This is a genomic window from Halolamina rubra (genome assembly GCF_000739555.1).
In the GTDB taxonomy this organism is placed as follows: Archaea; Halobacteriota; Halobacteria; order Halobacteriales; family Haloferacaceae; genus Halolamina; species Halolamina rubra.
Window position 1 is genome coordinate 52,190 of sequence record NZ_BBJN01000029.1, and the last position, 48,599, is coordinate 100,788.

Consider the following 48,599-nt stretch of genomic DNA (forward strand, 5'->3'; position numbering starts at 1 on the left):
GTCCGCACGGTGCCGGGGTTGCGGTCCCGGACGTACTCGTCGGCGCGCTCGATCGACCCGCCGGTGTCGGCGATGTCGTCGATGATCAGCACGTCCTTCCCCTCGACGCTGCCCTCCGGCATCGGGTAGCGCACCTCGGCGCTGTCGGACTTCTCGGCGGTGCCGACGTAGTGCTCCATCTTCAGGCTCGCGAGGTCGTCGAGGCCCAGGAAGTCACAGATGCACCGCCCGGCGAACCAGCCCCCGCGGGCCAGCGCGACGACGACGTCCGGCTCGAACTCGTCGTCGCGTACCTCCTCCGCCACGTCCCGGCAGAGCCCGTAGATGTACTCCCAGTCGGTGATCGTGCAGTCGAAATCCTCGGGGAGGTCGCTCATCGGTGGAAACGTGCGGGCGGCCGGCAGTTAAGGGTTCAGAACCCCGAACGGGGTCGGCGACCGTCCGACCCCTCCCTTTTGCGTCATCGAGGGAACAGGGGAACAGATGCTGGAGTTGGAGCACGGCTTCCGGGTCGCCGACGTGCACACGCGACTCGACCCGGACGAGGAGGCCGTCGCCGTCCGGGGCCGACAGGTCTCTCCCGAACGACTGGAGCGGGAGATGCACCAGGCCGGCGTGGAGCGCGCGGCGGCCTCGCCCGGCCGCACGCCACGGGGCGAGGGGTACCTCCGGGCGAACAACGCGGTCGCCCGCCTGAGCGTCGATCGCCCGCTGCTGGCGTTCGCCCGCCTCGGCGGCCCCCGGCACGTCAGCCGTGTCGTCGGGCCGCTCGTCAACCCGGTCAAACGGGCGAAGTCCCACCACACCACCGCCGGCGACGTGGAGCAGTACGCCTACGACGATCGCTACCACGGGTTCACGCTCGACCCGGCCCACGACGGGCTGCCGACCGAGGCGGTGATCGACCAGCTCGCCGCCGTCGGCGACCCCGTGCTCGTCCACGCCGGCGAGGACTGCCCGCCCCGCGCGGTCGCCGACACGCTGCTCGACCGTGGGTTCCCGGTCGTGCTCACCTCCTTCGGCGGCTACCCGCTGAACGAGAGCCTGATGGAGTCGGCGCTCGCGCTGCTCGAGACGTCCGACGAACTCTACCTCGACACCGCCTACGTCCCGGACCGGGACATCCTGGAGCAGGGGCTGCTCGAACACCCCGACCGGATCCTGTTCGGCAGCGGGGCGCCGTCGATCCACCCCAACGTGGGCGTCATGGAGATCCTCACCCTCGACGTCTCCGAGGACGCGATGCGCCGGGCGTTCACCAAGAACCCGGCCCGGGTCGTGCCGGGGCTGCTCCCGGACCTCTGAGCGCCACTCACGCGTCGGCGGTCGCGCTGTAGACGACGCCCAGCACCGTGCCGTAGACGAGGTGCCAGAGCAGCGGCGCCAGCACGTCGCTGCTCGCCGCCGCGGCCGGCGACCCGACGGCCGCGAGCCACACCGGCAGCACCAGCAGGATCAGGACGCCCCAGGTGACGACCCCCCAGAACGCGCCGGCGGCGACGGTTTCGAGCGGCGACTCGACGCCGACGGCGCCGACGAGCGCGGCGAAGGCGACGCCGAGGACTGCGCCGTGGGAGAGGTGGATCGCCAGCCCGACGCCGACGCGCTCGGGCGGCGCGAGCCCGTACAGCGACGGGATCGCCGTCGAGAGCGTCGCCGGATCCGTCGCGAGCATCAGCGAGGCCATCGCGGCGGCGCCGACGATCCCGCCGGTGACGCCGGCCGTCCAGTCGCCGGCGGGGAGCCGCTCCGCGGGTGCAGTCGTGGACACGTCAGAGAAATGTCGTTCCCGACCCAAGGCTGTATGGGGACGGTAGGTGCAGGTTGTGACCCAGTTCGCGACACGGCGCTCCCGCGGCGGCTACTCCCGCCGGTCGTACGTCGCCACCGCGCGCTCTTTCTCGACGGCGAGCCCGTAGGGGTTGCGCGTGTCGCTGCGGTCGCGGGCGCGGGCGACCAGCCCGTCGGCGCTCCCCCGGAGGATCCCGCCGATCACCTCCCGGCCGTGACCGAACCACGCCGAGGGGCTCCCCTCCCCCCGGAGCACGGCCCGCGCGGCGTCGGCGGCGTCGCCCGAGGCGTGGGCGAGCGTGCGCCGGGCGACGGTCGGCCGCGGGCCGTAGTTCTTCGTCAGCCGGTAGCTGAGCGAGCGGTACTTCCAGTTCCGGTGCTGCTCGTCCGGCCCGTGGGGGCCGGGCCCGTCGCCCTCGTCGGCCTCCCGGTCCGTCGCCATCGCGTCGCGCCAGGCGACGTCGTAGCCCGCGCCGGCGAGGCGGTGGGCGGCGTCGCGGGCGCCGCCGGTCCGGAGGTACTCGTCGAACCCGTCGAGCGTGTCCCGCAGCGTCGCGGCCCGGAACGCGACGTTGTCGCCGTTGAAGTAGCTCACGTCCCGGCCCGCGATCCGCCGGCGTTCGAGGCCGTCGTCGTCGTCGCCGCGGGGGACTGGCCCCGTGACCGCGCTGGCGGCCGCGAGGCCGTCCCGGACGGCGTCGACCCAGCCCTCGGCGATCCGGAGGTCGAAGCCGAGCAGCGCGATCGCGTCGCCGCTGGCGGCGGCGACGCCCGCGTTCCGGGCGACGTTGATACAGCGGTCGGCGACCTCGACGAGCACGTCCACGTCGGTGCGCTCCCGCACCATCCCGGTGGTGCCGTCGGCGGAGGGGCCGTTGACGACGACGACCTCCGCGGCTGGCGCACGCGCGGCCAGCGAGTCGAGGCTGGCCGCGAGCCGGTCCCGTCCGTTGAGCGTCGGGACCACGACCGAGAGATCCATACTCCCCCTTCATCCGTCCGAGGGTTAAAAACGTGGTCGCCCAGACCGGGGCCAACGCTTACTTCGGCCCCGCGCCATCCCCGAAACGTGATACCTGAGTCTCACGTCGACGTGTTCGAGTCCGAGTCGTTCGCCCACCTCGCGACGATCATGCCCAACGGGATGCCCCACGTCACGCCGGTGTGGGTCGACCACGAGAACCGGGAGTACGTGCTGGTCAACACCGCCCGCGGCCGGCGGAAGGAGAAGAACGTGCGCAACGAGCCGATTGTCGGCCTCTCGGTCTGTGACCCCGAGGACCCCTACCGGTACGTCTCGGTCCAGGGCGAGGCCGAACTCACCGAGGAGGGCGCGAAAGCACACATCGACGAGCTCGCCCAGCGCTACTTTGACGTGGAGGAGTACCCACACCACGGCGAGGAGAGCGGGCCGCGGGTGCTGATCAAGATCCCGACCGAGCGGATCATGACCAGCGGGTGAGCGACGGCCGCGGCGGCGACGCGTCTCGCCGGCGTCGGCGCCTTCGCCAAGCAGTACGGTTTTAGTGTTCGGCACGTGACTCCCGGTAGCGTGAAGGGAAAGGAGTGGTACCAGGCCGACGACGTCGCCGAGGAGTACGACGCCAAGCGGTTCTCCCGCGGCGGCCGCCTGATCGACCGCCGGGAGAAGCAGGCGGTGCTCGACGCCGTCGGACCCGTCGAGGACCGGGACGTGCTGGAGATCGCCTGCGGCACCGGCCGGTTCACGGTGATGTTGGCCGAACGCGGCGCGAACATCGTCGGGCTGGACATCTCCGACGCGATGCTGGCCCAGGGCCGCGAGAAGGCCCGACAGGCCGGCGTCGACGACCGCGTGGAGTTCATGCGCGGCGACGCCGCCCGGCTCCCGTTCCCCGACGACCACTTCGACGCGGTGGTCGCGATGCGCTTTTTCCACCTCGCGCCCACCCCCCGGAAGTTCATGGCGGAGATGGCCCGCGTCTCCGAGGAGCAGGTGTTCTTCGACACGTTCAACGACTTCAGCACCCGCGTGCTGTACAACCGCCTGCTGCCGATGGGCTCACACCTCTACGGCCGCGACGAGGTCGCGGAGCTGGTCGGCTCGGCGGGGCTGGAGCTCGCCGACGCGGAGCACGACTTCGTGCTCCCCTACGGGTTCTACCGGAAGATCCCCGACGCGATGGCGGGGCAGTTCCGGAAGCTGGACACGGCGATCGGAAGCTCGCCGCTGGGCGAGAAGCTCTGCTCGGTCTCCTGGTGGAACGCCCGGGTCGAGTAGCTACTCCTCGATGATCTCCCCGACGGCGAAGTTCGACTTCACCTCGGAGACCTCGATCTTCACTCGCTCGCCCACGTCGGCGCCGGGGACGATGATCACGTACCCCCGCTCGACGCGGGCGATCCCGTCGCCCTGCTTGCCGATGTCCTCGACCTCGACGTAGCGCACCTCGCCTTTCTCGACCGGTGGCTGGGGCTCGCCCTCGCCGCCCGTGCGCTGGGAGGTCGAGTTCGTCGCGGCGGCGGCGCCGTCGTCGCCGTCCCCGTCGATCAGGGCGACGCGGTAGGTGTCGCCCGACTCGAGCGAGCCGCGCTCGATCTCCCGTTTGGGTACTTCGACGACGTACCGGTCGCCTTCCTCGCGGACAGTAGCACTGAACAGACAGAGTAGTTCGTCGGAGATCTCCATAGCTGAGACTCGACTACGACCAGTCGGGCCTCCGTAATATGTGTACCGCTCTCACGGGCGGGTGAACTCGCGTTCACTCGGCCCGCTCGATCGGGGTTCCGTCCGCGCGTTTCGCGCCCTCGGAGTCGTGAACGACCACCTCGCCATCGTCGGCGTCGACGGGCTCGTAGGCGTCCCGCAGCGCGATGGCCTCCTCGAGCTCGCGGATCGCGCGCTCCTTCAGCGCCGCGGCGAGCGCCTCGGCGTCCTCGCGGCTGATCTCCCGGCCCAGCCCCTCGCACTCGTGGGCGCGGACGAGCCCCTCGGCGTCGACGGGGTCGCCGGCGGGCTCGGCGGTGCCGTCGAGCGCGACGCTGAATGGGTACGTCTCACAGATCAGCGGGCGGGACTCGTGGACCGTACAGGCGCCGAGTCCGTCCTCCTCCTCGTAGAACGCGCAGTCGCCGCAGGCGTCGGTCTGCAGCGCCCACTCGAACGTCTCGCCCTCGGGGCCGTCGTCGCCCGCGGAGAGTCCGTACGGCATCGGGCGCGCCACGTCGCGCCACTCGCGGTCGGCGCCGTCGGCCCTCTGGAGCGTCCGAATCTCGTCGGGGAACACCGTCGCCGTGTGGGGCTCGGTCTCCCCCTCCTCGTCGACCTCCTTGGTACAGCAGGCGCCACAGCGCGTGCACTCGAAGCCGAGCGACTCGACGGCGTCGGCCAGCTCGGCGGTGTCGAGCCCGCGGGCGCGGTCGAGCTCGTCGTCCAGGGACACAGCCGCCTTCGGTGACCGCGGGGGAAAACGTCGTCGGCGCGCCGAGCGCTCACTCAGCCCGGACCCGGCCGCTGTCGGGGTCCCACTCGACCCGGCCCTCCACGGCCAGCTTCTCGACGTGGGCCCGCACGGTCGCCCGGGCGAGGTCGCGGACCCCCGAGAGGTCCTTCTCGTAGGCGGCGTCGACGACCGAACCGAGATCGTTCGCGCCGTCCCGGACCGCCGCGAGCACCGAGCGCTCGCGGTCGAGCCGGTGGCCGATCAGTCGGTCGAGGCTCGCCCGCGGGGTCGGCTCGTCGGCCATCGGCGGCCCGTGGCCCGGCAGCAGTCGGTCGGGAGCCCGCGCTCGGAGCCGGCGCAGCGAGGTGAGGTACGCCCGCAGGTCGCCCTCGGGCGCGCCGACGACGACGCTCCCCTCGGCGACCGCGAGGTCGCCGGCGAGCACGGAGCCGTCGCCGAGGTCGAACGCGACGTGGTCGGCGGCGTGGCCCGGCGTGTCGAGTACGGTCACCGTCCCGGAGCCGGTCTCGATCGCGCTCCCCTCGGCGATCCGGCGGTCGGGCTCGACCCCCGCCGCGTCGGCGAAGCGGTCGGGCCGGCGAGCCAGCACCTCGGCCCCGGTCTCGGCGGCGTAGTCCGCGACGGCGCCGACGTGATCCGGGTGGGTGTGCGTGACCGCGACCGCGTCGATCTCGCGCTCGGCGACGAGCGCGTCGAGCTCGTCGGTTCGGCCGGCGGGGTCGACCAGCAGCGCCGGCGAGTCGCCGACGACGTAGGCGTTGGTCGCCCCCGTCGGCGCGCGGGTGTCGACCGGCACCGAGACGCGGCCGACGGGCAGCTGTCCGCCCATCAGTCCGCGCGACTGCCGGGCTCGAACGTTCGCGTCACGTCCACGTCGGCGTCGCCGGCGGTCGCGAACAGCGAGAGGTCGACGTTCGCGGCGTCGGTCGCCTCCTCGACGGAGTCGTACGGCCGGGAGACGACGATGTCGCCCGCGCGGCCGTCGCTGACGCCCGGGATCGTCGCGAGCTCGTCCATCGACGCCGCGTTCACGTCGAGGGGGTAGGGGACCCCCGTCACCGAGCGGTAGCCGTGGTCGACGATCGCCACGTCGATGGCCTGGCCGAGTTCGCGCTCGCCGGGGATCCCGACGAGCAGCGGGTAGGTGCCGAGCTGGCGGCCGAACGTCTTGCCGTCCTCGTGGTACTCGAGATGCACGTCCGGCAGCACGGTCCCGGGCGGGACGACGCGCTGGAGCATCGGGTTGTCGACCTGTTCGCGCACCTCGCGCTTGTACGCCTGGAACTGCTCCTTGTGTTCCTTCGCGATGTCGGCGCCGGTGTCGCCCATCTCGGTGCCGGCGAACGCCATCACCTGCCGGATGTTGATCCGGCGGAGCATCAGCCCCTCGTCGTACACCTGCCGGAGGAAGCGGCGGTTGTGGTCGTACGTCTCGGGGCGCTCACCTTCGAGCCCGTGGACGAGGTTGATCCCCGGCAGGAGCTTGGGCAGGCGGTTCTCCTCGGGACGCCAGCCGCCGGCCTCGTTGACGACGCGGACGGCCTCCAGACACTCGTCGGCGGTCACGAGCAGGTTGTTCTGCTCCTGCACGACGGGGTCCGCCGACTCGAGGCCGAACGCGGCGGTGTCGCCGGGCGTGTTGTGCTCGGCGATTATCTCGATCGCCTCCCGCGACGCCTCGGGGTAGTCCGTGATCGTCACGGGGTTCATGTTGTCGAGGTGGAGGGTCTTGAGGTCGGGGGCCACCTCCCGGATGCCGCCGTACAGTCGCTCCAGGGCGTCGGGATTGGGCGCCTCGCCGTCGCCGCCGAACGCGAGGATGTCCGCCTGCCGGCCCAGCCGGAAGTGTTCGACGCCGTGGTTCGAGAGGCGGTCGACCTCGTCGACGACGGAGTCGGCGGTCCGGAACGCCGGGTTGCCGTACAGCGGTTCGGTACAGAACGAGCAGCGGTACGCACAGCCGCGGGAGGTCTCCATCTCCGCGATCAGGTAGTCGGGGTGGTTGGGGTGCTGCTCGACGACGAATGCGCCCTTCGAGGCCCAGCGGTCGAGTTCCTCGTTGTCGCGCATCCGGTCGTTGAACCCCTCCAGCCCGGAGTCGACGAGGTCGTACGCGGCGGCCTCGATGTCGCCCTTCGCGACGAACTCGTAGTCGAGGTCCTTGCGCTCCATCTCCTGGGCGCCGGCGTTCTCCTCGCCGACGCCGAATCGCACGGGGCCGCCGAGCAGCGTGGTTCCCTTCGCGGTCCAGGCGAGCTCCTTCACCTCGTCGGGCTCGGCGGGCGTGCCGCCGACGTACTTCCCGGGGACGGTCATGCCGCCGACGTAGACGAACAGGTCGGCGGTCGACACGTCGCCCCACTTCATCCGGTCCTCCCGGAGCTCGTCGATCGTGTGGTAGGTGATCTGCTCGGGGGGGACGCCGGCGTCGACGAGCGCGCCCGCGGTGAACCGGGGGTAGGTGGAGATGTACGGCGGCACCCCGAAGTGGGCCGGCTCGTCGACGTAGCCGTCGACGATGGTGACGGAGAGCGAACCGGGGTCGGTCATACCGCGGTTTGTCGGCCGAGGGGTAAAACGCGTGTGGTGCGGGGCGTGAGGGGTTCAGACACTCAGACGTAGATGTAGCCCTCGCGGGGGTCGTGGCGGTCGTCGTCGTACTCGAACGCCCGCTCGACTGCCCGCAGCGTCGCCGCCGCGGCAACGACGGCGTCGAGCGCGTCGCCGCCGGTGTTCTCGATCACCGTCTCGCGGTCCGTGCCGTCGACGGCCAGGTCGGTCGCGTCGAGCAGGCCGTCGAGATTCCGCTGCCGTGCTTCCCGCTCCTCGTCGCTCCCACCCTTGTAGCTGTCGCGCTGGAGCCCCAGCCGGTTCAGCACGCCTGCCGGATACGTCTCGAGCAGCGTCACCGGCGACTCGAACGTCGTCGTCTCCATCGGCGCCACCGTCGCCGCAGCGTCGCCGCCGTCGCTGCCCCGGACGACCGGCGCGAGCACGTCCCGGACGCCGTGGAACGTGATCGTGCTCCCGACGAAGCCGTACGGCGAGCTCGCGCCGACGGGGCCGTCGGTCTCGCGTTTGAGGAACGCCCGGTCGCCGTCGGTCGCCTCGCGCGTTCGCTGTTTCCCCCACTCCTCGAACGCATCGGGGCCGGAGCAGTCGGCGGGCGGGAACGAATCGAGGAACGCCGCCCAGTCCGCCGGCGGATCGTCGACGGTGTCGGGAAGCGTCGACGGCAGGCCGAAGGAGAAGTCGAGGCCGACGGCTGCGGACTCGCGGTCGCGGAGCCAGTCGACGAGGGCGGCGTGGGTCTCGGCCTGCCCGGACACGTCGCCGTCGAGCACCGACTTCGCGGTTCCGAGCGTCTCGATCTCGAGTCCGTCCTCCGTCAGCGGGCCGCCGGCGATCCAGACGTTGCGCTCCGCGTCTCTCGCGCCGCTGAAGTCGACGCCGTAGACGAACTCGGGCTCCATACGGGCCACTCGTCCGGCGGCCGAAAAGGGGTACCGCTCGCGTCAGTCCGCGCTCGCGGCGGTCGTGCCGTCGTCGGCGCCGACGCTCGCCAGCGCGCCCTGCGAATCGAGCGCCTCCTCCAGCAGTTCGGCCACGTCGACGATCTCGAGGTCGTCCTCGAACCCGCCGGTTTTGCGGCCGTCCTCGAACATCGTCGTACACATCGGGCAGGCGACGACGAACTTCTCGATCTCGCCGCCGGCGGCGGTGTCCTCGACGCCCTCGCGGAGGCGCTCCTCGCTGGGTTTTGGCTCGTCGTCGAACTCCATCCAGAGGCCGCCGCCGCCGCCGCCACAGCAGAACGAGTCGTCGCGGCTCCGGGGCATCTCGTGGAGCTCACAGCCCGTCGCCTCGATCAGCTGGCGCGGTGCCTCGTACTCGCCGTTGTACCGCCCGAGGTGACAGGGATCGTGGTAGGTGACGGTGTAGTCCAGGTTCGCGCCGGAGAGGTCGAGGCGGCCGGCGTCGACGAGGTCCGAGACGACCTGCGTCCAGTGGAACACGCCGATCTCGCCGTCGGCGTTCCACTCCTCGTCGTAGTCGAACGGCATCACGGGGTCGTCGGCGAACTCGGCGTAGTCGATCTCGGGGTACTCGTTCTTGATCGTGTTGAACGAGTGGGGGTCCGTACAGACGATGTGGTCGAACTCCACCTCGTCGAACGTCTCGACGTGGTGGCCCGCCAGCTCCATGTAGAGGAACTCCTCGCCGGTCCGGCGGATGTCGTTGCCGTCGTACTTCTCGTCGTCGAACAGGATTCCGTAGCTCACGTCGGCGGCCTCGAACACCCGGGCCAGCGCGCGGGCGACCTTCTTGTTGCGGTCGTCGAAGCTCGGGTAGTCGCCGACGTACCAGAGGTAGTCGACTTCCTCCTCGCGGGCGTCGGTCACGTCGAACTCCAGTTCGTCGCTCCAGTCGCCGCGCTTGCGGTTGGGGTCGCCGAACGTGTTGCCCTTCTGCATCACGTCTTGGAACACGTCCTGCATCTCCGAGTTGACCTGGCCGGTGTCGACGAGCTGGCGGTTCATCTTCGTGAAGCTCGTCAGGTGCTCGATGTCGACCGGGCAGGCGTCCATGCAGGCCATACAGGAGAGGCAGGACTCCATCGTCTCCGCGGCGATGACGGACTCGCCGCCGTCGGCGACGATGTCGACCTCCTCGCCGCCGGCGTCGACGTCCTCGCGGTAGCTCTTCAGGTCGAGGATCACGTCACGCGGGTCGAGGTTCCGCCCGGACGCGTTGGCCGGGCAGACCGACGAACAGCGCCCGCACTTGGTGCAGGCGTCCTGATCCAGCGTCTCGCTCCAGGTGAAGGAGTCGATGGACTCGGCGCCGGTGTCGGCGTCGAGGTCCGCGGGGACGGAGGGGAGCCGCGCGCCGGCTTTCTCGTCCCGGACGACGACGTTCGCGAAACTGGAGATCATGTGGAACGGCTTGGCGTAGGGGACGAAGGCGACGAAGCCGAAGGCGAGCAGCGAGTGGGACCACCAGCCCCACCAGTACAGCGCCTCGGCGCCGGCGGCGTCGACGCCGCCGGCCTCAATCACCATCGCGACGAAGTAGCCGACGAAGCTCACCGTCTCGAAGTCCGGAAAGCCCGTCGCGCGGATGCGCAGGCCTTCGAGCAGGTAGCCGCCGACGCCCAGCGCGAACAGCGTCCAGACGAACGCGTCGTCCTCCAGGCTCGTGTGTTTCCCCCAGAGCCGGCCGTCGCGCCGCGCGTAGCGCTTGTAGATCGCCATCCCGACGCCGACGACGAACAGCAGCCCCATCGCGTCCATCACCAGCGAGTACGCCAGGTAGAACTCGCCCTTGAAGAACGAACTGCCGGTGACGACGCGGTACACGTCGATGTCGAACCCGAGGATGGTGGTCCCGATCAGCAGCGTCAGGAACCCCCAGAGGATGAACGCGTGCATCACGCCGGCGTACAGGTCGCGGTCGAACTGCTGCCGGTTGGAGAGCACCGTGGCCGCGGCGTCGACGACCCGGCCCGGCAGGTCGTCGAGCCGCGGGAACGGGTCCTCCTTCGCCCGTGCGTAGCGCCGGAACCGCTCGTAGACGCCGACGGCGAACACCAGGATCGCCGCCGCCGCGAGGAAGTAGAACGCCGCCTTCCCCGTCGGCGAAATCGTCCAGAACGTCTCGCGCGTCTGTGCAAGCATACCCTGTGTGCTGCGGTGCCGTCACCTAAATGGTGCCGACTGCGAGCGGCCGCGGGGCCGATTCAGACGAACACGGACGCCAGCAGCGCCGCCGCCAGCGCCAGCGCCGGCGCGTCGACGGCCCGGAGCCGGATCCGCGGCAGCGTCGCGTTCCACGAGAAACACCGCGCGGTGAGCGCCATCGCCAGCCGGTCCGCCCGCGCGAACGCCCGCCGGAGCCCCGCCGCGCCGACGGTGCGCAGCCGTTCCCGCGTCGGGCGTTCGTCGCCCAGCCGCGCGCGCTCGGCGTCCCGGATCGCCGCCAGATCCCGACGGAGGAGGGGGAGAAAGCGGAACACGAGCCCCACCCCGGCGCCCAGCAGCCGCCCGGGCTTGCCCGGGATCGCCCACTGCACCGCCGCGCGGGACTCCCGAGCCGCGGTCGTCCGAACGTAGCCGGCGGCGACGCCGACGATGAGCAGCGTCCGGTAGCTCGCGAGCAGGGGGTCGACCGCGGCCGCGGGATCGAGCCACGGCGGCCCGAGCGTCACCAGCTCGAACAGCACCGCGGCCGCCAGCAGCGGGAGGAGGAACCGGTAGCCCCACAGCACCGAAACGGGGGAGAGCCGGGCGCTCGCGAGCGCCAGCGCGGTCACGCCCGTCAGCACCGCCAGCCCGCGGGGGTCGGTGTGGGCGAACGCGGCGACGGCGAACGCGAGTTGGACGGCCAGCTTCGTCCGAGGGTCGAGGTGGTGGGCGAGCGAGTCGCCGGGCTCGTAGCCGAGCATCAGTTCCCCGCGGCAGGCTGGTCGGGCACGCGAACCCCGTACTCGGGCAGTTCCGCGGCCGCGTCGTCGGGGCTGGCGTCGACGACCACCTCGCCGTCGGCGAGACAGACCACGCGGTCGGCGTCGCCGAGCAGCTCCCGGAGGTCGTGGGTGACGACGATCAGCCCGGTCCCGTCGGCGTGGAGGCCGCGCAGGCGGTCGAGCAGGCCCTCGCGGGCGGGCGAATCGAGCCCGGTGAACGGCTCGTCGAGCACGAGGTGGTTCGGTTCCATCGCCAGCGCGCCCGCGACCGCGAGGCGCTCGCGCTCGCCACCCGAGAGCGTCTCGATCCGGTCGTTTTCGCGCCCGTCGAGGCCGACCGCCGCGAGCGCTGCGTCAGCCCGGCGGTCGATCTCGGCGTGATCGAGCCCCAGGTTCTCCGGGCCGAAGCGCACGTCGCCGCCGACCGTGGCCGCGACGAACTGGTCCCGGGGCTCCTGGAACGCCATCCCGACGGTGGTTCTTGCGGCGACGGGGTCCTCGCTCGCCTCGGTCCCGTCGACGAGCACCCGGCCGGCGTCCGGTTCCAGCAGCCCGTTCAGGTGGCGGACGAGCGTCGACTTCCCGGAGCCGTTCGGGCCGCAGAGCACGAGGAACTCCCCGTCCGGGATCGTCAGTGAGACGCCGTCGACGGCGGTCGCGGCGTCGGCGTCCTCGCCGTACCGGTGGGTAACCGAGTCGAGCTCCAGCACGCTACGTCGCCTGCACCTCGTCGGAGCGGACGATCCCGACGGCGGCGGCCATCTTCACCGCCTCCGCGGGGACGAACGCGAGGCCGGCGCCGACGATCGCGGCGACGAGGCTCGTGTCGAGGTAGTACCAGTAGACGGCGATCCCGAGCGCGTAGATCACGACGGTCCCGGCGGTCATCGCGCCCACCAGCCGCGGGAAGGAGACGCCCTCGGGGTCGACGAGCCCGTCGACGCCGTGGACGACGGCGCCGATCAGGGCGGCCGCGAACGGGTAGGAGACGAGGTAGCCGCCGGTCGGTCCGAAGATCTCGCCCAGCCCCGCGCTGGCGCCGGAGAAGACGGGGGCGCCCAGCGCGCCGGCCAGCACGTACAGCAGCATCGCGAACCCGCCCCAGGCGGGCCCGAGGTAGATGCCGGCGAGGAACACGCCGAGCACCTGCGCCGTCACGGGGACGGCCGGGTTCAGCGGGTTGGGGAACGAGACGAACGCGAACGCGCCCATCAGCGCCGCCACCAGCGCGGCGCGGACGAGGTTGACGGCGACTTCGTCGCCGACGAGATCGACGGAGTCGGTTGCGGTAGACACGTCCGACGGTTCTCGTAAACTTACCTTAACGCTACGGTTTACGACCGGTTCCCCTCGGCTACCCAACCCTTATTCGCGCGGATCCCGTCGTTCCGGGAGTATGGACGAACAAACCGAGGAGCTCCGGGACCTGTTCGTCGAGACCACCGGCGAGGAGACGGTCACGGAGGATCAGGTCGAGGACCGCGGCGACCTCGCCGACGCGGTCCCCCCCGAGGAGGCGGAGGCGCGGGTCCGGGAGCTGGTCGGCCGGATGCGCGAGCGCTACGCGTTCGAGTCGGCGCTCGACGACGACGACCTGGTCCGGGTCGTGACTGGCTTCTACGCCGACGAGCCGACGCCGAGATCGCCGACGCCCTCGGGGTCGAGGAGGCGTCGGTGTTCGACGCCCGGATGGATCTCCACCTCGTCCGGGAGGCGGACCGCGAGGCGCCGCTGCCGATGGACGAACTCCGGGCGCTCGTCGTCGACGAGGTGCCCGTCGACGAGCGGGCCGACCGACTCGACGCGGACGTGGCGACCGTCGAGCGCTACTCCCGGGTGATCGCGGCCCAGCGCCGCGGCACCCGCGCGAACCACCGGTTCACCGACGAGTTCGCCGAGCTGCTGACCGACGCGGACCTCCGGGACAGCCACGCCGCCGACGCCCACGAGTCCGGGCTGGAGGAGGCCGCCGAGGACATCGAGACCGACACCCAGCTGTAGCCCGTTTTTGAAGTGCGATGGCGGGAGCACCCCTCCCGTGTCCCGCGTCGCCGCCAGCGACCTCGGTCGCGCCGCGTACTGCCCGCGCCAGCTCTACTACGCTCGTCAGTCCGACGACCGTGAGCCGCCCGACGAGGTTCGTGCCCGCCGCGAGTTGGCGTTCCGGTACCCCGAACTCCGCGAGGCGAGCGACGACCGGCTCGCCGAGCGCCCGCTCGCCGTGTCGGCCGCGGAGTACCGCGATAACCTCGACGCGCTCGCCGCCGGGCCGCTGTGGGACCGCCTCGTCGAGCCGGCCGCCCGCGACGCCACGCTGACGGGGCAGGACTGCCGGGGCGTCGCGCACAAACTGCTCGCCGAGGACGGTTCAGACCCACCGATCCCGGTGCTCGTCTCGGGCGGCGTCCCGCCGCCGGCGGGCGTCTGGGAGCCCCAGTCGGTCCGCGCGGTCGCGCTGGCGAAGGCGCTCGCGTGGGAGCGCGAACGCGAGATCCCCCGCGCGCTGGTGGAGTACCCCGCCGTGGGCGTCGTGCGACCGGTCCGGCTCACCACCCGGAAGAAGGCGCGCTACCGGGAGCTGCTCCGGACCGTCCGGAGCCTGGACGGGCCGCCGCCGCGGATCGACGACGACGCCAAGTGCGAGGCCTGCGAGTACCGCGGGGACTGCGGGGTACGAACGCGCTCGCTGCGGTCGCTGCTGGGGCTCTGACTGAGCCGACCCTCGGGACCGATCAGTGCTCGGCCAGCCAGGCGTCGACCTCGTCGGCCCCCCGGCCGCGGCGGTGGATCTCGCCGTTGCCGGGGTCGACGACGGTGCTCTCGCCGCCCGGGAGCTCGCCGGCGTCGACGACGGCGCCGACGCCCTCGCGGATCGCGTCGTCGAGCTCGTCGGGGTGGGTGGCGTTGGCCTGGCCGGAGCGGTTCGCGCTGGTCGCGGTGATCGGCGCGAACTCGTCGAGCAGTTCCAGCGCGAGGTCGTGGTCGGGGATCCGGACGCCGACGCGATCCCGGCCGGCGGTGAGCGCGTCCGGGACGTGGCCCTGGCGTTCGAGCACGACCGTGACCGGGCCCGGGAGGAACTCCCGCATGAACGCCTCCTCGCGCTCGGTCGCGGTCACGTGTTCGAGCGCCTCGTCCACGTCGGGCACCGCCATCGAGAGCGGGTCGTCCCGCGATCGCTCCTTCAGCTCGTAGACGCGCTCGACGGCGTCGGCGGCGATCGCGTCGGCGCCGAGCCCGTAGACGGTGTCGGTCGGGTAGACCGCCAGCTCGCCCATCGCGAGCATGCTGCTGGCCTGGATCAGGTCGTCGCGCATACCCGGCCCTGGGGGGCGGCGCGAAAAAAGCGCGCGGTCGATCGCGGCGCCGTCGCCGCTACAGCGACTCGATCGCCGCCTCGACGGCGTCGTACTCGGGGAACTCGGGCCACTCGCTGGCGACCCACGCGTACTCGACGGTGCGGTCCCCGTCGAGCAGGAACATCGCGGGCCGGTGTTCGGTGATTCCGGCCATCCCGTCGAGGTCGTGCTCGATGCCGTACTGCTCGGCGACGCCCGCGCCGGGGTCGGCGAACAGGCGGGCGCCGTCGGCGCGCTCGTCGAGCAGCGACGCGTGCTCGTACGGCGTCGAGATGGAGAGGCCGACCACGTCCACGTCGTCGGCCCACCCGCGGTCGTCGATCTCGTTCCAGACGTACGTCGCGGGGAACGCGCCGTCCATCGGGTGGGCGACGAGCAGGACGGGCCCCTCGGCGGTCAGCGACGAGAGCGAGCGGTCCTCCCAGAACTCTTCGTTCACGAGCGGCCGCGTGAAGTCGGGCGCGGTGTCGCCGACCTCGGGGTGGTCGGCGTCGGGGAGCTCGACCACGTCGAACTCCATCAGGCCTCACCCCCGTACGTCTTCTCGAGGTACTCGACGATGTTGCCCGACTCCGACATCGTGAGGCCGGTGTTCTCGTCGACGATCGCCGGCACGGAGCGCTTGCCGCTGATGCGCTTGACCACGTTCCGGTCGGAGTGCATCGGCTCGACGAACCGGGAGCGGTAGTCGAGCCCGTACTCGTCGAGCTTCCGCACCACCCGTTCGCAGAACGGGCAGGCCTGCAGCCGGTAGAGCGTGATCGGCGGTTCGTCGGACATGGCCGCCGGTTGGGCCGCCCAGCGCGTAAAGTCGTCGGCGACGACACGGGGCGCCGACGCCGGCCGGGACGCCCGATATCGGCCGGGAGGGGAACGCTTAATTCGGACGACCGTGAAGGCCGACGGGAAATGGGCTTGCTTCCCACGGTCATTCCCGCTCTTAGCAGGGGCGTTCTGCAGTCGTCCACCGGCGGCGCTCCGCCGGCGACACTCGCGTTCGGTGTCGGTGTCCTGACAGTCCTCATCGGTCTCTCCGCGTTCTTCTCCTCGTCGGAGATCGCCATGTTCGGGCTGGAGAGCCACCGCGTCGAGTCGCTGGTCGACGACGGCGTCCCCGGCGCTTCGCTGGTGCAGGACCTCCTCGACGACCCCCACCGGCTGCTGGTGACGATCCTCGTCGGCAACAACATCGCGAACGTCGCGATGTCGTCGATCGCCACGTGGCTGTTCGGCTTCTACATGACCGAGGGACGGGCGGTGCTGGCGGCGACGTTCGGCATCACGACGGTTGTGCTGCTGTTCGGCGAGAGCGCGCCGAAGTCCTACGCCGTCGAGCACACCGAGTCCTGGTCGCTGCGGATCGCCCGCCCGCTGAAGTGGGCCGAGCGCCTGCTGCTCCCGCTGATCGTCGTCTTCGACTACCTGACGCAGGTGATCAACCGGGTCACCGGCGGCGGCTCCGCCATCGAGGACTCCTACGTCACCCGCGACGAGATCCAGAACATGATCCGGACAGGGGAGCGCGAGGGCGTCATCGACGAGGAGGAGCGAGAGATGCTCCAGCGCATCTTCCGGTTCAACCAGACCATCGCCAAGGAGGTGATGACGCCGCGGCTGGACATGACCGCGGTGCCGAAAGACGCCACCGTCGAGGAGGCGATCGAGGAGTGTGTCCAGTCCGACCACGAGCGCGTCCCCGTCTACGAGGGGAACCTCGACAACATCATCGGCGTCGTGAACATCCGCGACCTGGTGCGGGCGGCCCACTACGGCGAGGGGGAGCCAACGCTCGACGACCTGGTGCAGCCGACGCTGCACGTCCCCGAGTCGAAGAACGTCGACGAACTGCTGGAGGAGATCCAGGAGAACCGCCTCCGGATGGTGATCGTCATCGACGAGTTCGGCACCACGGAGGGGCTGATCACGATGGAGGACATGGTCGAGGAGATCGTCGGCGACATCCTCGAGGGCGACGAGGAGCAGGCGATCGAGTTCGTCGACGACGACACCGCGCTCGTCCGCGGCGAGGTCAACATCGACGAGGTCAACGAGGAGCTCGGGCTCGACCTCCCGGAGGGCGAGGAGTTCGAGACGCTCGCCGGCTTCATCTTCAACCGCGCGGGCCGGCTGGTCGAGGAGGGCGAGACGATCGAGTACGACGGGATCCGGATCCGCGTCGAGCAGGTCGACACGACCCGGATCAAGCGCGCCCGCGTGACGGTGACCGAGGAGTACTACACCGACGACGAGGGCGAAAGCGACGAGGAGCCCGCCGAGACAGACGTGGACGCGGCGGATACGGAGTAGTCACGGATCGTTCGCGGAGAGGGACCGTTCCCGGCTCCCCGCCCATCGCCGTCCGTTCTTCGCAGTCGATCGCGAGTACTGCCGCGTCGAGGCGTCCGTTGTCAGCCGATCGTGTACGTCTCGTACTGTTCCGTCAGCCGCGTCGTCCCCAGCGGCTCCTCGTCGACCGTGACGCTGACTTCCATCTCCACGCCGGCCCATCCGGTTATCTCGATCCGGTCGATATCGTCGACGCCCTCGAAGAACAGCGTCGAGTTCGGTCGCCCACCGAGCCACCGTGCGGTCCTGCCGTCCGACTCCGTCTCGGCGCCGAAGTAGCCCCGGACGAAGTCGACCCCCTCCTCGGGGCCGCCGACGTCGACCTCCCGGAGCTTCTCACCGTCGTTGAACACGCTGAGTTCGTACACCCGTAGCGTCACCTCACGGTCGTCGTCCGTGCCCGGGGAGATCTCGCTCGCCACCACGACCGTCTCGAAGGAGAGGGTGACCATCACCCCCTCGGAGACCGGGGACTCCCACCCCTCGACTGCGAGCGTGTCCGCCGTGATCTCCAGGAACGACGTGCCGAACTCCTCGCTCGGCTCGATGAACGTACTCTCGTACCACTCGTTGAACGCCGTGACGAGAACGGGCCCGTCGGCGTACTTGTCTCCCACCTCACACGCGTTCGCGTATCGCTCCGTCGAGAGCTCCAGGATCGGGTTGTCGCGGTCGACGTGTGTCAGCTCCGAGTCGTTGAACCCGGGGATGACCGACGGGATCACGTCGTGACCGGTCGTCTCGCCGGCGAGATACCACGACCGGTACGTCGACTCCAGCTGGTCGAGGAACACCTCCTCGATGTTCTCACGCGGGGTGTACGGGTTGTACACCGTTACCGCGTCCGCGATCTCGGTGAGCTCGACGGCGTCGATCGGCCGTCCCCCGATCCCGACGACGAAGTACGGGTCGACGCCCGCCTCGTCGAACGCCTCGGCGAACACTGCGGCCGGGTCGCCCGTGTACGCGCCCCCGAGCCACGTGGTGAGCACTGGCCGGCCGTCGATCGTCTTGTAGCACTCGCGGTCGAAGTACTCGTCCGCCAGATACGCGATGTTCTCCTTCAGTTCGTTCGCGACTCGCTCCTCGCTCAGGTCGACCGACGACCCGTCGTAAATACCGCTGATGATGAGCGTGTCGTAGAAGATCGACCACTCGAGCTCGTCCGCCCGGGGGTGGGGGAGGATGTGGTTCTTGAGGTTCTTGTCGATGGGGCTGTAGGGTCCGGTCCAGACGGCGTTGAGCCACTGGACGCCCGCGTAGTGACACCAGTCGATGTGCTGTTCGATGACGGCGTCGTCTCTCGCGTCGTAGTTCCCGAGCGTCGGCGTGTACGGCGACTCGAGACTCCACTCGCCGCCCTGCCACGTGTGTGGGTGTCGCCCGTACCACGAGAAGTAGTACGCGCCGACGGTTCGGTCGTCCCCCGACGCGACGGGGACGACGTCGACGGTGCCGACTCGCTCGCCGTTCACCGAGATGTCGCCCTCACCGACAGTCATCGGCGCCGCCGATGCCGAAACGTCCGTCCGGTCACCCGGATCGAGTTCGACGGCGATCTCCTCGCGCTGATCGACGAGTGCCAGTTCGACGTCGAACGCCCCCGACTCGTCGCCGACGTTCTCGACGGTCGCCGTCACCGTCAGCGCCGTCCCGATGGCGAGCTGGTCGCTGCCGATCGAACTCTCCCGTACCGCTAGCGGAGGATACTGTTCCGCCGTCGATTCGGTGGGGGACCGATCGTCCCCGGCCTTCCGGTCAGTATCAGCGTCGGTCGGGTCGTCGCCGTTGGCGGTGTCGTCCGTCCCGCTGCAGCCGGCGAGCCCGCTGACGCCCGTCAGGGCAGCCGCAGCCAAGTACTCCCGTCGCCACCAGTTCCGATCGGACCGGCCGTCCATACCCCGACAAATCGGGAATCGGACATAATCCTTTTCCACATATCTGATAGCTACCCCGCACTCCCGAACAACAGCTCCCCCGTTAACGGGGCCACCAACTCACTTCATCCTCCGCACGGCTGGGAAAGAGAACTGTACCGCGAGGAACTCGGAGGCTGTCGGTTCCGCGAGACCGGGTCTCGCGTTTCGCCAGGTCTTCGTCCGACGGACTCAGACGCTGGCGATCTCGCGGGAACGCGAGAGGCTCACTTCGTTCGCCGGAGCACCTCTCAGGGCGAGAGGCGCTGTCGGTCGCGCGGGAACAGAACTGCCTCCCGGATGTTGTCCAGCCCGAGCATCGTCATCACGAGCCGCTCGCCACCCATCCCCCAGCCGGCGTGGGGCGGCATGCCGTACTTGAACATCTTCGTGTAGTACTCGAACTGCTCGGGGTCCAGGCCCTGCTGCTCGAACCCTTCGACCAGCTTCTCGTGGCGGTGCTCACGCTGGCCGCCGGAGACTAGCTCCATCCGGGGGTGCATCATGTCGAACCCCGTCGAGAGCGTCTCGTCGTCGTCCTGGTCCTTGATGTAGAACGGCTTGATCTCGCTGGGCCAGCCGGTGATGAAGTAGAACGTCCCCACGTCGTCGCCGAGCGCGCGCTCGGCCTCCGTCGAGAGGTCGTCGCCGAACACGAGCTGCTCGTCGAGCTCGCCGGTGGCGTTGACGCGCTCGATCGCCTCCTCGTAGCTCAGGCGCGGGAAGTCGCCCTCCGGCACGTCGAACTCCTCGTAGCCGAGCAGGTCGAGCTGCTCCTCGCAGTTCTCGGCGACGGCCTCGTAGACGGAGACGACGATCTCCTCGGCGGCGTCCATCGCCTCGTGGTGGTCGGCGAAGGCGGACTCGTAGTCGATCGAGGTCGCCTCGTTGAGGTGGCGCGGGGTGTTGTGCTCCTCGGCGCGGAAGATCGGGCCGATCTCGAAGACGGTCTCGAGGCCGGAGCCGGCCATCAGCTGCTTGAACAGCTGCGGGCTCTGGTTCATGAACGCCTCCTCGCCGAAGTAGGTGATCGGGAACAGCTCCGTGCCGCCCTCCGTCCCGGTGGCGACGATCTTCGGCGTGTTGATCTCGGTCGCGTTCAGGTCGCGGAACGTCTCCCGGGCCGCGCGCATGACCTCCGCGCGGATCTCGAAGATCGCCTTCACCTCGGGCTTGCGGAGGTCGAGCGTGCGGTTGTCCAGCCGGGTCGGGAGCTCGGCGTCGACCTTGCCGGAGGGGTCGAGCGGGAGCTCGGCGTCGGCCTCGGCGACGACCTCGATCGACTCGGGGACGAGCTCGAAGCCCGTCGGCGCCCGGGGCTCCTCCTTCACGTCGCCGGTGACGCTGATGACGGACTCGCGGTGGACGCCGAGCCCGGTGTCGACCAGCTCGTCGTCCATCTCGTCCTTCTCGAGTTTGATCTGGAGCTTGCCGCTCTTGTCCCGGAGGATGAGGAACGCGATACCGCCCAGGTCGCGGATCTCGTGGACCCAGCCGGCCACGGTGGCCGACTCGCCGGCGTCCACGTCCGCCGCGTAAGTTCGATCCTGCATGGACGAGCGTTCGCTCGGGGCGTCTTTAAACGCGGTGTTTCGCCGGCGAACGGCTGGTTCGGGCGGGATACGCGTTTCGGCGGTGTGCGACGATCTGGCGGGGGTCGACAGAAAACATATACCGCCACCTCGTGACCGTCCGGGCGTGTCCCTCCACCGACGCGGTGCCCTCTCGATAGCGGTCTCGCTGTTCGCCGGGGGCTGTCTCGGCGGCATCGGCAACGACGGCTGTACCAACGGCGTCTACGTCGACGCCGACGCGTTCGACCCCGTTCCGGCGCTCGACGACCGGCTCGGCGACGACGAGCGGGGCGTCGGCGCCGAGACCGTCGAGAACGACGGCACGCGCCGGACGACGTACGCACGGCTGCCGTTCCGCGACCCGACGCTGTTCCGCCACGGCGGCGCGTTCTACCGGATCACCCGGGAGACCGTCGACACCGTCACCGTGCCGGCGTTCGAACTCGACGCCCAGTGGGAGGAGGGGCAGTCCCCGCCCGCCGGGACCGAGGTGGTCGCGTTCGCCGACCTGCCCGAGAACGACCGGCGGGCGTTCGAGCTGGCGATGCCCGAGGAGCAGGGCGGCCAGTTCCCGGAGGGGTTCTCGGTCGGGGTCTACCCCGCGCCGTACCCCGACGGCGGCGAGGGCTCGCGGCTGATCGGCGCCACGACGTGGGTCGAGTGGGAGGACCGGACGGTCCGCGTCGAGGTCGCGGGCGAGCAGACCGGCACCACCGAGCGCGAGACGTACGCGTTCGCGGCCGAGCAGGTGGCCGCCGACGAGGCGGGGTTCCGGGCGTTCCTCGCCGACGCGTACCTCGTCGACTTCGCCGGGGCGCCCGAGGCACAGCTGGAGATCCTCCGGAGCGCGCGCAGTGGGAACTACGAGGAGTGTCTGCCGGCCTCGGACGCGCTCGCGGCGCTGCGGGAGCGACTCGACGGCGAGGAGAAGCTGCCGGAGCCGTACCCGAACGACTGGTACGCCGCCTTCGAGGGGGAGCGCTCCAGGCTCTCGGTGTCGGAGTGGGTGGTTTAGGCCTCCTTCGCGCCGCGGACGGTCTCGGCGACGGCGTCGACGCCCTCGTCGTGGAGCAGGTCGCCGACGACGACCGTGTCGGCGTGGTCGCCCATCTCGCGGGCGCTCTCGTAGTCGCGGATCCCGCCGCCGTAGAACAGCGTCGCGTCGTCGAGTTCGGCGGCGGCGGCTTCGACGACCGCGGGGTCGCCGTAGCTGCCGGAGTACTCCAGGTAGACGATATCCTGGCCGAACATGCGCTCGGCGACGCCGGCGTAGGCCGCCACGTCGTCGGCGCTCAGGTCGCAGTCGGCCTCGGTGTACTCCGCGACGGAGGCGTCGGGGTTGAGGACGACGTACGCCTCGGTGTGGGTGCGGTCCCAGTCGAGGTCGCCGTCGATGCGGGCCCACTCCTTGTGGGCGCCGGTGATCCAGAACGGGTCGCCCGCGTTGAGCACCGTGGGGACGAGATAGCCGTCGAGCGCCTCGTGGTCGATCACGACGCCGGGGTTGGAGGGCTCCTGGTAGATCGGCACGTCGTGGGCCGCGCAGGCGTCGACGACCTGCTCCATCTTCTCGCTGGTCACGTCCATCGTGCCGCCGATCTCGAGGGCGTCGGTGCCCGTCGCGGCGACGTCGTCGAACGTCTCGTCGTCCAGCAGCGCCTTGTCGGGGTCCACCTTCAGGACGTGATCCCACTCTGCCCACGGGCCGGTCATGGGGAGGGAGTCTTCGGGGCGCGGGTAAAAAGTGCGCGGACCGCGGCGGTCGCCGGGCGGTGTGCGACCAGTTCGCTTATCTACGTGCCGGCGAACGGACAGGTATGCGACGACCCTCCCGCGCCGTGCTCGCCGGCGGCGCGACCACGGTGCTCTGGATCGGCGGCGTGCTGCTGACCCACGCGTCGGGCACGTCCTCGATCATCGAGGCGCTGAACACGCTCGAACAGGTGTCGGGGCTACTGCTGACCGCGGGGATCCCCGGCGGCCTCGTGACGGGCGTGCTGGCCGACGAGTACGCGCCGCTGATGAAGGAGGGGTTCATGGCGAGCGTCGGCGGCGCGGCGACGGTCGTCGCCGCCGTCGGACTCTACGGGATCGGGCTGTCTATCGTACTCGGATACGGCGCCGACTCGGTGCTCTCCTTCATGTTCACGGGGCCGTCGATGTTCACGTTCTTCCTCCTGCTGCCGCTGCTGGCGATGGAGGGCGTGGTGTTCGCGCTGCTGTCGAACGCGGTCTGGGGGCGGCTGCGGCAGGGCGTGGTGGCGTAGTTCGGCGGTTTTGACGATCAGTCCGCCTTCGCCTGCCAGTCTCGCACCGACCCCGCACTGACCCCATCCACGCTCTCGGCCAAGTCGTCCGGATCCGCCTCCTTCAGCCCGGACACGTCCTCGATGCCGGCTTCCTCGAGCTTCTCGGCGGTCTTCTCGCCGATCCCCTCGACGGTCTCCAGCTCCGAGTTCGCCTCGCGGGCCTGGAACTCCCGGTAGTTGCAGATCGGACACCCAAGCTCCCACGGCTCGTCGTCGTCGCCGTGGACCACCAGGTGGGGGAGCCCGTGCTCCTCGCACTCCTCGTCGGTCACCTCGATCTCGCCGCGGCGGGGCAGCGGCAGCGAGTAGTCACAGTCCGGGTAGCGCGTACAGCCCACCAGTCGCGAGCCCGAGCGGAGCTGCTTGATCGCCAGTTCGCCGCCCTCCTCCTCGCCGCACTCCGGACAGTCGCCGATGACGCGGTCCGCCTCCTCGTCGGCTTCCTCGGCCTTGCAGAGCGGGCAGCCGTGGACGAACGTCTTCCGCCCGGCGAGCATCTTCACGTGGTTGAGCCCGTGCTCCTCGCACTCCTCGTCGAGGATCAGCGGCTTCCCCGTGGAGGGCAGCGGCAGCGTGTACTCGCAGTCGGGGTAGCCGTCACAGCCGACGAAGTAGCTCCCGTAGCGGGACTTGCGGACGAGCAGGTCCTCGCCGCACTCCGGACACGGACCCAGAATTTTGTCCGCCTTCATCGACTTCCGCAGGTGGTCGCCGACCTCCTCGCGGGACTCCTGGAGCTCCTCGAACACCGCCTCGAGCATCTCGCGGGACTCCGCGGTCACCTCGTCGAACCCCTTCTCGCCGGCGGCGATGGCGCGCATGTCCGCCTCCAGCTGCGCGGTCATCTCCTCGCTGACGATGTGGTCGGCGAACTCCTCGGCGGCCTCGACGACCGCGTGGGCCAGCTGCGTCGGCCGGGGCGGGTCGCCCTCGACGTAGTTCCGGTCGTACAGCTTCTCGATGGTGTTGTGCCGGGTCGACTTCGTGCCGATCCCCATCTCCTCCATCGTCTCGATCAGCCGCGACTGGCCGTAGCGCCGCGGCGGCTGGGTCTGCTTCGCGTCGAGATGCACGTCGCTGACCGCCAGCTCCTCGCCGGTCTCCACGTCCGGCACCACGGTCTCGTCGGCCGAGGAGTACGGGTACACCGAGTGGTACCCCTCCTCCAGCAGGCGCTTCCCGTTGGCCTTCAGCGAGAGGCCGCGCTCGCCGCCGGAGGGCAGCGAGACCTCGCCGTCGACGCCCGCCACCACGCGCAGGTGCTCCCACGTCGCCGCGGGCGCACAGGTCGCGAAGAACCGCCGCACGACGAGTTCGTACACCTCCCACTCGTCGTCGTCCAGATCCGTCGGTAGCTCGCCGGTGGGGTGGATCGGCGGGTGGTCGGTGGTCTCCTCGTCGCCCTCGGTGGGCTCGATCTCGTCCTGTTCGAGCAGCTCCTCGACGCTGTCGCCGAACAGCGTCTCCGAGAACGCCTCGAGCAGCTCCTCGGGGTCGAGATCGTCCGGGTAGACCGTGTTGTCGGTCCGCGGATAGGTGATGTAGCCCGCGGTGTACAGGTCCTCGGCCATGCTCATCGCCCGCTGGGCCGAGTAGCCCAGCGAACTCGCTGCGCGGATGAACTGCGTGGTGTTGAACGGCGCCGGCGGCTCGTCGGCCCGGGTCCGGCGGTTCACCTCCTCGACGGCCGCCCCCGAGGCCGACGCGAGCGCCGCGTGGGCGTCGTCGGCCGCCGACTCCGCCCAGATCCGCCGCGCCTCGTTGCCGTCGTCGTCGAGGTAGAAGTACTGCGCCTCGAACCCCGCGCCGGCCTCCTTCGTCAGGTCGGCGAACAGCTCCCAGTAGTCGTCGGGGTCGAACGCCTGGATCTCGCGCTCGCGGTCGACCAGCAGCTTCAGCGTCGGCCCCTGCACCCGGCCGACGGAGATGAAGTCCTCGCCGAGCTGGCCCGCCGACAGCGAGAGAAACCGCGTGAGGGCGGCGCCCCACACCAGATCCACCGTCTGCCGGGCCTCCCCGGCCGCGGCGAGGTCGAAGTCCAGTTCGCCCGTGTTCGCGAACGCCTCCTGCACCTCGTTCTCGGTGATGGAGGAGAAGCGGGCGCGCTCGATCGGCACCGACTCGTCCACGTCGCGGACGATGTCGAACGCCTCCTTCCCGATCAGCTCGCCCTCGCGGTCGTAGTCGGTCGCGATGACGACGCGGTCGGCGTCCCGCGCCAGCCGGCGGAGCGCGGCGACGATGGCCTCCTGGGTCGGCTCGGTGTCGATCGGCGCGTCGATCAGCTCGTGGGGCTCCACGTCCCGCCAGTCGTCGTACTCCGGCGGGAAGTCGACGCCGACGACGTGGCCCGAGAGGCCGACGACGCGCGTGCCCCCCCAGCCGTAGACGTTGACGCCGTTGACCCGGTCGGCGTCGGCGGTCCCGTCGCTGAGGATGTCGGCGATGCGACGGGCCGCGTTGTCCTTCTCGGTGACGATGAGTTCCATTCGGTACCGGCGATACGCCGCTCCCGGGCCTAAACGTTTCGCGCTCCGGGACCGGAAGGCATGTGGCCGACGGCCACCCACGCTCGCGTATGCGCGAACACGACCCCTCCCGTCGCACGCTCCTCCGCCGCGGCGCCGCGGCGCTGGCGGCGACGACGGCGCTGGCGGGCTGCTCGGGCGGCGACGACGACCCGGCAACGGAGAGCTTCGACGGCGAACTCGTCGAGGTCGGCCCGAACGGCCAGAACGTCTTCTCGCCGGGCACGAACGACCCCCTGACTATCGACGCCGGCACCACCGTGCGCTGGGTCTGGCGCTCGGCCAACCACAATATCGTGGTCCGCGACCAGCCAGCCGACGCCGACTGGGCGGGCGAACCGGACATCTACCACACCGACCACACGTACGAGTACACGTTCGAAGTGCCCGGCGAGTACCACTACGTCTGTGAACCCCACGAGGGGATGGGGATGGTCGCCGACATCGTCGTCGAGTGACCCGCATCCCCCGTCGCCTCCGCCCCGGCGAGGTCGACCGGGAGTCCTACTGGGGCTGGGTGGCGGCGGCGCTGTTCCTCCTGCTGCCGGTCGACCTGCTCACGACGCTGCTCAACGCGGCAGTCGTCGGGCCGGAGGCCGAGGCGAACCCGTGGATGGCGTGGCTGTTGGCCCAGCCGCTGTGGGTGGTGGTCGCCGTCCACCTCGCTGTCGGCGCGACTGCAGTCGCGGGGTTCGCCGCCTACGAGTCGCTCTCCCGACGCTCCGAGCGCTTCGGGGGGATGATGCTCCAGGCGGCGCGGCTCTACCTGGTTCTGCTGGTCGCGGCCGGCTTCCTCGTCTTCGTCAACAACCTCTCGGTGCTGCTGTTCCGGGTGAGCCTGCTGCCGGCGGGCTGACCCCCTCCGCGCCCCCTACGCCTGCCGCAGCCGCCACCGGTCGATCAGCAGCGACACCTCGCCGTCCGCCACCCGGAACTCGACCGGCTCGCGTCGGCCGGCGGCGTCCACCGTCTCGTACCGGTACACCGCGTCGGCGCGCGGGTGGTCCTCCTCGTCCGGGTCGGCCGGGAACAGTGCCGTCTCGCCGTCCTTCAGCGGGTGGTCGAACGCGACCCGGAGCGACGCCCCGTCGCGCTCGACGGTCGCGGTCATCACGCCCTCGTACGCCGCGTACTCCCCGGCGAGCCGTCGGTGGCGCCGCCGCAGCCGGAAGAACGGCAGCGACTCGGGCGCCTCGCCCAGCGCCGCCGCCAGCACGCCCTCGCCGAGGGCGCCCAGCGGGAACGCCGGCGACGTGTTCGACGCCAGCGCGACGCCGACGCCCGCCTCGGGCAGGAAGCCGAGATACGCCGAGGAGACGGTGATCGACCCGGAGTGACCCAGCAGCGCCCGGTCGCCGAGGAACCCCTCGTCGCGGAACCAGCCGTAGCCGTACTCGCGGTCCGGCCCCTCGCGGCCCGGCGAGCGCCCCGGCACGTCGACGTGCCCCTCGTGCGCTCGGGCGAGCGTGTCCGCGTCGAGCAGGCGTTCGCCCGCGGCTTCGCCGTCGTTCAGGTGGAGCCGGAGGTAGCTCGCGAGCTCAGACACCGGGGCGAGGATCCCGCCCGTCGCCTGCCCGATCTCCCGTGTCGGCAGCGAGGACGCCATCAGCCCCTCGTCGGTCTGGCGGTACTGGGTCATGTGGTCGTCGGCCATCGAGAACTCGTGGTCGTCGAACGTCGAGCGCGCCATTCCCAGCGGTTCGAACACGTGGGACTCGACGTACTCGTCGAACGGCTTGCCCGTCAGCGACTCGACCGCCTCGCTCAGCAGCGCGTACCCCGTGTTGCAGTACGCGAAGCGCTCGCCCGGCGGGTCGACGCGCTCGTCGCCGGCGGCGTTGACGTGGGCGTAGAAGTCGTCGATATCGCCCAGCGGGATGCCGGGGTCCGGGAGGCGGAGTCGGCGGGCCAGCAGCGTCTCGCTCACGCCGAGCGACGGCAGCCCAGAGGAGTGAGTCAGCAGGTGGTGGATCGTCGGTTCCGGCTCCTCGAACTCGACGGGGACGTACGCCGAGATGGGGTCGTCGAGCTCGCAGATGCCGTTCTCGACGAGCTGGAGGATCGCGACGCCGGCGAACGACTTCGTGCAGGAGGCGATCCCGTACAGCGTCTCGGGCGTCGCCGGGCGGTTCCCGGCCAGGTCCCGCGAGCCGAACCCGTCGGCGTAGACGGTGCCGTCGGCGTCGGTGACGGCGACGCTCAGGCCGGGGAGGCTCTCGTCGCGCACGACCCGGCGACAGAGCCGGGCGACCTCGCGGTCGGCGTCGTCGGCGATGGCCATACCGGCGCTGGGGGCGCCGGGGCGAAGAAACCCTGGGAGCGCCCCCGGATCGCCCGTTCCCGTAGTTCTTTGCCCCGTCCCCGTCCATCGGCGCCCATGCCCGAGACCGACGACGACCTGCTGACGATGACCTGGGAGGACGCCGAGGCGGCGTTCGAGGACGCCGACGCCGCGCTGCTGGGGACGGGGAGCGTCGAACAGCACTCGGTCCACCTGCCCGTCTCGGTGGACACGCTCCGCGCGGAGCATCTGACCGAGGAGCTCGTCGACGCCGCCGACGAGTACGACCTGCGGTTCGTCCGCCTGCCGACGCTGCCCTACGGGATGAGCGAGCACCACATGAACTTCCCCGGGACGATCACGCTCGACCCCCTGACGTACGAGGACGCGATCGTCCAGATCGGCGAGAGCCTCGCGCGCCACGGCGTCGAGCGGTTCGTGATCGTCAACTGCCACGGCGGCAACCGCGAGCCGCTCTCGAACGCCGCGGACCGACTCGTCCGGGAGTACGGGCTCGCGACCCACTTCGTCCACTGGACGGACTTCGCTCGCGAGCGCCTGGAGGAGGTGTTCGGCGAGGGCTGGGGCCACGCCGGCGACCACGAGACCAGCGTGATCGAGCACTACCGCCCGGACCTGGTGAAGGAAGGGAAGAAGGAGCCCCAGGAGGCGAAGGAGATGCCCGAGACCGCCACGTACGGCTACTTCGACCGCGTGACCGACCTCGGCGGCCTCGGCGACCCGACCAACGCCGACCCCGAGGCCGTCGCCGACGTGATCGACCACGGCACCGAGCAGATTCTGACGGCGCTCAAAGACGACATCGACGCCGGCTGGTAAGCGGCCGCACACCCCCCGTACCGTTTTTCCGGGTCTCTCCGAACGGCCGGTATGGCCGAGCACCCCGACGGCGCCGAACTGTACGACTGCCGGCTCGCCGACGCCGACCGCGGGGACGCCGCGTTCTACCGCGACCTCGCCGCAGCGGCCGACGGGCCGACGCTCGAACTCGCCTGTGGCACCGGCCGCATCCACCTCGAACTCCTCGACGCCGGCGTCGACGCCGACGGGATCGACCTCGACACCGACCGCCTCGATCGTCTCCGGGCGAAGGCGGCGGCACGCGGCCTCGACGCCTCGGTGTGGCGGGCGGACATGCTCGACTTCGAGGCCGACCGCGCGTACGACCTCGCGATCTGTCCGTTCAACACGGTCCAGCACGCGGCGAGCGTCGCCGACCAGCGCCGACTGTTCGAGACGGTCCACGACGCGCTCGCGCCCGGGGGCCAGTTCGTCTTCGACACGTTCGTCCCGTCGTTCGACGTGGTCTGTGAGAGCTACGGCGAGTGGGAGACGCGGGAACTCGAGTACGACGGCCGGACGTACACCCACCGGTCGCGCTCGCGGGTCGTCGACCTCGTCGAACAGCAGTTCGAAGTCGAGAACGCAACCGAACCGCCCGACGGCGAGGTCGTTCACGAGTCGACGTACCGGCTCTCGATGCTCCCGAAACAGCAGGTCCAGCTGCTGGCCCGCGACTCGCCGTTCGACTCGTGGCGCGTCGAGGGCGGCTTCGACGGCGGCGAACTCTCCGACGAGGGGGCGGTACAGGTGTGGACGCTCGAGAAATCGACGTAGCTACGGCGACCTCAGACGTGATCGTCGAGGAACGCCGCGATGCGCTCGAACTCCTCGATCAGGTTCTCCCGGTCGGTCGTGTGGTGCCCCTCGTCCTCGAAGATGCACGTCTCGACCGGGATCCCGCGCTCCTCGACGGCGTCGGCGATCTGCTCGGCCTCGCCGACGGGCACGCGCGGGTCGTTCGCGCCGTGCTGGATGAACAGCGGGCACTGGATCTCGTCCACGTCGTGGATCGGCGAGATGCGCTCCAGGAGCTCGGGGTTGTCGAGGCTGCCGTACTCCGCGGCGCGGTGCTCGCGGCGCCACTCGCCGGTGTTCTCGAGGAACGTCTGGAAGTCGGCGATGCCGACGAAGTCCACCGCCGCCGCCCAGAGGTCGGGGTACTGCGTGATCGCCGAGAGCACCATGAACCCGCCGTAGGACCGCCCGTACACGACGAGCCGGTCGGTGTCGGCGGCGGGCTGGTCCTCGAGCCACTCGGTCGCGTGCTTGACGTCCTTCACCGAGTCGAGGCGCTTCTCCTGGTCGTCGAGGTGCGTGTACTCCTTCCCGTAGCCCGACGAGCCGCGGACGTTCGGTTCGAGGACGGCGTACCCCTGGTTCAGGAAGTACTGCTTCGTCGGGTAGAACCACGGCCGGCGCTGGTGTTCCGGGCCGCCGTGGATGTCGACCATCACGGGCACCTCGCCGTCGCTGCCGTCCTCGCTCACGCCCTCTGGCAGCGTCCAGTAGGCCGGGATCTCCCGCCCGTCGAACGTCTCGTAGCGGATCGTCTCCGATCGCAGGAACTGCTCCTCGGGGATGCCGAGCGTGCCGGGCGTGGTCCAGCGCTCGGTGGCGGCGGATGCGGCGGCTGCGTCGGCGGCTCCCTGTGCCGCCGCCCCAACGTCGGCGACGTAGACGGAGTGCGGGTGGTCGTCGGCGCTGAACTCGATCGCCGCGCGCTCGCCGTCGGGGCCGAGTTCGACGCCGGCGACGACGCCCTCGGGGAGGTCGGGTTCGACGGTGTCGACGATCTCGCTGCCGTCCTCGGCGAGCGCGCCGAGGTACGTCTCCGAGTAGCCGTCGACGTTGGTAGTGTACGCGACCTGCCCGCTCTCGGCGTCGATCTGCAGGGAGTCGACGTTCCACTCCTCGGGGCCCTGCTCGACCGTCTCGACGCCGCCGGCGTCGGACAGCTCCAGTCGGCCGACGTACGCCGTCTCGGCGCCGTAGTCCGTGACGGCGTACAGCTCGCCGTCCGGGCCGAAGTTCACGTGGTGGTAGCGCGCTTCCTCGTCGGTGTCGGTGATCCGTTCGGTCGTGCCGCTGTCGACGTCGAGCCAGTACAGCACCTGGTCCGCGCTGGAGTTCGACTCCTGCAGGATCAGCGCGTCGCCGTCGGGGTGCCACGCGGCGACGCCGACGAACCCGCCCGGCCCCTCCCAGACGAGTGTGGGTTCCGGCTCCGCGCGGCCCTGCACGTACACGTCGAACGTGTCGCCCTGCCGGCGGTTCGCGGCGAAGGCGAACCGGTCGCCCTCGGGGCCCCAGCCGCCCCAGAGGTGCTTGGCTTCGGGTTCGTCGGTGAGTTGGGTCTCCTCGCCCGTCGCGAGGTCGTAGCGGTAGAGCTGGTCGCGCTCGTTGCTCCCCTCGTCCATGCCGAACATGAGCTCCGCGCGCGCCGGGGAGGCGTCGACGAACGAGACGCGCTCGTCGTGGGCGGTCAGGCGCTCGGGCCACGCGCCCGGGGAACCGAGCCGGTACACCTGCGGCGTGCCGGTGGTGTCGGCGAGGAAGGCGAGGTCGCCGTCGGGGGTGAACGTGGGCGTGTCGGTGCTGTCGATGCCGATGTAGCGGGCGACGCCGTAACTCATGGGGGTGTGTGGTCGCGGTTCCCGGAAAGGCGTTCGGGCACGGGCCGGGACTGCCGGGACGGCGCCGTCGTCGACGGCCGCCGCGTCGGCCCCGGGTGGTCGTCGAGAACCCCACCAGTCCGACCGCAACGGCGGGATTTATCGGCGGCCGTCTCCACCCCCACGGCGTGAGCGGGAACGATTCGCGCGTCGACATGACCACCGGCGCGATCACGCCGAAGCTGTTCGCCCTCTCGTGGCCGCTGGTGCTGGGCAACCTCGTCCAGACGCTGTACAACCTCGCGGACATGTTCTGGGTCGGTCGCGTCAACGCCGAGGCCGTCGCCGCCGTCTCGCTGATGTTCCCCACCTCGTGGATGTTCGTCTCGGTCGCGATGGGGATCACCGCCGCCGCGGTCGCGCTGGTGTCGCAGTACGTCGGCGCCGGCGAGCAGCGACAGGCCGACCACGCGGTCGGGCAGACCGTGCTGCTCACCGTCGCCGTCGGCCTCGCGCTGGCGTCGATCGGCTTCCTGATCCGCTACCCGCTGGTCGACCTCATCGGCGCGCAGGGGCAGGTGTACGACTACTCGCTCGACTACCTCGAGCCGATCCTCGCCGCGATCCCCTTCACGTTCCTCTTCTTCGCGTTCCGCGCGGTGCTGCGCGCGGCGGGCGACGTGCGGACGGCGATGTGGCTGGTCGTGATCTCCGCGGGCGTGAACGTGATCCTCGACCCGTTCCTGATCCTCGGCTGGACGCTCGTCGAGGGCGCGCCGATCGTCGGCACGATCACGTTCCCGGCGATGGGGGTCCGCGGCGCGGGGATCGCGACGCTCATCTCCCGCGTGCTCGCGGCGCTGATCGGCCTGCTCGTCCTGCTGGACGGTCGCTGGGGCGTCAAGCTCCGGCTCCCGGACCTCAAGCCCGATCGCGAGGTGCTGACGGATCTGGTGCGCATCGGCGCGCCCGGGACGGGCGACGGCCTCGCCCGCTCCTTCGCGGCGGTGTTCTTCGCGGCGCTGGTCGCCCGGTTCGGGCCGATCGCCACCGCCGCCTACGGGATCGGCGTCCGGCTGATGTCGATCTCCTGGACCGTCTCCGGCGCCGTCGGCCAGGCGACGGCGACCGGCGTCGGGCAGAACCTCGGCGCCGACACGCCCGACCGCGCCGCGGAGGTGACCTGGAAGGCGACGGCGGCGACGATGGCGTTCCTGTTCGCCGCGGGGGCGCTGGTGTACGTCTACCCCGCGGCGGCCGTCGGCGTGTTCGTCGACGAGCAGCCGGTGATCGACGCCGGCGTCGTGCTGCTGCGGATCATCGCGCCGTTCTGGGCGTTCCTCGGCGGGCTGATGGTGATCCAGGGCGGGTTCCGCGGCGCCGGCCAGACGGCGCAGGCGATGGCGCTCTCGCTGGCCTCGCGCTGGCTGTTCCGGGTGCCCGTCGCCGCGCTGCTGGCGTACTACCTCGCGTGGGACGAGAACGGGCTCTGGTGGGCGATGGCGTTCTCGGGCGTGATCACGTTCGTCATCGGCGCCGCCTGGTTCAACCTCGGCAACTGGGAGGAGGGCGTCGTCGACACCGGCCCCGACGTGGCCGCCGGCGACGATTAGCCCGCCACGGACGCGGGGGCCGGCTTTTTTGAAACACGCGGGGCAGCGTGGCTGTATGCGCCCTCCAACCCGACGCGAACTGACCGTCGCGCTCGCGCTCCTGCTCGTGGCGGCGCCGATCTGGGCGCCGCCGCTGGACGTGACCGGCCCCGACTACCGGTACGAGGTGGCCGAACTCTCGGCCGAACCGGACGGCGACCTGGCCGTCGACCTCCCCCGCGGCAGCTACGTCGCCGACGTGCGGGGGATCGACTGCGTCGACCGCTCGTTCGACTTCCCGCGGCGCTGCCTGTACGACGGCGGCGCGATCGACGGCAACGTCACGGGGGTGAACCCCGCAATCGTCGCCGTCTCCGGGCCGTCGGCGGGCGACGAACTCACTCGCCGGGCGGCGGCCGACGAGTACGTCGTCCTCGGCGACGCCGTCTACCGCCGGTCGGCGACGTACGTCTCGGCGAACGACTCCGTCGGCATGGTCGTCGAACTCGGTGTCGAGCGCGTCGACGCCGCCACGGCGCTGGAGGACGTGGCGCGGGACCGGCAGTACGTCTCGGACGCGGCCCGACGGGCGATCCGGGAGGGAACGATCACGACGGACGAGCCCGTCGCCGACGCGAACGCGGTGCTCGCCGTCGACGACGGCTACTACGTGGTGTATCGCGACGGCCGCCCGACGACGATCTCGGAACAGCCAGGGGTCGAGCGTGCGCTCGAAGCGCTCTCGGTCGCCGCCGGTGCGGCGCTCCTGCTCCGGCGGCGCTGAGCGCGTTCGAAGCGGGTCGCCAACCTGCCCGGATCGGCCGGGCCGGCTCAGTCCTCGGCCGGTAGCTGCTGCTCGGAGAGCTCCCGCATCGCCGCGAACCCGCGCTCCAGATCCGCCAGCAGGTCCTCGACGGCCTCGACGCCGACGGACATCCTGACGAGCGTGTCCGTGATCCCCAGCTCCTCGCGCTCCGCTTTCGGGATGGGCTCGTGGGTCATCCCGGCCGGGAGCTCGACGAGCGACTCGACGCCGCCGAGCGACACCGCGAGCGTGAACGTCGAGAGCGCCTCGAGGAACGCCGCGGCGTCGTCCATCTCCCCCGCGAGTTCGAAGGAGAGAACCCCGCCGTAGCCCGCCATCTGTTCGGTCGCGAGCTCGTGCTGCGGGTGGCTCTCCAGCCCGGGGTAGTGCACCGCCTCGACCAGCGGGTGGTCGTCGAGGAACGCCGCGATCTCGCGGGCGTTGGCCTCGTGCTGGCGCATCCGCATCGGGAGCGTCTTGATCCCGCGGAGGGTGAGGTAGGCGTCGAACGGCGCCATCGCGTTGCCCAGCAGCACGCGCTGGAGGTGGTAACACGTCTCCGCGAGGTCGTCGTCGTCCAGCACGAGCGCGCCGCCGATGGAGTCGGAGTGGCCGTTGAGATACTTCGTCGTGCTGTGGGCGACGACGTCCGCCCCCAGCGCCAGCGGGCTCTGGAGGAACGGCGAGCAGAACGTGTTGTCGACGCCCAGCAGCGCGTCGCCCGCGTGGGCGATCTCGGCGATGGCGTCGAGGTCACACAGGTGAAGCAGCGGGTTCGTCGGCGTCTCCATGTACACCAGCTCCGTCTCCGGTCGCATCGCGTCGGCGACGTTGCCGGCGTCGGTGGCGTCGACGAACGACACGTCGACGCCGAGGCGGTCGCGGAACAGCGACTCGAGCATCCGCCGGGTGCCGGCGTAGAGGTCGTCGAACGCGACGACGTGGTCGCCGGGCGTCAGCGTCGCGAGAAACAGCGTCGAGATCGCGGCGGTGCCGGAGGCGAACGCGAGCCCGTGGTCGCCGCCCTCCAGCGCGGCGAGCCGCTTCTCGGCGGCGTGGCGAGTCGGGTTCGAGAGCCGGCCGTAGAGGAACTCGCCGGCGTCGGGGTCGGCCTCGTCGAGCTCGAACTCCGCGTCGATGCCGGGGACGGCGTACGTCGAGGTCAGGTGGATCGGCGACACCACGTCGCCGACCTCGGAGCTCGCCGGATCCTCGCCCCACGAGACGGCGCGAGTCGCGAAGCGGTGATCGTCTCGGTCTCCCATGGTTCTGGATGCGGCTGTATCGCCGATAAACCTTCCCGTAAGCCGGTAATACTCCCGTGTAGCCGGAATAACCAGTGTGTATGACCGGTCAGGACGAGAGCTCCTCGCGCAGCAGCTCGTTCACCTGCCCCGGGTCCGCGGAGCCGCCGGTCTTCCCCATCACCTGGCCGACGAGGAAGTTGAGCGCGCCGTCGTCGCCGGACTCGTAGTCGGCGACGGCGTCGGGGTTCTCCTCGATCGCCGCCGCGACGGCCTGCTCGACCTCGCCGCCGCTGGCTTTCCCGAGGTCCTCCGCCTCGATGATCGCCTCGGGGCTCTCGCCCTCGTCGAGCATCCGGCGGAGCACGACCTCCTCGGCGTTCTTCGCGGTGAGCTCGTCCTCCGCGACGAGGCGGATGACGTGCTCGATCTCGTCGAGACGGTCCGTGACGTCGGCGACGACCATGTCGCGGTAGTTGAGCTCGCCCAGCAGGTTGTCGGCGACCCACGTCGCCGCGAGGTCGGGCTCGAACTCCTCGGCCAGCTGCTCGTACAGGTCGGCGACGGACTTCCGGGAGGTGAGCTTCGACGCCGCCTCCTCGCTCAGGCCGTACTCGGCGCGGAAGCGCTCGCGGCGGTCGTCCGGGAGCTCCGGGATCGGGATGCGCTCCTTCCAGTCCGAGACTTGGAGCGGCGGGAGGTCGGCCTCGCGGAAGTAGCGGTAGTCCTTCTCCTCCTCCTTCGAGCGCATCGACACCGTCACGCCGCGGCTCTCGTCCCAGTGGCGGGTCTCCTGCTCGACGCTGCGGCCGCGCTTGACCGCGTTCTTCTGCCGGGTGACCTCGTAGGCCAGCGCCTGCTCGGCGCCCTTGTGGCTGGAGATGTTCTTCACCTCGGTGCGGTTGGCGTCTTCGAGCGTCGCCTCGTCGATGTCGCCGTCGTCGCCGACCTCGTCGGCCGGGACGAGCGAGATGTTGGCGTCGACGCGCAGGCTGCCGTCCCGGGTGGCGTCGAACACGCCGAGGTACTCCAGTACCTCCTCCAGTTTCGCGAGGAACGCCCGGGTCTCCGCGGGCGAGCGGAAGTCCGGCCGGGTGACGATCTCCATCAGCGGCGTGCCGGCTCGGTTGTAGTTCACCAGCGTGTAGTCGGCGGTGTCGATGTTGCCGCCCTCGTGCTGGATGCTGCCGGGGTCCTCCTCGAGGTGGGCGCGCCGGACGCCGATGGTGCGGCGGTCGCCCTCGACGCGCACCTCCAGTTCGCCGTCGGCGCAGATCGGCGCGTCGTACTGGGTGAGCTGGAACCCCTTGGGGAGGTCGGGGTAGAAGTAGTTCTTCCGGTGGAACGTGGTCTCCTCGGGGATGTCGGCGTCGAGCGCCTTGCCGATCTTCACCGCCGACTCGACGGCGGCCTCGTTCAGCACCGGCAGCGCGCCCGGCAGGCCGAGGCAAACCGGACAGGTTCGGCTGTTGGGCTCCTCGTCGTCGGCGGCGTCGGTCGAGCAGTTACAGAAGATCTTCGTGTCGGTCTCCAGTTGGACGTGGACCTCCAGCCCGATGACGGCCGCGAGCTCCCGGTCCGCGAGCGCCTGACTCATTACGTCCGAATTTCGCTGGTTCGTGGTTAAGCGTGTCGGGAGGCGAATGGCGCCGCGGGAACGGTCACCCGCGGCGGCAGGGAGCCCCCACCGCTCAGTACACCAGTTCGCCGGAGATGAACTTCCGGGTGCGCTCGTCGGTCGGGTTCTCGAAGATGGTCTCGGTCGGGCCGATCTCGGTGAACCCGTCGCCGAGCAGCACGCCCACGCGGTCGGCGACGCGCTCGGCCTGGTGCATGTCGTGGGTCGCGACGACGACGCCGATGCCGCGGTCGCGGGCCTCCCCGATCGCCTCCTCGATCAGCCCCGTGTTCCGCGGGTCGAGATCGGAGGTCGGCTCGTCGAGCAGGAGGTAGTCGGGCTCGTACGCCAGCGCCCGCGCGAAGGAGACGCGCTGGGCCTCCCCGCCCGACAGCGAGCGGGCGTGCTGGTCGAGCTTCCCGTTCAGGCCGACGATCTCCAGGGCGTCGGTGACGGCGTCGGGCGTCGCCGTCGAGCCGACGAGCGACCGGAGCTGCTCCCGCAGCCGCTCGTCCCAGCCCTGTCGGACCCGCAGCCCGTACTCGACGTTGCGCGCGACCGTGGCGTCGAACAGGCTGGCGTCCTGGAACACCATCCCGACCTGCCGCCGGAGCGCCAGTCGCTCGTCCTCGTCGGCGTCCCACACCGCGTCGCCGTCGAGCTCGACGCTGCCGGCGTCGGGCTCGAGGAACAGCGACAACACCCGCAGCAGGGTGGTCTTCCCGACGCCGGAGGGGCCGATGATCCCCACGACCTCGCCCTGGTCGACCGAGAGCGACACGTCGTCGACGACGGGCTCGTCGCCGTAGCTGTGTGAGAGGCGCCGGAGCCGCATCATCGGTTCATCGCCCCCGAGTCGCCGAACCGGACGACGATCGCGTTGACGGTCAGCACGAGCGCGACCAGCACCGCGCCGAGCACCATCGCGGTGTCGTACTGCCCCTGGCGGGCCTCGAGCTGGATCGCGGTCGTCAGCGTCCGGGTCTGGGAGATCCCGTCGGCGCTGGTGATGTTCCCGCCGACGATGAGCACCGAACCCACCTCGCTGATCGCGCGGCCGAAGCCGGCGAGGACGGCGGTCGCGATCCCGTAGCGGGCCTCCTTGATGACGACCAGCGCCACGTCGAGGCGTGTGCCGCCGAGCGCGCGGGCGGCCTCGCGGACGTTCTCGTCGACGCCGGTGATGGCGGCGAGGCTGATCGCGGTGATCGGCGGCGTCGCCAGCACGAACTGGGAGATGATCATCGCCTCCTTCGTGAAGATGAGGTTCATCGCGCCCAGCGGCCCCTGGTTCGAGACGACGAACAGCACGACCAGGCCGACGACGACGCTGGGGAACCCCATCCCGGTGTTGATCACCGACTTGGCGAACTGCTTGCCCGGGAACTCGGTAAAGCCCATGGTGAGCGCGACGGGGATGCTGACCAGGGTGCTCAGCACGACCGCAGTACAGCTCACGTACAGCGAGACGTAGACGATGCTCCGGACGTACCCCTGCTCGAAGGGGTTCTCGACGAACAGCGGGAGTAGCGATGCGACCGGATCGACTGGCACGGTTACTCGCTGTCGGAGTCGCTACTCCAACCTTCCGGAACGTACTGCTGGAAGTCCGGATCCTCCGAGAGCGCCCGCGGGTAGAACAGCTGTTCGCCGTTCATCTCGTAGTTCGCGATGGCGTCCTGTGCGCCGGGGCTGGTGATCCAGCCGATGTACGCCATCGCGAGGTCGTAGTTCGCGTCCTCGTGGACGGCGGGGTTGACCGCCAGGATCCCGTACGGGTTCGAGAGCAGCTCCGGCCCGCCCTCGATCGGCCCCTGGACGAGGATGACGAGGTCGATCTCCGAGCGCTGGGAGATGAACGTGCCGCGGTCGGAGAGCGTGTAGGCGCCCTGCTGGTTCGCGTTGTTGAGCGCCTCGCCCATCCCGGCGCCGATCTCCTGGTACCAGTCGCCGCCGGGCTCGACGCCCGCGGCCTCCCAGAGGTTGAGCTCCTTCGTGTGCGTCCCCGAGTTGTCGCCGCGGGAGACGAACGCGGCCTCCGCCTCGGCGATCGCCTGGAGGGCCTCGGTCGCGGAGCCCATACCCTCGATGCCCGCCGGGTCGTCCTCGGGGCCGACGATGACGAAGTCGTTGAACATCAGGTCCCGCCGGTTGATCCCGTAGCCGTTGCGCATGAACTCGTCCTCGAGGCCGCGGGCGTGGACCATCACGATGTCCGAGTCGCCGTTGCGGGCGGTCTCCAGCGCGGCGCCGGTGCCCTGCGCGACGGCGTCGACGGTGACGTCGTACATCTCCTCGAACTGCGGGTGGATCTCGTCGAGCAGCCCGGTGTCGTACGTGCTCGTCGTCGTCGTCAGCGTCAGCGTCTCGCCGCTGACGCCGGCCCCGCCGCTCTCGGTCTGGCCGCCGGTCAACTGTGTACAGCCCGCCGTGCTCGCGATCGCGGCGAGGCCGACCCCCTGCAGGAACTTTCGGCGTTGCATCGTGTTCGGCATAACGCCCGCTCCTCAAAAGTGTTCGCTTCGCGGAGTAACGTCGAGCGGTTACCTCGCCCCCGAATACCGCCGTATCGGCGCCCCGTGTTGGCGTCGATGGTTGCGTTCGCCCGGACCGACCGTGCGGTGACGCCTGCCCGCGCCATCGGCGCCCCATCCGGAGTGAGAACTCCTATAACGCGCCTGTGCAAACCCTTGGCCGACTACTGATGCCACTCGATCCTGATCCGCCGGTCTGTCGGCCGTCCGTGGGGTGGTCGCCGTGACGGAGTCGCGGCTGCTCGTCCCCGTCGACGAGTCGGCCAGCCTCCGGAACACGGTCGCCTACGCCGTCGAGGAAGCGCTGGACCGCGCCGCCGAGAGCGGGTCGCCGGCCGCCGTCCACTTCGTCTACCCGCTGGCCGAGCGGATCTCCTTCCGGAGCAGCTCGCCCCGGGCCGACGCCGCCCGGACGCTGCTCGACCGCGTCGCGTCATGGGCCGAGGAGGACGCCGAGGGCGCGGCCGTGACGATCGAGACCGCGCTCGTGGCGACCCACGAGTACCTCTCGACGCCGAACGACTACGCCGACGTGCTCGTGCGCTACGCCAACGAGCACGAGCTCGGGCTGGCGGTGTTCGACCCCCGCTACGACCCGATCGGCTCGACGCCGCTGCTCCCCTCGCTGGAGGCGGAGGTTCGCCGGGCCGGCCTCGCCGTCGAGGAGGCGCCGCGGAACGTCGAGTCGCCCTCCCAGCCGCTGGTGCGCCGCGGGACGATCACCCAGTTCTTCGCGCTGTTCGCGGCCGCCTTTGCGTTCTACCTGCTGCTCGCGGGGTCGGTCGCCCCGTTCGAACTCGCGACCGGCGCGATCAGCGCGGGCATCGTCGCCGTCGCGCTGTGGCGCGTGTCGCTCACCTCGCCGGTCGCGCCGCGGGACGCGATCAAGCGCCTCGCGCGGTTCGGGCTGTACGTCCCGTTCCTGCTCTGGGAGATCGTGAAGGCGAACGTCGAGATCGCGTACATCGTGCTCCACCCGGATCTGCCGATCGACCCCGAGATGGTGGAGTTCGACGCCGCGGTCTGGTCGGCGCTGCCGGTGACGACGCTGGCCAACAGCATCACGCTCACGCCTGGGACGCTTACCGTCGACGTGGACCGCCAGCACCTGATCATCCACACGCTCACGGGGAGCGCCCGTGAGGAACTGTTCGCGGGCACGCTCGAACGCGCGGTCCGGTTCGTGTTCTACGGCCGCGCGGCCGCCCGGCTCCCGAGCCCGTTCGAGCGCCGCGAGGAGGACGACACATGATCCAGCAGGTGCTGCTCGGCGCGGCGACGGCGTTCATCCTCGTCTCGCTGGTCGGGGTGTACCGCGCCATCGTCGGGCCGACGACGCCAGACCGCGTGATCGCGATCAACTTCATCGGCTCGAACGTGGTGATCGTGATCGCGCTGATCGCGGCCGCGATCGGCGAACCGGGCGCGCTCGACATCGCGCTGGTGTACGCCCTGCTGAACTTCCTGCTCAGCATCTCCATCTCGAAGTTCCAGGTCGAGCGCGGGGGGGTGCTATGACGCCCCGCGAGATCGCCGTGGTGGCGCTGGTCGCCGGCGGCGTGTTCTTCGCCGTCGTCGCCGCCGTCGGGCTGATCCGGCTGCCGGACGTGTACGCCCGGGCCCACAGCGCCTCCAAGAGCGAGACGCTCGGCGCCGTGCTCACGCTGGGGGCCGTCGCCGCCAGCTACGGGGTCGGCTTCAACGCGCTGAAAGTGCTGCTGCTGCTGCTGTTCATGTTCTTGACGAACCCCACTGCCGCCCACGCGATCACCCGGGCGGCGCACGAACTGGGCATCGAACCGTGGACCGGCGACGAGGGGGACGAGCCATGACGCCGCTGGAACTCGCCGTGCTCGCGCTGATCGTCGGCGCCGCGTTCGCGACGGCCGCGCTGAAGAGCGTGCTGAACTCCGTCGTCGCCTTCGGCGCGTACAGCCTCTCGATCGCGATCATCTGGGTGTTCCTCCGGGCGCCGACGTGGGCCTGACGGAGGCCGCCGTCGGGGCCGGCATCATGACCGTCCTGTTCCTGCTCACGATCGTGAAAACCGAACACCCCGACGTGGAGCGGACGTTCGAACAGGTCGACCTCCGGGCGGCCGGGGTGGCGCTCGCGCTCGTCGTCGTGCTGTCGTCGACGCTGTTCGCCCTGCCCGCGGTGGGCGACGCGAACTCGGCGGTCGCCGACGACGACGTGACCGAGTACTACCTCGAGAACGCCTACGAGGAGACCGACGTGAAGAACGCGGTGACGGCCGTGCTCGCGGCGTACCGCGGGTTCGACACCATGGGGGAGGCCGCGGTGGTCTACTCCGCGGGCGTCGGACTGTTGGTCGTGCTCAACAGGGAGGTGTTCGGATGAGCGACAGCGAACGCCGGGTCGAACGCGGCGGCCCCTACGTCGGCAGCCCGATCATCATGGCCACGGTGCGCGTGGTGATGCCGTTCGTGTTCACGTTCGGCCTGTTCGTGATGTTCCACGGCGCCGACTCCTCCGGCGGCGGGTTCCAGGGCGGCGTCATCGTCGGCACCGTCGTCCTGATGCTGGGCATCGCGTTCGGCATCGACACGACGCGGGAGTGGATCGGCCCGCGGCTCCCGGTCGCGCTGGTCGGGACCGGCGTGCTCGCGTTCCTGTTCACCGGGATCGGGAGCGTGCTGCTCGGGGCGGGGTTCCTCGAGTACGCGGTGTACGGCGAGCTCGGGATCCCCCACGCCAGCAAGTACGGGATCGAGTTCGTCGAACTCGCGATCGGCGTGATCGTCGCCGGCATCGTCACCGGCCTCTTCTTCGCCATCGCGGCCGGCGCCAACGGGGGTGAGTCGGCGTGATCGACCTGCTCGCCTCGCGCGGCTACTTCCTCGTCGCCTTCCTGCTGATGGGCGTGGGGACGTACATGCTGATCGGCAGCCCGAACCTGATCAAGAAGGTGATCGGGATGAACGTGTTCCAGACGGGGATCTTCCTCTTCTTCATCACCTCGGCGTTCGTCGAGGGGGCGAGCCCGCCCCTGCTGTCGGCGCCGGCGCCGTACGTCAGCCCGCTGCCGCACGTGCTGATCCTGACCGCCATCGTCGTCGGGGTCAGCCTCACCGCGGTGGCGCTGGGGCTGATCGTCCGCATCTACGACGAGTACGGTTCGCTCCGCGAGGGCGAGATCCGGGAGGTGGCCGCCGATGAGTAGCCTCCCCGCGCTCCTGGTGGCGCTCCCGCTGCTGGGCTCGACGCTCGCGTTCCTCGCGGGCCTGCTCCGCAGGCAATCCGGCTGGCCGGTCGCGCTCGTGACCGCCGCCCTCCAGGTCGTCGGCGCCGGCGTGCTCGCGTCGCGAGCGTTCGACTCGACGGTCAGCTACGTCGTCGGCGGGTTCACCGCGCCGTTCGGCATCGAACTGGTCGTCGACGGACTGTCGGCGACGATGGCGCTGCTCGTCGCCGTGGTGTCGCTGGCCGTGCTCGCGTACTCGCGCGTGGCGGGGCCGCGGTCGAACGCGTTCTACGCCGTCTACCTGCTGCTCGTCGCCGGCCTGACCGGAATGAGCATCACCGGCGACGTGTTCAACATGTACGTGTTCCTCGAGATCACGGGGCTGGCGGCGTACGCGCTGGTCGCCAGCGGCGAGGGCGGGCGCTCGGCCCGCGCGGCGCTGAAGTACCTGATCGTGGGCACCGTCGGCGCCAGCCTGTTCCTGCTCGGGATCGGCTACGCGTTCGTCGCGACCGGGACGCTCAACATGGCCGACCTCTCGACGCAACTGGCCGCCGTCGGCTACACCGAACCGCTGGTGCAGGCGGCGTTCGCGCTGCTGGTCGTCGGCCTGTTCGTGAAGGTCGCCGTGTTCCCGCTGCACGCCTGGCAGCCCGACGCCTACGCCGGCGCGCCGGACTCGGTGAGCGCGCTGATCTCGGCGCTGGTGTCGACCGTCGCCGCCTACGCGCTGATCCGGATCGTGTTCACGGTGTTCACCGTCGAGTTCCTGCAGGCCAACCCCGCCGCACGCTCGCTGCTCGTCGCGGGGGCGGTCGTCAGCATCGTGTTCGGCAGCGTGCTCGCGGTGTCCCAGAGCGAGATCAAGAAGATGCTCGCGTACTCCTCGGTGTCGCAGTTCGGCCTGATCGTCGGCGCCGCCGCCGTCGCCAACGAGACGGCGCTGATCGGCGCGACGGTCCACCTCGTCGGCCACGCGGTGATGAAGGGCGGCCTGTTCCTCACCGCCGGCCTCATCGCCACCGCCACGGGCGCCCGGACCGTCGACGACTACGAGGGGCTGATCCAGCGGCTCCCGCTCGGCGCGGGCACGTTCGGCCTGCTCGCGCTGGCGATGGTCGGCGTCCCGCCGGCGGTCGGCTTCGTCGGCAAGTGGTACATCGCGCTGGGCGCCGTCGAGGCGTCGGCGTGGCCGCTCGCGGTCGTGATCCTGCTGAGCACGCTGCTGACGCTCGCGTACTTCGCGCGGATCCTGGAGCGGATGTTCTTCCGCGATGCGGGCGAGGAGCCACGCTCCCCGACGAGTCGGACGGCGTCCGACGCGGATCGCGACGGCGTCTCCCTCGGCATGGCGGGCGTCGTCGTCGCCGCGGCGATCGCGGCGGTCGTCCTCGGCACGCTCGCCTTCGAGTACGGACAGCTCCTCGAACCGACGGTGGAGGCACTACTATGACGGAGATTACCTCACTCAGACCTCTCGCAGCGGTGCTCGTCCCGGCAGTCGCGATCGTCCCGATCCTCGCCTCCCGCGGGCGCCCGAACGTCCGCGAGGGCTGGACGGTGGCCGCCGCGCTGTCGGCGCTCGGCGTCGTCGCCAGCATGGTGCCGGGCGTGCTCGCCGGCGACACGTACGTCAGCCGCGTCGGCACGCTCGTCCCGGGCGTCGAGTTCGCCGTGCAGGCCGACGCGCTGGGCGTGCTGTTCGGCCTGCTGGCCAGCCTCCTGTGGGTGGTGACGAGCTTCTACAGCATCGGCTACATGCGCGGCCTCGACGAACACGACCAGACGCGCTACTTCGCGGCCTTCGCCGGGAGCGTCGCCGCCGCCATCGGCGTCGCGTTCGCGTCGAACCTGCTCGTGCTGTTCGTGTTCTACGAACTGCTCACGGTCGCCACCTACCCCCTCGTCAGCCACGACGAGACCGACGAGGCCCGCGCCGCCGGCCGGAAGTACCTCACGTACACGTTCGGCGGCGGCGTCGCCGTGCTCGCGGGCTCGGTGCTCGTCTACCTGCTCGCGGGGACGACGGCGTTCGCGCCGGGCGGCATCGCCGGGCTCGCGGGCGCCGACCCGCTGCTCGCCCGCGCCGCCTTCGCCCTGCTGATCACCGGCTTCGGCGTGAAGGCGGCGCTGATGCCGCTGCACTCCTGGCTCCCCGACGCGATGGTGGCGCCGACGCCGGTGTCGGGGCTGCTGCACGCGGTGGCGGTCGTCAAGTCCGGCGTGTTCGGCATCGCGCGGGTGATCCTCGAGGTGTTCGGGCCCGAGGCCGTCGCCGACATCGGGATGGGGCTCCCGCTGGCCGCCGTCGCCGGGTTCACGCTCGTGGTCGCGAGCGTGATCGCGCTCCGGCAGGACAACCTCAAGCGCCGGCTGGCGTTCTCGACGGTGAGCCAGCTCTCCTACATCGTGCTCGGGCTCGCCGTCGGTGCCGCCCTCGCGCCCGGGCGCGCCTCGGCGTTCGCGCTCGTCGGCGGGCTGCTGCACATCCCCGCCCACGCGTTCATGAAGCTCACCCTGTTCTTCTGTGCGGGCGCGATCCACGTCGAGACCCACACCGACGACATCAGCGACATGGCGGGCATCGGCACGCGGATGCCGCTCACCATGACCGCCTTCGGGATCGCCGCGCTGGGGATGGCCGGCATCCCCCTGATCGCCGGCTTCGTGAGCAAGTACTTCCTGCTGATCGGCACCGTCTCGGGCGGCCAGCTCGTGTTCACCGTCGCCCTGCTGGTCTCGGGCGTGCTCAACATCGCGTACTTCTGGCCGATCGTCTACGCCGCCTTCTTCGAGTCGCCGGGCGAGGCGGACTCGAAACCGCTCGTGGAGGGGGTGCTCGGCGGGCGCTTCGGCGGCGACGACGCCGACGTAGCGACCGACGGTGGTCACGATGACGGCAGGGATGCCGTCGACGACGACCACGCTGACGGCGATACTGCCGTTAGCAGCGAACACGCCGACGGCGATGCTGCCGTCGGCGGCGAGCACGCCGACGCCGATACTGCCGTCGACGGTGAGCACGACGAACACGGCTACGCCGACGACCACGAGGGCGACCACGGCCACGGCCACCACGGCGCCTGGGAGGCCCGCGGCTGGCTCGGCGGCGAGTCGACGTGGTTCATGCTCGGGCCGATCCTGTTCGCGGCGGCGGGCTCGATCGTGCTCGGGATCGTCCCGGACACGGCCGTCTTCCTCCGGATCGTCAGGCTCATCGTCGCGGCGACCACGGGGGTGAGTGTCTGATGGAGCCGCTCGTCCCGCCGTTCGTCCCCGTCCTGATCGCCGCGCTGCTGCTGCCGTTCCTCGGCCGGAAAGCCGGCCACGCCGTTGCGGCCGCGCTCACGGGCGCGGTCGTCCCGTACGTCTGGCTCGTCGACGCCGGCGCGCACTTCACCGCGTTCGACCTGTTCGGGTTCGAGACGGTGATCTTCAACGTCGACCCGTTCTCGACGCTGATGGGGCTGATCTTCGCGTTCATCGGCGCCGTCGGCGTCGCCTACTCCTACTACAGCGAGGCCGAGAACCTCCAGACCGCGTTCGCGCTCAGCTACGTCGCGAGCAGTCTGGGCGCCGTCTTCGGCGGCGACTGGCTCACCTGATCTTCTTCTGGGAGCTGATGGCCGTCACCAGCACGCTGCTGGTGTGGCACTACGGCGGCAAGGCCGTCCGCGCGGGGTTCCGCTACGCCGTGCTGCACGGCATCGGCGGCACGCTGTTCCTCGGCGCCGTGATCTGGCACTTCGCGGAGACGGGCACGTTCCTCTTCGCGAGCGTCCCCGGCGGCCCCGAGACCGCGGGGCTGGCCGGGCCGGTGGCGCCGATCCTCGCTGCGCTGGGCGTCGGCGTCAACGTCGGCTTCGTCGGCCTGCACGCGTGGCTGCCCGACACGTACCCGCGCCCGCACATCGCGGCCAGCGTGTTCCTCTGCGTGTACACCACCAAGACCGGCGTGTACGGGATGTACCGCGTGTTCCCGCAGGACGGCAACGTCGCCGTCGCCTACATGGGCGGGATCATGGCCGTCTTCGGGGCGACGATGGCGCTGTTCCAGAACGACATGCGCCGCCTGCTCTCCTACCACATCCAGTCGCAGGTGGGGTACATGGTCGCCGGCGTCGGCATCGGCTCCGCGCTGGCGCAGGCCGGCGCGTTCGCCCACGTGTTCAACCACATCCTCTACAAGGGGCTGCTGTTCATGACCGCCGGCGTCGTGATCTACCGCACCGGCGAGGAGAGCCTGAAGAAGCTCGGCGGCCTCGCCCGCGAGATGCCGATCACGGCGGGCGCGTTCACCGTCGCCGCGCTCTCGATCGCGGGGTTCCCCGGCTTCAACGGGTTCGTCAGCAAGGGGATCGTGATCTCGGGGAGCCACTACACGTTCGAGAAGGGGCCCCTCGCTATCGGCGACTTCTACACGCTCGAACTGCTGCTACTGATCGGCGGTGTCGGCACGTTCATGTCGTTCATCAAGTTCGGCTACTACGCGTTCTTCCACGGCGAGTACGACGGCGACGTGAAGGACGCCAACCGTGGCCAGTCGGTCGCGATGGTGCTCGTCGCGGCGCTCTGTGTGTTCTACGGGCTCTTCGACGGCGCGCTGTTCGCGATCCTCCCGTTCGACGTGACCAGCGAGGCGACGGTCGCCCACGTGTACGAGACCTACACCGTCTCCCACATCGTCGAGGGCGTCGCGCTCGCGGTGCTCGGGCTTGTCGGCTTCGCGCTGGTGAAGAAGCCGCTCTCGGGGCTGGGGAAGGTGCCCGACGTGGACAGCCTCTACAACCCCGGCTCGCTGTACGGCACCAGGGCGCTCGTCGTCGGCGTCACCGAACTGTACGCCCGCGTCGACGACGCCGCGGTCGCGCTGGCGAAGCGCTCGGTCCGGACGGTCAAGAACCCCGACGCGGCCATCGCGCGGGCGACGGGCCGCGAGTCGATCGAGACGAAAGCCGGCATCGACCGCAGCCTGCTGCTCGTGCTGGCGGCGCTGGTGGCGGCGCTGGCGCTGCTGCTGACGTAGCGACTCCCCCTTTTCGTCCCGTCGCGGGCGGGGTCGGTAGTCTGTCCCCGGCGCGGCTATCGGTCGAGGCCGAAGTCGAGGAGTCGACGGACGGGAGTGTGAGTTCTTCCTACATCGACTATAGTCGGTTCGATTCGGACGTCGGCCCCTGCTCCGTCCGTTCACGATCCTCTCGATACTGGTTTAGGCACTCAAAAACTCGAAAGCGACTGTTTAGACCGTTCGTGTGGCTTCCTTCGCGAAACCATGACCGATACGGATCGGATATTTTCGAAACGTACTTGTGCCGGACCGAGAATTGTCGATACGAATGGCGGCTCGAAAGCCTGGCGAGGCCGTGACCGTCACGGGTCGGACGAGCTCGTTCGCCCGTGGTCGGGCCGGCGTGTCGCCGGCGGCAGGGCGGCCGGAGGACCACAATGAAGATCACGATCTACGGACCAGACGGCTGTAGCAACTGTGCGAACCTGAAAGCGAAGACCCAGAACGTCGTCGACGAGCACGGGTTCGACGCCGACGTCGAGAAAGAGGGCGACACCGTGGCGCTCGCCGAGAAGGGCATCATGTCGACGCCCGGGTTCGAAATCGACGACGAGATGGTGTTCACCGGATCGAACCCACCTGAAGCCGAGCTGAAAGCGTACATCGAGGAGCGACTGTAACAGGATGGTGTTCGAGCAGGTCGCGACCTGGGTCGTCGATGCGCTCGGCCTTACCGGAGCACCCAGAGCAGCAGTCCACTTCTGGGTGTACGACACGTTGAAAATCGTCACGCTGCTGGTGGCAGTGATCTACGGTGTGGGCTACCTCCGGACGTACTTCCCACCGGAGAAGATTCGAGAGTACCTCAAGGGGAAGCGGGCGATCACCGGCTATCTCCTCGCCGCGGTGCTCGGCATCGTCTCGCCGTTCTGTTCGTGCTCGACGATCCCGATCTTCCTCGGGATGGTGGGCGCGGGCATCCCCTTCGGGGTCACGATGACGTTCCTCGCCGTCTCCCCGATGATCAACGAGGCCGCGCTCGTCGTTCTCCCGGGCGTCGTCGGGCTCGAACTGACGGCGCTGTACGCCGTGAGCGGTATCACC

At 70.3% G+C, this 48,599-nt stretch carries 48 protein-coding genes and 3 pseudogenes (1 of these 51 cut by a window edge); 25 read left to right on the top strand and 26 right to left on the bottom strand.

Annotation, left to right across the window (positions count from 1 at the left end; genetic code table 11):
• Positions 1-377, bottom strand: the 5' portion of a protein-coding gene (locus tag ACP95_RS07920) for a phosphoribosyltransferase (RefSeq protein ID WP_049980681.1). Its footprint begins 334 nt before the window's first position; the window shows 377 of its 711 coding nt (coding positions 1-377); it begins with the start codon at positions 375-377; its stop codon lies off the left edge, out of view.
• A gap of 106 nt (positions 378-483) precedes the next feature.
• On the opposite strand from ACP95_RS07920, the gene ACP95_RS07925 reads away from it, so the two are divergent.
• Entirely contained in the window at positions 484-1,305 is an 822-nt protein-coding gene (locus ACP95_RS07925; RefSeq protein ID WP_049980682.1) for an amidohydrolase, read from the top strand.
• A 7-nt stretch (positions 1,306-1,312) separates the two neighbouring features.
• On the opposite strand, the gene ACP95_RS07930 is transcribed toward ACP95_RS07925, so the two are convergent.
• Both ACP95_RS07930 and ACP95_RS07935 read right to left on the bottom strand, forming a co-directional pair.
• Entirely contained in the window at positions 1,313-1,771 is a 459-nt protein-coding gene (locus tag ACP95_RS07930; RefSeq protein ID WP_049980683.1) for a DUF6789 family protein, read from the bottom strand.
• Positions 1,772-1,861: 90 nt separating this feature from the next.
• Positions 1,862-2,773 carry a glycosyltransferase family 2 protein gene (locus ACP95_RS07935; RefSeq protein WP_049980684.1) on the bottom strand — a complete coding sequence of 304 codons (912 nt, stop codon included), beginning with the start codon at positions 2,771-2,773 and terminating at the stop codon, positions 1,862-1,864.
• Positions 2,774-2,860: 87 nt separating this feature from the next.
• Here ACP95_RS07935 and ACP95_RS07940 point away from each other — a divergent pair, with 87 nt between their 5' ends.
• Both ACP95_RS07940 and ACP95_RS07945 read left to right on the top strand, forming a co-directional pair.
• Positions 2,861-3,253 (top strand): PPOX class F420-dependent oxidoreductase, encoded by a 393-nt coding sequence (locus tag ACP95_RS07940; RefSeq protein ID WP_049980685.1) that lies wholly within the window; start codon positions 2,861-2,863, stop codon positions 3,251-3,253.
• Between the two features lie 90 nt (positions 3,254-3,343).
• Positions 3,344-4,051: a class I SAM-dependent methyltransferase gene (locus ACP95_RS07945; RefSeq protein ID WP_049980686.1), complete on the top strand. Its 708-nt coding sequence runs from the start codon at positions 3,344-3,346 to the stop codon at positions 4,049-4,051.
• Here ACP95_RS07945 and ACP95_RS07950 read toward each other — a convergent pair whose 3' ends face one another.
• From ACP95_RS07950 to ACP95_RS07990, 9 genes are all read right to left on the bottom strand, one after another.
• The gene (locus tag ACP95_RS07950) at positions 4,052-4,459 is read right to left on the bottom strand and encodes a TRAM domain-containing protein (RefSeq protein WP_049980687.1); all 408 of its coding nucleotides are present in this window, start codon (positions 4,457-4,459) and stop codon (positions 4,052-4,054) included.
• Between the two features lie 73 nt (positions 4,460-4,532).
• Positions 4,533-5,213 (bottom strand): YkgJ family cysteine cluster protein, encoded by a 681-nt coding sequence (locus ACP95_RS07955; RefSeq protein WP_049980688.1) that lies wholly within the window; start codon positions 5,211-5,213, stop codon positions 4,533-4,535.
• Between the two features lie 49 nt (positions 5,214-5,262).
• Positions 5,263-6,063 (bottom strand): MBL fold metallo-hydrolase, encoded by an 801-nt coding sequence (locus ACP95_RS07960; protein ID WP_049980689.1) that lies wholly within the window; start codon positions 6,061-6,063, stop codon positions 5,263-5,265.
• A complete protein-coding gene (locus ACP95_RS07965; protein ID WP_049980690.1) occupies positions 6,063-7,784 on the bottom strand; it encodes a radical SAM protein in 1,722 nt (573 codons plus the stop codon). Before ACP95_RS07965 ends, ACP95_RS07960 begins: the two co-directional genes overlap by 1 nt.
• A gap of 62 nt (positions 7,785-7,846) precedes the next feature.
• On the bottom strand, positions 7,847-8,707 hold the full coding sequence (locus tag ACP95_RS07970) for a DUF429 domain-containing protein (RefSeq protein WP_049980691.1): 861 nt from the start codon (positions 8,705-8,707) through the stop codon (positions 7,847-7,849).
• Between the two features lie 42 nt (positions 8,708-8,749).
• Positions 8,750-10,912, bottom strand: a complete 2,163-nt coding sequence (locus tag ACP95_RS07975; protein ID WP_049980692.1) for a (Fe-S)-binding protein — start codon at positions 10,910-10,912, stop codon at positions 8,750-8,752.
• A gap of 62 nt (positions 10,913-10,974) precedes the next feature.
• Complete coding sequence (locus ACP95_RS07980; protein ID WP_049980693.1) at positions 10,975-11,679, bottom strand: energy-coupling factor transporter transmembrane component T family protein; 705 nt, start codon at positions 11,677-11,679, stop codon at positions 10,975-10,977.
• Positions 11,679-12,410 carry an energy-coupling factor ABC transporter ATP-binding protein gene (locus ACP95_RS07985; RefSeq protein WP_049980694.1) on the bottom strand — a complete coding sequence of 244 codons (732 nt, stop codon included), beginning with the start codon at positions 12,408-12,410 and terminating at the stop codon, positions 11,679-11,681. The genes ACP95_RS07980 and ACP95_RS07985 overlap by 1 nt, the downstream gene beginning before the upstream one ends.
• Before the next feature lies 1 nt (position 12,411).
• Positions 12,412-12,996: a biotin transporter BioY gene (locus ACP95_RS07990; protein ID WP_049980695.1), complete on the bottom strand. Its 585-nt coding sequence runs from the start codon at positions 12,994-12,996 to the stop codon at positions 12,412-12,414.
• A 100-nt stretch (positions 12,997-13,096) separates the two neighbouring features.
• Here ACP95_RS07990 and ACP95_RS07995 point away from each other — a divergent pair.
• Positions 13,097-13,701: pseudogene (locus ACP95_RS07995) on the top strand (conditioned medium-induced protein 4).
• Between the two features lie 37 nt (positions 13,702-13,738).
• Positions 13,739-14,410, top strand: coding sequence for a CRISPR-associated protein Cas4 (locus tag ACP95_RS08000; protein WP_049980696.1), 672 nt, complete (start codon positions 13,739-13,741; stop codon positions 14,408-14,410).
• 22 nt (positions 14,411-14,432) lie between these two features.
• Here the strand turns inward: ACP95_RS08000 and ACP95_RS08005 are convergent, their stop codons facing one another.
• The 3 genes from ACP95_RS08005 to ACP95_RS08015 are packed head-to-tail and all read right to left on the bottom strand — an operon-like array spanning position 14,433 to position 15,839.
• Complete coding sequence (locus ACP95_RS08005; RefSeq protein ID WP_049980697.1) at positions 14,433-15,017, bottom strand: L-threonylcarbamoyladenylate synthase; 585 nt, start codon at positions 15,015-15,017, stop codon at positions 14,433-14,435.
• Positions 15,018-15,075: 58 nt separating this feature from the next.
• Entirely contained in the window at positions 15,076-15,582 is a 507-nt protein-coding gene (locus ACP95_RS08010; RefSeq protein WP_049980698.1) for a redoxin domain-containing protein, read from the bottom strand.
• The gene (locus tag ACP95_RS08015; protein WP_049980699.1) at positions 15,579-15,839 is read right to left on the bottom strand and encodes a glutaredoxin family protein; all 261 of its coding nucleotides are present in this window, start codon (positions 15,837-15,839) and stop codon (positions 15,579-15,581) included. Before ACP95_RS08015 ends, ACP95_RS08010 begins: the two co-directional genes overlap by 4 nt.
• 129 nt (positions 15,840-15,968) lie before the next feature.
• Between ACP95_RS08015 and ACP95_RS08020 the strand changes: the two genes are divergently transcribed.
• Positions 15,969-17,366 carry a hemolysin family protein gene (locus ACP95_RS08020; protein ID WP_049980700.1) on the top strand — a complete coding sequence of 466 codons (1,398 nt, stop codon included), beginning with the start codon at positions 15,969-15,971 and terminating at the stop codon, positions 17,364-17,366.
• Positions 17,367-17,467: 101 nt separating this feature from the next.
• On the opposite strand, the gene ACP95_RS08025 is transcribed toward ACP95_RS08020, so the two are convergent.
• Positions 17,468-19,303 (bottom strand): CARDB domain-containing protein, encoded by a 1,836-nt coding sequence (locus ACP95_RS08025; protein ID WP_049980701.1) that lies wholly within the window; start codon positions 19,301-19,303, stop codon positions 17,468-17,470.
• 269 nt (positions 19,304-19,572) lie between these two features.
• Positions 19,573-20,874, bottom strand: coding sequence for an aspartate--tRNA(Asn) ligase (aspS, locus tag ACP95_RS08030; protein ID WP_049980702.1), 1,302 nt, complete (start codon positions 20,872-20,874; stop codon positions 19,573-19,575).
• A 145-nt stretch (positions 20,875-21,019) separates the two neighbouring features.
• On the opposite strand from aspS, the gene ACP95_RS08035 reads away from it, so the two are divergent.
• On the top strand, positions 21,020-21,910 hold the full coding sequence (locus ACP95_RS08035) for a hypothetical protein (protein WP_049980703.1): 891 nt from the start codon (positions 21,020-21,022) through the stop codon (positions 21,908-21,910).
• Here ACP95_RS08035 and ACP95_RS08040 read toward each other — a convergent pair.
• Entirely contained in the window at positions 21,907-22,608 is a 702-nt protein-coding gene (locus tag ACP95_RS08040) for a phosphoglycerol geranylgeranyltransferase (RefSeq protein ID WP_049980704.1), read from the bottom strand. The genes ACP95_RS08035 and ACP95_RS08040 overlap by 4 nt on opposite strands.
• Before the next feature lie 104 nt (positions 22,609-22,712).
• Between ACP95_RS08040 and ACP95_RS08045 the strand changes: the two genes are divergently transcribed.
• Positions 22,713-23,162 (top strand): hypothetical protein, encoded by a 450-nt coding sequence (locus tag ACP95_RS08045; RefSeq protein ID WP_049980705.1) that lies wholly within the window; start codon positions 22,713-22,715, stop codon positions 23,160-23,162.
• Between the two features lie 17 nt (positions 23,163-23,179).
• On the opposite strand, the gene ACP95_RS08050 is transcribed toward ACP95_RS08045, so the two are convergent.
• Positions 23,180-25,693 (bottom strand): DNA topoisomerase I, encoded by a 2,514-nt coding sequence (locus tag ACP95_RS08050; RefSeq protein WP_049980706.1) that lies wholly within the window; start codon positions 25,691-25,693, stop codon positions 23,180-23,182.
• A gap of 89 nt (positions 25,694-25,782) precedes the next feature.
• On the opposite strand from ACP95_RS08050, the gene ACP95_RS08055 reads away from it, so the two are divergent.
• Entirely contained in the window at positions 25,783-26,190 is a 408-nt protein-coding gene (locus ACP95_RS08055) for a plastocyanin/azurin family copper-binding protein (protein ID WP_082224624.1), read from the top strand.
• A complete protein-coding gene (locus ACP95_RS08060; RefSeq protein WP_237560422.1) occupies positions 26,187-26,588 on the top strand; it encodes a hypothetical protein in 402 nt (133 codons plus the stop codon). The genes ACP95_RS08055 and ACP95_RS08060 overlap by 4 nt, the downstream gene beginning before the upstream one ends.
• 15 nt (positions 26,589-26,603) lie before the next feature.
• On the opposite strand, the gene ACP95_RS08065 is transcribed toward ACP95_RS08060, so the two are convergent.
• Complete coding sequence (locus tag ACP95_RS08065; protein ID WP_049980708.1) at positions 26,604-28,013, bottom strand: serine hydrolase; 1,410 nt, start codon at positions 28,011-28,013, stop codon at positions 26,604-26,606.
• A gap of 96 nt (positions 28,014-28,109) precedes the next feature.
• Between ACP95_RS08065 and ACP95_RS08070 the strand changes: the two genes are divergently transcribed.
• The gene (locus ACP95_RS08070) at positions 28,110-28,853 is read left to right on the top strand and encodes a creatininase family protein (RefSeq protein WP_049980709.1); all 744 of its coding nucleotides are present in this window, start codon (positions 28,110-28,112) and stop codon (positions 28,851-28,853) included.
• A gap of 51 nt (positions 28,854-28,904) precedes the next feature.
• Positions 28,905-29,651, top strand: a complete 747-nt coding sequence (locus ACP95_RS08075; RefSeq protein WP_049980710.1) for a class I SAM-dependent methyltransferase — start codon at positions 28,905-28,907, stop codon at positions 29,649-29,651.
• Between the two features lie 11 nt (positions 29,652-29,662).
• Here the strand turns inward: ACP95_RS08075 and ACP95_RS08080 are convergent, their stop codons facing one another.
• A complete protein-coding gene (locus ACP95_RS08080; RefSeq protein WP_049980711.1) occupies positions 29,663-31,510 on the bottom strand; it encodes a S9 family peptidase in 1,848 nt (615 codons plus the stop codon).
• A 194-nt stretch (positions 31,511-31,704) separates the two neighbouring features.
• Between ACP95_RS08080 and ACP95_RS08085 the strand changes: the two genes are divergently transcribed.
• Together ACP95_RS08085 and ACP95_RS08090 are read left to right on the top strand one after the other, a co-directional pair.
• Positions 31,705-33,102, top strand: a complete 1,398-nt coding sequence (locus tag ACP95_RS08085) for an MATE family efflux transporter (RefSeq protein ID WP_049980733.1) — start codon at positions 31,705-31,707, stop codon at positions 33,100-33,102.
• 55 nt (positions 33,103-33,157) lie between these two features.
• Complete coding sequence (locus ACP95_RS08090; protein WP_049980712.1) at positions 33,158-33,865, top strand: hypothetical protein; 708 nt, start codon at positions 33,158-33,160, stop codon at positions 33,863-33,865.
• A 47-nt stretch (positions 33,866-33,912) separates the two neighbouring features.
• Here the strand turns inward: ACP95_RS08090 and ACP95_RS08095 are convergent, their stop codons facing one another.
• From ACP95_RS08095 to ACP95_RS08115, 5 genes are all read right to left on the bottom strand, one after another.
• Positions 33,913-35,151, bottom strand: a complete 1,239-nt coding sequence (locus tag ACP95_RS08095) for a trans-sulfuration enzyme family protein (protein WP_049980713.1) — start codon at positions 35,149-35,151, stop codon at positions 33,913-33,915.
• An 88-nt stretch (positions 35,152-35,239) separates the two neighbouring features.
• Complete coding sequence (gene gatB / locus ACP95_RS08100; protein WP_049980714.1) at positions 35,240-36,727, bottom strand: Asp-tRNA(Asn)/Glu-tRNA(Gln) amidotransferase subunit GatB; 1,488 nt, start codon at positions 36,725-36,727, stop codon at positions 35,240-35,242.
• A gap of 94 nt (positions 36,728-36,821) precedes the next feature.
• Entirely contained in the window at positions 36,822-37,586 is a 765-nt protein-coding gene (locus tag ACP95_RS08105; RefSeq protein WP_049980715.1) for an amino acid ABC transporter ATP-binding protein, read from the bottom strand.
• Positions 37,583-38,302 (bottom strand): ABC transporter permease, encoded by a 720-nt coding sequence (locus ACP95_RS08110; protein ID WP_049980716.1) that lies wholly within the window; start codon positions 38,300-38,302, stop codon positions 37,583-37,585. The genes ACP95_RS08105 and ACP95_RS08110 overlap by 4 nt, the downstream gene beginning before the upstream one ends.
• Before the next feature lie 2 nt (positions 38,303-38,304).
• Positions 38,305-39,243, bottom strand: a complete 939-nt coding sequence (locus tag ACP95_RS08115) for a substrate-binding domain-containing protein (protein WP_049980717.1) — start codon at positions 39,241-39,243, stop codon at positions 38,305-38,307.
• Between the two features lie 262 nt (positions 39,244-39,505).
• Between ACP95_RS08115 and ACP95_RS08120 the strand changes: the two genes are divergently transcribed.
• The 11 genes and pseudogenes from ACP95_RS08120 to ACP95_RS08170 form a co-directional block, all read left to right on the top strand.
• Entirely contained in the window at positions 39,506-40,534 is a 1,029-nt protein-coding gene (locus ACP95_RS08120) for a monovalent cation/H+ antiporter subunit E (protein WP_082224625.1), read from the top strand.
• Positions 40,531-40,800: a monovalent cation/H+ antiporter complex subunit F gene (locus tag ACP95_RS08125; RefSeq protein WP_049980719.1), complete on the top strand. Its 270-nt coding sequence runs from the start codon at positions 40,531-40,533 to the stop codon at positions 40,798-40,800. Before ACP95_RS08120 ends, ACP95_RS08125 begins: the two co-directional genes overlap by 4 nt.
• Positions 40,797-41,114: a monovalent cation/H(+) antiporter subunit G gene (mnhG, locus tag ACP95_RS08130; RefSeq protein WP_049980720.1), complete on the top strand. Its 318-nt coding sequence runs from the start codon at positions 40,797-40,799 to the stop codon at positions 41,112-41,114. Before ACP95_RS08125 ends, mnhG begins: the two co-directional genes overlap by 4 nt.
• Positions 41,111-41,643: pseudogene (locus ACP95_RS08135) on the top strand (DUF4040 domain-containing protein). The gene mnhG and the pseudogene ACP95_RS08135 overlap by 4 nt, the downstream one beginning before the upstream one ends.
• Positions 41,640-42,113 carry an MnhB domain-containing protein gene (locus tag ACP95_RS08140; RefSeq protein ID WP_049980721.1) on the top strand — a complete coding sequence of 158 codons (474 nt, stop codon included), beginning with the start codon at positions 41,640-41,642 and terminating at the stop codon, positions 42,111-42,113. Before ACP95_RS08135 ends, ACP95_RS08140 begins: the two are co-directional and overlap by 4 nt.
• A complete protein-coding gene (locus ACP95_RS08145; protein ID WP_049980722.1) occupies positions 42,110-42,466 on the top strand; it encodes a cation:proton antiporter subunit C in 357 nt (118 codons plus the stop codon). The genes ACP95_RS08140 and ACP95_RS08145 overlap by 4 nt, the downstream gene beginning before the upstream one ends.
• Complete coding sequence (locus ACP95_RS08150) at positions 42,459-43,940, top strand: monovalent cation/H+ antiporter subunit D family protein (RefSeq protein WP_049980723.1); 1,482 nt, start codon at positions 42,459-42,461, stop codon at positions 43,938-43,940. The genes ACP95_RS08145 and ACP95_RS08150 overlap by 8 nt, the downstream gene beginning before the upstream one ends.
• A complete protein-coding gene (locus tag ACP95_RS08155) occupies positions 43,937-45,736 on the top strand; it encodes a cation:proton antiporter (RefSeq protein ID WP_049980724.1) in 1,800 nt (599 codons plus the stop codon). Before ACP95_RS08150 ends, ACP95_RS08155 begins: the two co-directional genes overlap by 4 nt.
• Positions 45,736-47,513 (top strand): annotated as a pseudogene (locus ACP95_RS08160) (Na(+)/H(+) antiporter subunit D). Before ACP95_RS08155 ends, ACP95_RS08160 begins: the two are co-directional and overlap by 1 nt.
• Before the next feature lie 419 nt (positions 47,514-47,932).
• Positions 47,933-48,175 (top strand): thioredoxin family protein, encoded by a 243-nt coding sequence (locus ACP95_RS08165; RefSeq protein ID WP_049980725.1) that lies wholly within the window; start codon positions 47,933-47,935, stop codon positions 48,173-48,175.
• Positions 48,176-48,179: 4 nt separating this feature from the next.
• Positions 48,180-48,599, top strand: a 420-nt coding sequence (locus tag ACP95_RS08170; protein WP_202593803.1) for a permease, incomplete at its 3' end; no start/stop codon positions are given.

Excerpts from the sequence above, each read along its gene's own strand:
- ACP95_RS07925 (WP_049980682.1), top strand. The coding sequence starts at position 484 with ATGCTGGAGTTGGAGCACGGCTTCCGGGTCGCCGACGTGCACACGCGA.
- ACP95_RS07935 (WP_049980684.1), bottom strand. The coding sequence starts at position 2,773 with ATGGATCTCTCGGTCGTGGTCCCGACGCTCAACGGACGGGACCGGCTC.
- ACP95_RS07950 (WP_049980687.1), bottom strand. The coding sequence starts at position 4,459 with ATGGAGATCTCCGACGAACTACTCTGTCTGTTCAGTGCTACTGTCCGC.
- ACP95_RS07960 (WP_049980689.1), bottom strand. The coding sequence starts at position 6,063 with ATGGGCGGACAGCTGCCCGTCGGCCGCGTCTCGGTGCCGGTCGACACC.
- ACP95_RS07965 (WP_049980690.1), bottom strand. The coding sequence starts at position 7,784 with ATGACCGACCCCGGTTCGCTCTCCGTCACCATCGTCGACGGCTACGTC.
- ACP95_RS07970 (WP_049980691.1), bottom strand. The coding sequence starts at position 8,707 with ATGGAGCCCGAGTTCGTCTACGGCGTCGACTTCAGCGGCGCGAGAGAC.
- ACP95_RS07975 (WP_049980692.1), bottom strand. The coding sequence starts at position 10,912 with ATGCTTGCACAGACGCGCGAGACGTTCTGGACGATTTCGCCGACGGGG.
- ACP95_RS07980 (WP_049980693.1), bottom strand. The coding sequence starts at position 11,679 with ATGCTCGGCTACGAGCCCGGCGACTCGCTCGCCCACCACCTCGACCCT.
- ACP95_RS08005 (WP_049980697.1), bottom strand. The coding sequence starts at position 15,017 with ATGCGCGACGACCTGATCCAGGCCAGCAGCATGCTCGCGATGGGCGAG.
- ACP95_RS08015 (WP_049980699.1), bottom strand. The coding sequence starts at position 15,839 with ATGTCCGACGAACCGCCGATCACGCTCTACCGGCTGCAGGCCTGCCCG.
- ACP95_RS08020 (WP_049980700.1), top strand. The coding sequence starts at position 15,969 with ATGGGCTTGCTTCCCACGGTCATTCCCGCTCTTAGCAGGGGCGTTCTG.
- ACP95_RS08025 (WP_049980701.1), bottom strand. The coding sequence starts at position 19,303 with ATGGACGGCCGGTCCGATCGGAACTGGTGGCGACGGGAGTACTTGGCT.
- aspS (WP_049980702.1), bottom strand. The coding sequence starts at position 20,874 with ATGCAGGATCGAACTTACGCGGCGGACGTGGACGCCGGCGAGTCGGCC.
- ACP95_RS08040 (WP_049980704.1), bottom strand. The coding sequence starts at position 22,608 with ATGACCGGCCCGTGGGCAGAGTGGGATCACGTCCTGAAGGTGGACCCC.
- ACP95_RS08045 (WP_049980705.1), top strand. The coding sequence starts at position 22,713 with ATGCGACGACCCTCCCGCGCCGTGCTCGCCGGCGGCGCGACCACGGTG.
- ACP95_RS08050 (WP_049980706.1), bottom strand. The coding sequence starts at position 25,693 with ATGGAACTCATCGTCACCGAGAAGGACAACGCGGCCCGTCGCATCGCC.
- ACP95_RS08055 (WP_082224624.1), top strand. The coding sequence starts at position 25,783 with ATGCGCGAACACGACCCCTCCCGTCGCACGCTCCTCCGCCGCGGCGCC.
- ACP95_RS08065 (WP_049980708.1), bottom strand. The coding sequence starts at position 28,013 with ATGGCCATCGCCGACGACGCCGACCGCGAGGTCGCCCGGCTCTGTCGC.
- ACP95_RS08070 (WP_049980709.1), top strand. The coding sequence starts at position 28,110 with ATGCCCGAGACCGACGACGACCTGCTGACGATGACCTGGGAGGACGCC.
- ACP95_RS08075 (WP_049980710.1), top strand. The coding sequence starts at position 28,905 with ATGGCCGAGCACCCCGACGGCGCCGAACTGTACGACTGCCGGCTCGCC.
- ACP95_RS08080 (WP_049980711.1), bottom strand. The coding sequence starts at position 31,510 with ATGAGTTACGGCGTCGCCCGCTACATCGGCATCGACAGCACCGACACG.
- ACP95_RS08085 (WP_049980733.1), top strand. The coding sequence starts at position 31,705 with ATGACCACCGGCGCGATCACGCCGAAGCTGTTCGCCCTCTCGTGGCCG.
- ACP95_RS08090 (WP_049980712.1), top strand. The coding sequence starts at position 33,158 with ATGCGCCCTCCAACCCGACGCGAACTGACCGTCGCGCTCGCGCTCCTG.
- ACP95_RS08095 (WP_049980713.1), bottom strand. The coding sequence starts at position 35,151 with ATGGGAGACCGAGACGATCACCGCTTCGCGACTCGCGCCGTCTCGTGG.
- gatB (WP_049980714.1), bottom strand. The coding sequence starts at position 36,727 with ATGAGTCAGGCGCTCGCGGACCGGGAGCTCGCGGCCGTCATCGGGCTG.
- ACP95_RS08105 (WP_049980715.1), bottom strand. The coding sequence starts at position 37,586 with ATGATGCGGCTCCGGCGCCTCTCACACAGCTACGGCGACGAGCCCGTC.
- ACP95_RS08115 (WP_049980717.1), bottom strand. The coding sequence starts at position 39,243 with ATGCCGAACACGATGCAACGCCGAAAGTTCCTGCAGGGGGTCGGCCTC.
- ACP95_RS08125 (WP_049980719.1), top strand. The coding sequence starts at position 40,531 with ATGATCCAGCAGGTGCTGCTCGGCGCGGCGACGGCGTTCATCCTCGTC.
- mnhG (WP_049980720.1), top strand. The coding sequence starts at position 40,797 with ATGACGCCCCGCGAGATCGCCGTGGTGGCGCTGGTCGCCGGCGGCGTG.
- ACP95_RS08140 (WP_049980721.1), top strand. The coding sequence starts at position 41,640 with ATGAGCGACAGCGAACGCCGGGTCGAACGCGGCGGCCCCTACGTCGGC.
- ACP95_RS08150 (WP_049980723.1), top strand. The coding sequence starts at position 42,459 with ATGAGTAGCCTCCCCGCGCTCCTGGTGGCGCTCCCGCTGCTGGGCTCG.
- ACP95_RS08155 (WP_049980724.1), top strand. The coding sequence starts at position 43,937 with ATGACGGAGATTACCTCACTCAGACCTCTCGCAGCGGTGCTCGTCCCG.
- ACP95_RS08165 (WP_049980725.1), top strand. The coding sequence starts at position 47,933 with ATGAAGATCACGATCTACGGACCAGACGGCTGTAGCAACTGTGCGAAC.